Raw genomic sequence first — 56,850 nt, forward strand, 5'->3', positions numbered from 1 at the left:
GCGTGCCGCTGTCAACAATCAAGCGGCACTTACACAACCCTGCATTGGGTCTCGACAAAATACTGATGTACACCACGCACCTCAACACCAACTTAGTGGAGTTGTCGACGCTCGCCATTCAAATCCAAAGAGACAACGAGCAATTTTTGTCCGATGAACAAAACGCGCTATTTGTCGAATATCCTTACCTGTTGGATTTCATCTACTTAGTGACCTCCTGCAATCGGTCTCCAAAAGAGATCGCGCAAGAGTACCAACTGTCGGATACCAGCTTACGCTTTTACCTCAGCATTGCTGAGATCCTCGGTTACATGGAGAACCACGGAGACAAAATTTTCTACCGTTCGGGTCGCCGCTTTATTATGGAAGAAGGCACAGAGCTCGATACATTGTTTAAACGACGATTCGAACAGATCTCAATGGCAGACGATACCGTCTCTCAAGTGTGTCAGGCTCGGGTTCGCCTCACTGCCGAACAAAGGCTGAAACTTGAGCAAGAGATCGATCAGAAGATCAGTGAAATGCACGCAGCCAACTGCGCAAATGAGACGGGCGAGTTGACTAACGTGATGCTGCGCAGTATTCCCGGTCAACAGATATTTTTTGCCGACACGCTACCGGAAATTACCGGAGAATTACTCAAAGAAGTCTCCGCTCGATTTCGCCGCCAATAATCTGATCACACCTAAATGAGCAAAAAGATTTTTTGCTCGTTTTTTATTCAGATTCACTTTCTAAGACCAGCAGTCTCTGTTTTTGCCACCTTGTTACAAAGATGTTAACTAATGTTTGTTGCATGGTTTTATACAATATACATTCCTCTTATCCCCTTAGTTATTTGTGCCAGTCGTTCATGCCGTTTGAACGCGCTGCCACCCACTCAACTACCACCTAAGGGGCCACTCCGATAAGGACATAACGAGGAAGCTATGAAAGCTAAAAAACTACTCGCACTGAGTGCGATCGCAACCGCTCTAATAACAGGAAGTGCCCTAGCCAAACCTTATCCTGCTGGAACGCAGCTCGCGGACAAGCAGGAGATCACTCTAAATAATGGCGCAGAAGTGACCTCCATCGATCCGGCGAAACAGGCGGCTGAGCCTGCATTTAATCTTGGTCGTGACCTGTTCGAAGGGCTGACCGTTCAAGATAAGCAAGGCAAAACCATTCCAGGCATCGCTGAGAGTTGGTACGCCAATGAAAACAATACCGTATACACCTTTAAGCTGCGTGAATCTCGATGGTCAAACGGAGATCCACTCACTGCTCATGACTTCGTCTACAGTTGGCAGCGCCTAATTGATCCAGAAACCGCCTCTCCCTACGCTTGGTTTGCCGCTATTCCGGGGATAAAAAATTCCAACAAAATCATGAAAGGTGAAGCCGCCGCCGATACATTGGGCGTAAAAGCCGTAGATGATTACACCTTCGAAGTAACGCTAGAAAAGCCCGTGCCTTTCTTCATCAAGCTTCTTAGCCATCCAGTACTTGCTCCAGTGCCTCGACAAGCGATTGAGAAGCATGGCAGCGCATGGACACAACCAGAGAATATCGTCACCAATGGCGCGTTTACCGTTTCACAGTGGAAGGTGAATGAGAAAATGGTCATGGTGAAGAACGACCAATATTGGGATGCCGACAACGTTGTCCTCGATAAAATCACGTGGTTACCGATTGGTGATGCCAATGTGGCTTTAAATCGCTATCTGGCCGGAGAAATCGACCAAGCGTTGGCGATTCCTGCTGCTCAAAAATCCAAACTACTGAAAAAGTTTCCTGAGCAAGTGGCCGATACCAGCGCATCACTCGGTTCGACCTTCTACTATCTGAATACAGAGAAAGGACCAACTCAGGATCTTCGTGTTCGTCAAGCGCTTTCGTACGCCATCGATCGCAACATCATCACCAAAGCGATTGTCAAAAACGGTGGCATTCCTATGTTCACGCTGGTTCCACCACAAACCGATGGCTTTAAGTCGCATACCCCCGAGTTTGCCAATTGGACTCAAGCCGAACGTAATGCCAAAGCGAAAGCACTGATTAAAGAAGCGGGCTTTAGTGACAGTAATCCACTTAAGCTAACCTTCACCATCCCGACCTTCTCTAAAGATGTGAAGATGGCGACCGCGATGGCAGGCATGTGGAAAAGCGTACTGGGCGTGCAAGTCGAGATCATTCAGCTTGAGCCTAAAGTCTTCTACGCTCTGAAAGATCCAGGCCACATTAGCCGTGGTGGATGGACAGCCGACTACAACGAGGCATCCACTTGGCTCGACATCTTCGTCTCGACAGGTGAGTACAACGACTCCAACTACAACAACCCAGAGTATGACCGCTTAATGGCCGAATCTAAAAGCCTGAGCGATCCATCCGCAGAATACATTGCCGCTGAAAAGCTCTTGATTGAAGACATGGCGATCATCCCGATGTACCGGAGTGGGAACGATCAGTACTTAATCAAAGAGTATGTCGGTGGCTACGAGCGTACTAACCCAGAATCCTCTTACTACCGCAAGAATGTTTACGTGAAGGCCCACTAATCGGGACTGTTTGCCCGAGCCTACATCTTCATCTTTGTCCCTGTAGGTTTCGGGCTTTTTTCAAGGAAAGGATACGTCATGTTGCTGTATATTCTTCGCCGCTTGTTGATTGCCATCCCCACTCTGCTCTTTATCGCTTTGGTCTCTTTTTGGTTGATGCACATCGCGCCCGGTGGCCCATTCGATATGGAAAGACCGATGCCCGACGTGGTACGCGCAAATATTGAAGCCAAGTTCCACCTCAATGAGCCATTTATTGTTCAGTTTTTCATTTACATCGGTAACTTTGTTCGCGGCGACTTAGGGCCAAGCTTCGTTTACCAAGATTTCACCGTAACCCAATTGGTGGCTCAATCATGGCCAGTATCGGCGGTACTCGGTGTTATTTCATTTTGTATTTCTGTCCCGCTGGGCATGGTGCTCGGTACGATTGCCGCGCTCAATCGCAACGGAAAGTTGGACTACCTACTTATGTCACTCTCAATGACTGGCGTGGTGATTCCAGCCTTTGTACTGGCGCCAGTGCTAGTGACAATATTCTCGATTCACTTAGGGCTGTTACCAGCAGGTGGTTGGGAGGGCGGCGAAGTGTCGTTTCTCATTCTTCCTGTCTTGAGCTTGGCGATTGGCTCTGTGGCCAGCATTGCTAGGGTTATGCGTGGCGCCATGATTGAGACACTCAACCAGCCCTATATTCGCACGGCAAAAGCAAAAGGGTTATCGACCCCTTATATTTTGTTTCACCACGCGCTACGTCCGTCACTGATCCCGATTATTGCAATGCTTGGCCCGAGTTTTGTCGCCGTGATCACCGGCTCAGTCATCATCGATATTTTCTTCAGTACAGGTGGTATGGGCCAGCACTTTGTCTCTGGTTCACTCAACCGAGACTATGGGTTAGTGATGGGCATTACCCTGATTGTCGCCGCCTTGACCATCTTTTTTAATCTCGTGGTGGATATTCTCTACACCGTTATTGACCCGCGCATTCGTATATAGGAGGTGACGAATGTTAACCAAACGCATAGATGCCAAGGAGCTGGCGGATCAAATGAGCTCTAACATCGAAGCCGTCGAAGGACGCAGTTTATGGCAAGACGCTTGGACTCGATTTCGTCAAAACCGAGCGGCCATGACCTCCGTCTACGTGCTGTTTTTTATCGTACTGTGCATTACCTTTGGCCCGCATTTGGCCGCATTTGGCCATGATGAAATTGATTGGAATGTGGTGGTCGACCCGTACGAGCTGGGCAAACCCTCCATCAGTTCTGGTCACTACTTTGGGACCGACGATCTTGGCCAAGATCTCTTTGCCCGCACCATGCAAGGCGGGCGACTCTCGATCATGGTTGGCTTTATGGGTGCTCTTGTCGCCGTGTTGATTGGTACTGCATGGGGCGCACTTTCAGGCTATATGGGCGGCTTGGTCGACAGTGCCATGATGCGCATTATTGAAGTTCTCGACTCCGTCCCTTTTATGTTCTTAGTCATCTTGTTTGTGACCTTGTTTGGCAACAACATCTATTTGATCTTTGTTGTGATTGGCATGGTCTCGTGGCTTGGTATCGCCAGAGTCGTTCGCGGTGTGACCTTCAGTATTAAAAAACGCGAGTTTATTGAAGCGGCGCACTCGATTGGCGTGTCTCGATTTACCATTGTTCGTCGTCATGTGCTGCCAAATGTATTGGGCATCGTGATGGTCTACTCCTCGTTGATGGTGCCCGGATTTATCATGTTCGAATCCTTCTTAAGTTTTCTTGGCTTAGGGGTTCAGCCACCAGATACCAGTTGGGGAGTCCTTATCTCCGAAGGGTCAAAAACCATTGATGTCGCTCTGTGGCAATTGCTGTTCCCTTCGCTGTTTCTGGTTGCCACCTTGTTCTGCTTTAACTTTATTGGTGACGGTCTGCGTGATGCACTTGATCCAAAAGATCGCTAAGGAGCCATGATGAGTATTTTATCTATTGAGAACATGAACGTTCGATTCAAAACCCCCGATGGCATGGTTCAAGCCGTCAGCGATCTGTCTTATTCGGTCAATAAAGGGGAAACCCTAGGTATTGTTGGCGAGTCGGGTTCTGGCAAAAGCCAATCGGTGTTTGCACTTATGGGGTTAACCGCGGACAACGGCATCGTCACTGGCCAAGCCAATTTCCACGGTGACAATTTACTCAGCATGAGTAAAAAACAACTCAATCATATTCGAGCAGAGCGAATCGGCATGATTTTCCAAGATCCGATGACCTCGCTCAATCCGTTTATGAAAATTGGCAAACAGCTTGCGGAAGTGTTGATGATCCACAAAGGCATGAGTCGTCACGATGCACAAACAGAAGCCATTGCCATGTTAGATGCCGTTCGCATTCCCTCTGCCGCGACGCGCATGACCCAATACCCGCACGAGATGTCCGGTGGAATGAGGCAACGGGTGATGATCGCCATGGCTTTACTGTGTAAACCGGAGCTGCTGATCGCCGATGAGCCCACCACGGCGCTCGACGTGACGGTACAAGCGCAAATCTTGGCTTTACTACGCGAGCTGCAAGAAGAGTTCAACACCGCGATTTTGCTCATCACTCACGACATGGGCGTGGTTGCAGAAATGTGCGATCGCGTGCTCGTGATGTATGGCGGCAGGAAGATGGAAGAATCCGATACCGAGTCTATCTTTGACGCGCCCGCTCATCCATATACCCAAGGCTTACTCAAAGCGATTCCATCCATCACTGAAGATATGGATCGCTTACCGACCATTCCAGGCAACCCGCCTAGCGCACTGCTTAACAACAAAGGCTGTCCATTCAAAGAGCGCTGCAACCAGTATCAAACGCAATGCAGCTCGGTGATGCCAGCCTTTAAATCCATCACCGCGTCTCAAGGCTTGGCTTGTCATGTCAATCCTAGCAATGTCGTCACGCCTATTGTTCGTAGTGCGTAGGAGATAATCATGGAAAACAAAGAAATATTACTCTCGGCACGTGACTTACAAGTCCACTTTCAATTGAATAAACATATCTTGCCCAGCAAACGTAAGGTAGTGAAAGCTGTTGATGGCATTGATCTCGATGTCTATAGAGGCGAAACCTTAGGCATTGTGGGTGAGTCAGGTTGCGGCAAATCGACACTCGCCCGGGCGCTACTCAGATTGATTGAACCCACGGGAGGCGAACTGTACTGGAAGGGCGAAAACATGCGCGGCTTGAGCAAACAGGAACTGGCACTGCGGCGTCGAGAGTTCCAAATGGTCTTCCAAGATCCCTCTGCTTGCCTCAACCCGAGGCTGACCATTTCTGAGTGTATTGCTGAGCCGTTACTCACTCACGAGCCGCATCTGAGTCGCAAAGAGATCGAATCTCGCGTCATCGCCATGATGGATAAAGTCGGTTTACTCGCGAGCCAACGAAACCGCTATCCCCATGAGTTCTCGGGCGGACAGTGCCAACGCGTAGGCATTGCTCGTGCCTTGATTCTCAAACCTGACTTAGTGGTGTGTGATGAACCCGTGAGTGCATTGGATGTCTCCATTCAAGCGCAAGTGATCAATTTGCTGGAGGACCTGAAGCAAGAGATGGGACTAACCTTGGTGATGATCGCCCATGACCTAAGTGTTGTGCGTCATATCAGTGACCGCGTCATGGTGATGTACTTAGGCAAACCCATGGAAGTCGGTCGTTATGACAACGTATTCGATAACGCCCAGCACCCTTATACGCAAGCGCTCCTCTCAGCGGTGCCCATCGCCCATCCAACATTGGCTCGCAATCGAAATATTCAACTTCTACCGGGGGATCTGCCCTCGCCGATCAACCCGCCCAGTGGCTGCGTATTTCGAACTCGCTGTCCAAGTGCCACTGAGCAATGCGGCGAGCAAAACCCCACCCGAAGTGGTCATGCAGACCACCATATTTTCTGTACACATACCCTGCTAGGAAATCAGCCACTATGACCATAACCTCAGTTTCCGAGCGCTTGACGGCGCTTCGCGATGGCATGAAAGCCCATCAATTGGACGCTTATATCGTCACCAATAACGACCCTCACTCCAGTGAATATTCCGCGGACTATTGGCTCGCTCGCCAGTGGATTTCTGGGTTCACTGGCTCTGCGGGTGATGTGGTTGTCACGGCAAACGGCGGTGGTTTATGGACCGATGGCCGCTACTACATACAAGCCGACGAGCAGCTAGAAGGTTCAGGACTCGACCTATTCAAAGCGCGTCTACCAGAGACTCCCACCATTGCCCAGTGGTTAGCCCAAACGCTACCGGAACATGCCGTAGTCGGTGTCGATGGACGCAGCATCAGCCAGCGGTTTTACACTCAACTCACCCAAGCCTTTGCCAAGAAGTCGATCCAGTTGGTCGTTGAGCACGATCTTATTAGCCCGATCTGGGATGATAGACCAAGTCGCCCCAAGGCACGTTTGTTTACTCATCCGCTTGACGTTGCTGGCCAAACGACCAGCGAGAAGATAGCTCACTTACGTCGCTATTTGACAGAGCAAGACGCCAACGCACTGCTGGTATCCACCCTTGATGATGTCATGTGGACACTTAACATTCGCGGCGCAGACACCTCATACTGCCCAATTTCAGAGAGCTATCTACTCATTGAACAGACTAGCAGTCGTCTATTTATTGATAGCGACAAACTAAGCCCTGAGGTCGTTGCCGCGCTCACTCAACATAGAATCCATTTGCATGATTACGACCATCTGAGTACCGCGCTGAATTTGCTCTCCGCAGGGAGCACTCTGCTATACAGTGCCAAGTATTGCGATAGCTTGACCGTGCGCCAACTCAAACCCGAGCTCACTCTAATCGACACGCCTTGCCCCGTAACCGACATGAAAGCGCAGAAGAATCCTACAGAGCTAGAAAGCATGGAAGAGGCGCTACGCAAAGATGGCGTCGCCATGGTGAAGTTCATGAAATGGCTCGATGAGCAAGTGCCAAGCGGCCAAGTCACCGAACTCAACGCCGAGCAAGCGTTAATGGGTTACAGGAAACAGATAGACGGCTATGTTGGCGAGAGTTTTCGCACCATTGCTGGCTTTGCCGAGCACGGCGCCAAAATGCACTATGCTGCCGACAGTGAGAGCAGCTATTCCATAGACGAGTCGAGTTTCTTGTTGGTCGATTCTGGCGGCCAGTACCTCGGCGGAACCACAGACATCACCCGAACATTCCATTTTGGCTCACCGAGCCACCGTGAAAAGCACGACTATACCTTGGTTCTTAAAGCAATGATCCGCTTAACGCAGACTCGATTTTTACAAGGCTCAACAGGCGCGAACCTCGATATCATGGCTCGCGGCGTACTCTGGCAACACGGCATTGATTACAAATGTGGAACTGGCCACGGTGTCGGCATGTGCTTAAACGTGCACGAAGGTCCGCAAAACTTCTCGCAAAACCCCGCAGAAGTCCCTTTAAAACCCGGCATGGTCATCACCAACGAACCCGGCGTTTATCGTGAAGGTGAGCACGGCGTTCGCATAGAAAACATCATGAAGGTGGTTGAGATCGAACAGAATGAATTTGGCAGCTTCTATGGATTCGAGACCATAACCCTTGCCCCAATCGCGACAAACATGATTGATAAATCCATGCTCGATAGCAGCGAAATCGCTTGGCTCAATCAATACCATCAACGCTGCTGGCAACAGCTTAGCGTTGATCTGAACGAGGATGAAAAATGCTGGCTTAAACAGGCCACACTCGCTATCTAACAGCACCGGACCAAATGCCCATTGTGCATTTGGTCCGTTTAAACGTATGCAGACTCGTATCTCAATGATAACCGATCTTATAATTGAGACAGAATCTAATAATCAGAATCAATCTCAAACTTCTTGCTATCCGGTGAGATTTTAATCGCGCTCTATTTTATAAATACCCATCAAAACATTCCTAAAAATAATAGTAAAAGTAAGTCAACCGACCGAGCTAAATGGTGATTTCACTGTTTGTGCTTGTTGGTAAACGCCTATCAAATAAGGATCATTTCATGAAACACTTCGCGTTGGCATTTGCAACCACACTGACACTCGCAGGCTGTTCAAGTAACGATATCAATGATGCCGTCAGCGACGGCGTCAATGGCGCAATCAACGGAGTCTTGGGCTCCGTCAGCAGCAGCAACGGTACCGTCGTCAAAAACGGTAAGAGCTACAGTGTCGAAAAAGAGCGCATGTACACCACACAGGCGACACGCTTGAAGAAAAACTACGGCAACATTGAGCTCACGAGAACCGAAAAGAACCCCAAATCAAAAACAGAGCTTGTCTTAGAGAGCTGTGTTCATCCGCGTATCGGCTCTATCGGCTGTGAGGGCTATATCTTTGAAGTGACAAAAGAGGGCTGGCTGGTCGAAAAACCGATCACATTTAATACCAATTACAACAAAGATATCTCTATTGCTTCAGGCACTTACTATTTTAAGATGACGTCAAAAGGAACGGGTGACAGCTACTACGTGGCGAACGAAATAACCATTCAGCCGTTTGTGACCAACTATGTTGCGTTAACAGTAGAGTAAAGAAAGAAGAGAAAAATCATGGCCGATTGACTGACAGAATAGTCAATCGGCCATTGAGCTAAACACTCAAACGGATTCCAAGTTCCATAAAACCTTGGGGCATCCTTGCCCACAAAGAGAAGTTACCAACGGTAAATTACATTTTGAACAATAATCGCGCTACCTGAATCAAATCCACATTTCTGCAGCTATCTCGCTCCTATTGGAACATCAACTGTTTTCATGTCTCAGCAATTCTCGGTGAGGCAAAGTATCAACGCGAATAATAGTATCAATAAATCTCCCCTTACACTGTAAGGCCATGTAAGCGAGAGACATTTATAAAGTTGAATTTTGTAAGGGACGTAAGCGATTGCTTTATAAAGCCCGCCAACCACCGCTTTACATTGTAAATTCAAATATGTGATTTGCTTGAACGCCTCGTTCTGGCTAATAAAAAAGCCCAGCAGACGCTGGGCTATCCGTAAGGAGGTAAAGCAATCAGTAACGACAGCCTTCGCTATCAAAATCAACGACCAGGGCCGCATTGTCGAACTCACCGGAAACTTTTAAATAGCCCCAGTAGTTTGCTTGGCCAACAATCGTAATGCATTCACTGTTGCCCGGGTTCGCCGACCAGCCGTGCAAATTCGAGCCGTAGCTATTTGGCCAGCTAAAGTTGCTGTATTCCAACTTCAGATCACCCGTTCCATTGGCAGAGGTAATAGACATTGAGCGATACTCGTTCACCGCAGGAATAGCTAACCAAATAGTTGATTGACTTGCCAAGCAGACAGGCTCCCCAGCCGTTAGCTGCCCACCACCCACTTTAGGACGAACGGCACAATCTTGTGGCAGTTGGTTGTTACCACCAGCCTGCTCCTCGGTAATAGTGATGCTCGCGTAGGTACTCGCCGTCAAACCGTCATTATCTGTGATGGTCAAACGTACCGTGTAGGTACCCGCACGGCTGAATTGGTGCGTCGGATTGGCCTCGGTACTTGTCGCGCCGTCACCAAATTCCCACAAGTAGTGGACAATTTGACCGTCTGAGTCCGTGCTACGTGAGCTGCCGAATGTAATGGTTTCATTCACTTTCCCCTCGTTAACCATAGAGATTGCCGCGGTAGGAGGCGTCAGTGCACCGCCCCCGCCGTTGACCAACTGCTGTTGCCACTGCTCAAACTCACTTTGATACAGGTTCGCCCATTGAGTGATGGTCGCTTTGTATGCCGACCAGTTTCCTTGACGAGTGTCCGCCAACATGGCATTGACTTCGTTCATATGGCGCTCGAACATAAATCGCACCGCGAGATACCCCCAACGATAGATGCGATCAACATCGAACCCGTCATACGTGGTTTCAAATATTTCCGCTAGGGTGTAGGTCGAACCATCCATGATGGTTTCTAGGGCTCTCGGGTTGTTATCTTCGTTCGCAACATACTCTGCGACGCCCTCAGCCCACCAAACGACCTTCTCTGTCGGATGATTAAATCCACCATATAAATCAAATCGTCCGTCGAGGTAGTGGACATATTCATGCTCTAAGTTCCAGACAAAATGATCCGCGTTAGCGTAAGACGCCTCATAGGCAATAAAGTTAGGAATGTTGCCGGGTGTGCCGGGCTCGCCTTCTAAGTACATCCCGCCATTGTTGGTATCAATGTCGAAGATTGGCCCAGCGTATTTGCCGTAGTCGTCATCACTATCGAAAATGTTCACTTGCAATTGAATGTTGTGATCGTCAGGTACAGGAACACGACCCGTTTCAAGTCGTTGATGGAAATAGCCTTCTTCGTACCCCATCTTGCTACACGCGGCTCGATGCTGCTCTGGCGTCATGTTTTGCGAAAGAATACGTATCGTATCGCTACACACGTAGGTTTGTGATAACACTAATGACTTCAGCTCTTGATCAAAGTTACAAATCCCAAACTCTGAACAGTCGACATAGTAAGAAGAGGAATCCGCGGTCGCGAGCCAAACACTATCGCCGTAACCATACATTTGGTATTGATCAAATATTTGACGCAGTTTACCCACGACAGACGGGGCGATGCTGGTATTTTTGTATTGAGTTAAACGCCCTAACTCTCGCCCCGCATTCGCCGTCATAAACTCATCGGCTTGGCCGATTGAGTTTCGATTCAATGCAAATTGCGACAGTGCCTCAACCAAACCTGTTTGAGACCCAATCTGACTGACAAACTGATCATTCCACTGGCCGCCAAACAAGACCGTAAAGACTCCGTTGACGGCATTGCGCATATACCAGTTTTGCGCATAGCTTCTGTCCCAGCGGTTTAACCACTCAGTGACAACGCCCAAGTACTCATGCTGAAGACCTGCGCTGTCCATCGTGGTAATCACTTCGCCAAGCACTTTGCCGTGTGGATCGCTGTTTTCGTAAAAGCTGCCGCTGTTCACGAATGAATCAACCGCTTCTTTTACCGCGGGCTGAACCCAAGAGGCGAAGTTGATGCTGTTGTCATAAAACTCGGCATAGTAGCCTGCTCGCAGGTATAAAAATAACGCTTCAAGATCATCGCTGCCGCCACCTCGATATGATCGAGATAATGAAGAGGTATGCTTCGCTACTTGGTACATATTGCTCGAACTGAATGCGACGCGTTGGATGTCGCTAGACGCTGAAAACAACTCATTAACACATTGAGCGCCTTGTCCGGTAATTTGCGTAATGAGTGTTGAGCTATTACTGGTATTAAAAGCGTTCACATCGCAAGGCAACGCCGATGTTCCTGCGCTCAACGCATTAAAGGGAGACACGTCCTCGATGGTCGGTTCAGGTTTTGGTTTCTGAGGCAGGCTCTTTTGCGGAGAATATTGAGGTTTATGATCCTCAATACCGTGCTGAACTTCGTGGTCATGATCAAAATGAACGGCTCTATCGACAATTTGAGGCGTCGGTTCACTGACAGCAAATACGGGCGCAGTGCAAAGCGCACCAATCACTGCAACTGTTATTTTTCTAAGTTCCATCTTAATAACTCTTGATTGATTTGTTGAAATACTGGATTCCAGTATCGGCCGCATCACTGAGCAAAAACTCAGCAAGCATTTTCAATCTAAGCGTTAAAAATCAGGAGTGAAACTGGCGAATTTTCCAGTCTCAAGAAGTAGTACTTTGAGTTCCAAAAGGCCAAACGTTACATTTTTGTTAACTGAATTTAATAAAACTGAGGGTTAGATCCAAGTTCAGCATGGCTGTACACGCTACCGATACTCGATAAATTGAGCGATAAAGAAAAAGGACGCTGTGCGTCCTTTCGTTATTATCTTCGTTACTTTTGGGCTCTTTGCCACTGCACTAACCACTTATCCAAGTGATTGGCAAATTGCTGGCGATCCGCTTGGCTTAACGGCGCTGGGCCACCAGTTTGAATGCCACTGCTGCGCATGGTTTCCATAAAGTCTCGGATGTTGAGCCGCGATTTGATGTTCTCTTTGGTGAACATCTCGCCACGAGAACTTAACGCGTGGCCACCTTTGGTGATGACTTCATCCGCCAGTGGGATATCGCTGGTGATCACCAAATCACCCAACTCACACCGCTTGACAATTTCGTTGTCTGCCACGTCAAAGCCAGCCTGAACTTGAAGCATGGTTACTTTTGGTGAGGCTGGTGTGCGGATGAACTGATTCGCCACCAAGGTCACCTCAACACCGGTTCGCTCAGAAGCTCGAAATAGAATATCTCTTACCACAACAGGACACGCATCCGCATCAACCCAAATTTTCATAGTTCTATTCCTAGCTTCACATTGATTGCGGTATTAGACCTTAAATTTCACCGCAGTACCACTGACACTGACCATCATCATACTGCCGCCACTGCCAATCACTTCATAATCGATATCAATACCGACAATGCCGTCCGCGCCCATTGAGCGAGCTTGCTCTTCCATTTCTTGGAACGCAATTTCACGTGCGCGGCCCATTTCCCGCTCATACGCACCTGAACGTCCGCCAACCACATCACGAATGGCACCAAACATGTCTTTAAAAATGTTCGCGCCCAAGATGGCTTCGCCAACAACCACACCCAAATAATCTTGTACAGGCTTTCCTTCCACGACTGAAGTTGTAGTTTTAATCATCACTTTTTCCTTATCTTGGCGGAGTTAATGACAGCGATAACCATCGAGAAACAGCTGTACAATATCCGCAATGATCTGTTTTCTACGTTCACGAGACGGAATCTCTTGGTTCGCGACCAACTGAGGCCACATAAAATTCCCGTTCAATAGGCACATTAGCATACTGCTCATCTGGGCAGGATCTTGCATTTTGAGTTTGCGATCTTCGATGGCATCGGCAAACCACTGCTCGAGCTTATCGTCGTGGTTTTGCAGTTGATGAAGATACTTTTCCGACAATTCTGGCGCTCGAATAAATTCGCCAATCACCATCTTTGCCAATGGCATACCAAAATCATGGTAGAGGAAGTCCAGCTTTTGTAAGAGATAGTCGGCAAGTTGTTGCTCCACAGAAATAGACGGGTTGTAGATTATCGCCAACGCGTCATCACGGGCCGTGAGCGCCGATTTGACCGCGGCAAAGAACAGCACTTCCTTGCTCGAAAAATGCCGATAAAGGGTTCGTTTCGACGTTTGAGCGCGTTCGCAAACACGATCCATGTTCGCGGCAGCATAGCCAAATTCGATAAATTCCGCCTGCGCACTTTCAATCAACGCGAGTCGCTTTCTATCGGACAATTTCATGGGCAGATTCTTCCATCTTCAGCTCAAAGAGCGCGGATTATAAGCGAGAACAACTAAAAGTATACTTTAAAGTTTACTTTTTTGATTTGAGGAGTATGATGCGCTCACTTTTTATCGAGTCAGCGCCTTGCTGGCTCACCTAGGATCGCCCAGACACGGTTTTGGCGGCTTGATTACTTCGTAACGGCTCACGCATACGCACGGGTCTGACCCGCAGAGTCCTCGTTACACGCATTGACGTACACTATGAAACGCAGCTTCTTTCTTCTTACTGCTTGCAGCCTATTCTCTTCTTACGCTTTCGCTGACTCGATTTCGCTTCCTATTTGGAAAGAGCAAGCACAGGCTCTAGGCTATGAGCTACCAAAGCCTATTGGTTTCAATCTCAGTTACATGGGGATGCAACAAGGCATCAACGTTGACTCCATCGGCTTAAACAATTTAAAGGTGGGTCGCCCCCTGCTCGACAAGCTGATCGACAAGTACGCGGATATCCAAATGGAAGCCGAGCCGGGAAAACAGGTCACCAACGTCGTCACTCTCCGTGCGGATGTCTGGCTATTCCCATTCCTTAACCTGTATGCATTGGCGGGAAAGTTAGACGGCTATTCTGAAACGGATGTAAACGTCTCGGTAGGAATTAAAAACACCGAGAAGCCCTTGCTCAATACCAAGATTAATGACTTCCGATTGGATCTCGACGGCTATACCTTTGGCGCAGGGATGGTCCTTGCGGGCGGAATGGACAACTGGTTTTCACTGGTTGATGCAAGTTATACCCAAACCACTTTGACGGTTGTCGACGGCACCATCGACGCCATAGTGGTCTCACCTCGTATCGGTTACGACTTCCATAACACGGGTGTTCCACTGCGCGTTTGGGTGGGCGGTATGTACCAAAATGTCGAACAATACTTAACTGGCTCGATCGCGGATCTCGGTGGCAACTTCAGTGGTCTACAAGGCCAATTCGAAGTCAAACAGCATTTAACCTCTCCTTGGAATACATTGGCAGGCTTTCAATACCAACTGTCACCCAACTGGTACGTTTTGGGTGAAGCGGGCTTTGGTGAACGGCAAAGCGTGTTCCTCTCACTGGATCGCCGATTCTAGGAGGCGATATGAAAGCAAATCTTACCCTTGCAATTGCGGCGTTACTGTTTGTACCTGCCAGCCTAGCGAGCGAGGAAGACAACGATTGGATAGACACGCTGCTTACTCAGTTAGGCTCTAGTGAAACGGTCGATCACACTAAGCTCATCGACTGGGGCGTACTGCCCGGTCCATTCGTCAACCCTGAGCAAGGGCTGGGTATTGGTGTGGCCGCCGTCGGACTTTATCGCCCTATAGATTGGCAAACTGGTGTTCCCTATTCAACGTTAACTGTGACGTCATACGGCTCTACGTCTGGTTCATACGGGCTGGGCATTAACAACCGAACGTATTTGCAACAAGACTCGCTGCGACTGCTTGGTGAAGCCTGGATCAGCCACGAGCCCGGTTATTATTGGGGAATCGGCAAGCAATCAGCGCAGGACAATGCCAACAAAACCCCATATCAAGGTCAAAAGTTACTGATTAACCCAAAGTTGGCTTTAGAAGTCGCAGACCATGTTTACGTCAAGGCAGGTTTCAAATGGCACTCTTATCGTCATATGAAAGAGGTGGACAATAAACCACTGGTACACGGCCTTACAGACGCCACCAGCAGCGGGGTTGTGCTGGGGATGGAGTTTGACAGCCGAGACTTTGAACCAAACCCAAGTCGCGGACAGTTTATCGATATTGAATGGATAGCTAACCGAGGTGTCGTTGGCAGCGAGCAGAGCTACGATCACCTCACCATCAATGCAAGACACTACGCTCAATTCGACGCCAACACCGTGTTGGCGATGGAAGTCTATTCACAATCCATTTTTGGCGACGCCCCTTGGTTTGACTATGCCCAGCTTGGCGACGACAAACGTATGCGTGGCTATTACCAAGGGCAATATCGCGACAAGCATCAGTTTTCGACGCAAATCGAGCTGCGCCGAACACTGACTGGTCGACACGGTATGGTTGCTTGGTTGGGGGCTGGGAATGTGGCGCCGAGCTATCAAGCCCTGTTTGAAGATCGCTGGTTGCCGTCTATTGGCGTCGGCTATCGATTTGCGTTCAAAGCCAGAATTAACGTCCGTGTCGATGTAGGTGTTGGTAAAGAGAGCAGCGGATTTTATTTTCAAGTCAATGAGGCATTTTAGACGTGGGAAGATTAAAAATTATCCTCCTTGCCGTGATTGCGGTCACGGGGCTTAACGTTCACGCAAGCGAGCTTAACGCGCCTGTCGGTGTTCGACCGTGCTGCGCATTCGGTGTGGATCTCAAAGCTCAACTTGGTAGCGTGCCAGTGCCATTCTTCTCCTTGGAGAATGTCGTCGATAAAGGCAGTGTCGGCGACCATCACTACAATGATGGTAGCGCTTCTATCTCGGGCAGTTTGCTCGGGCTAGCAGATGAAACCAACGGGCTTGTGTTCACCAAGCTGGGCGGTTTTATCGACACGGCGCATGTTCGCGACACAGCGGACTATACCTACTACATTTTCCAGCTCAACAAACGCTATTTGAGTACGTCTCATCACATCGACTTACCCGCAGAATTGAGACTTCGCCGCGTAACTTGGCACCCGCAAACGCAGCCACTGAGTAAAGAGCAGAAAATCACCTACAGCGCCGAGGCCGCCGCGTTGACCGCCTTTCGATTGGCGCAATGGCACGAAATTGCGCAATGGTTTGGCATGGTTTCTGTCGGTGGTTTTGATGAGCTCGCTTCGGCTTTCTCATCGGAAGATTTGTACTCCAACATGCTTGGCGCCCATCTCGCGAAACAGATATTAATCGCGGCCCCAACGCTAAACACCAAGCAGTTTTCAGCGGCCATGGACCACGCACTAGAAACGGCGTTATCCGAGCTCAACGCGGTAACGAAATCGGTCACCAAGGAGAGAATCCAACAACTCGACGGCATTTGGTGGGACAGCAGCAAACGCCTGCCAAACAAGTGGGCACTTATCTATCGTGACTACCATTTGTCCTTGTCCTTGATGCCCCATTATCCAACGGCCACTCACCGTCTGCAGTTGAGTGAGACCTTTGACAATAACCAGCCCATAGAGCAGTGGCTCTCAGTCAGCTTCATTGCGGCAGACGAAGAAGACGCATTTGATAAACTGCCAAGTGCTATCCGAACCAAGTCCTCATGGTCGAGTCAGGATTTTCAATCACTCGCAAACTATGCAGAGCAAGTCGATAAAAACGCCATGATCAAGTTGGGGATTCAAGCGCACAAGATAAAACCGTAAACCTTGAGCACAGTAGTACGGGGAAACCTATTAATAAAAAATGCCAAAACCAATTGCATAACGCCTGACTATATATGCACTTTGGGTCGAATGACATCGTTATATGCACTCACTTTCTCAAGTAATGAGAAGTAACAAAGTATTAATGAGCAGCATTTTACATGTTAAATATGATAGAAAGAAGAATAATAAATTAAACAATACCGTTATCAAACTGTTAAATAGCACAAAGTAGCAGTGATCTAGATCACATCTATAAATCGATAACGCTTTTTTGATTTCTGAATTATCGACTCGCCTGATAACCTCCTGCTCGCCTTGAAGTGATCTCAAGGTGCATAACTATAAGGAGTGTTCACTATGAATACCAAGAAACCGATGTCGCTGACAGCTCGAGTAATTCTGGGTATGGTCGCGGGTATCTTGACAGGATTTGCAATTCGCACCCTCTTTGCCGACAACGGATTTGTCGACACATACATCGTCAATGGACTGTTTGAAGTTGGTGGGCAAATATTTGTTGCCAGCTTAAAAATGCTTGTTGTACCACTGGTGTTTGTTTCACTGGTCTGCGGTACAAGCTCTCTAAAAGATCTTTCTACACTTGGTCGAATGGGCGGTAAAACTCTCGCGTTTTACGTCACAACAACGGCTGTTGCTATCACGCTAGCACTGACCATGGGCAATCTGTTCCAACCAGGCGCAGGGGCTGATCTAACGGCAGCAAGCTCATTCAAATCGGCGGAAGCACCGTCGCTGGGCCAAGTCATCATCGATATGTTCCCAACCAACCCAATCAGCGCGATGGCTGAAGGCAAAACCCTTCAAGTTATCGTGTTTGCGGTCTTGTTTGGTATTGCGATCAGTGCCGCGGGTAAACCAGGTGAGCGTATCGCCGCGTTCTTCTCTGACTTAAACGAAGTCATCATGAAGTTGGTTGCGATTTTGATGAACCTCGCCCCATTTGGCGTGTTCTTCCTAATGGCGAAGCTGTTTACCGGCCTTGGTCTTAGCGCCATCGTCAACCTAGCAGAGTACTTCTTGGTACTGGCAGGAACCTTGGTTCTTCATGGTCTCGTGACCTACAGCGTGATGCTAAAAAGCTTCACTGGTCTTAGCCCAATCACCTTCTTGAAGAAGATGGAAGATGCGATTATGTTCGCGTTTTCGACCGCATCATCTAACGCTACGATTCCAGTGACGATGGAAACAGCGAAGAACCGTATGGGCGTAGACAACCGCGTATCTTCATTCACCGTGCCACTAGGGGCGACAGTGAATATGGATGGTACGGCTATCATGCAAGGTGTGGCGACAGCCTTCATTGCTCAAGCGTTCAACATTGACCTCACTATGGGTGACTACCTGATGGTTATCCTAACAGCAACATTGGCGTCTATCGGTACAGCGGGTGTTCCTGGTGTTGGTCTAGTGATGTTGGCAATGGTGTTGAACCAAGTGGGTCTGCCGCTAGAAGGCATCGCGCTTATCATGGGTGTTGACCGCCTATTGGATATGATTCGTACCGCGGTAAACATTACCGGTGACAGCGCAGTAACTGTGATTGTTGCTAAGTCAGAAGGTGCGTTGAACGAAGAGCGTTTCAACGACCCAATGGCCGGTGTCGAGGAAGAAGAAGTGCATCTAAAACGCCAAGAAGCGTAACCCGCTCACTTCCCACGAAAACAAAAAAACCAGCGACACACGTCGCTGGTTTTTTTCTATCTGAACTAAATGATGGCTCGTTCGTAAAACCCGTTAATTTCATTAGGTCAGGTCACTATGCATCGTATCAATCCCGCTAAGCTCCATCACAGCAAGTGGACAGCAGTAAAGCCACAACGAAAAGAGAAACACTTTTTAATTTCCGAGGTTGAGTTCGACGAAGACGGCAGCGTTAGTCGCTGCGTCTTAGAAGCGGTCATGTCGAAAAACGAGTACGAAATAAACTGGAGAGAGCTCAAAGACAGCAGCAAATGGCAACAAGGATGGAAGTAACGCTCAAAATGAACCACGTTGCAACCTAGCCATTTCGTTCATCATACGCCTGACGTGCAGCTCTGATATCACTTTGGTGGTCATCAGCCCAACTGACTAGCTGATAGAGGGGCTTAACCAAATCACTGCCCATTTCCGTCAGGCAGTACTCAACTTTAACGGGTACTTCAGGATATACGGTTCTTAACACGTACCCTTCACGCTCCAAATCTCGCAGCGTTTGAGTCAACATTCGCTGTGAAATCCCTTCAATACGCGATTTGAGCGCATTAAATCTATCTGGACCATCCACCAATGCAAACAGTATGAGCATTGACCATTTATCGCCGATCTGAGCGACAACATTGCGCACAGGGCAATCTTCATTATTGTAAAATCTGCGTCTTTCGACTTTGTCACGCGCGGCCATATCCCACCCTTTGTTGTCGTTAAAACTGTATTTCATGGTTACCAAAAAGTGCCTACCGCACATTTTGGTGCCTTCTTGCGCAGCAGGTTACTATTAATTACCATGGTTATCAATATATACCTAACCGATGAATTAATACTAAGGGAACACCATGTTAAAATCCATTATTACCGTACTTCTTCTTACCGTGAGTGCCGCAAGCTTCGCTCAACAAAAACAGACACAGCACATTGATCTGACCTCTCTAAGTAAATCGAGTTGGACAGAACAAGAGCGCGAGAATGCTCGCATCATCACCGATTTTGTTCAGCACCTAATGAACAACCATGACTTTGAATATGTATTAGAGCACTACAACGATAGTGCCTATGTACAGCACAATCGAAACCTTCCAGACAAAGTCACAGGGCTAGTGGGATTTTTGCAAGAGTTTGTTGAGGACTACCCAGAATACAGCTATGACGTGAAGCACGTATATGTGGATGGTGACTACGTTATATTCCACTCTCACGCCACTCTTGAAAAAGAAGACCGAGGCAACGATCAAAAAGGAATGAACATTATCGATACGTGGCGACTGGAAGATGGACGTATCGTAGAGCATTGGGACGCAATCCAAGCATTGGACTTTTCAATGCGTATGTACGCACTGTTTAGCGGCGGGGATATCGCCAACGAAAATGGCGTTTTCTAACTCGCTTTCCATCATAAAAGAGGTCCTTGGCCTCTTTTATGATGACGATTACCAAGCAAAGGCAACGTCGACGCCAGCACCATCACTGGTAACCCAAGGCAGGATTTGAACCGAACTGTCGTAGGTCTCGGTAAAGATCCACGCTGACACCATTCCCAGCGCAGCACCCGCGGCGACATCTCGCCAATAATGTCTATCCGCTTGCACTCGACCAACACCCACCAAAGTGGCAACTCCGTAAGCAGGTAAGCCCACTTCCCAGCCATAGCGCAAGTGCAAGGTGGTCGCCGAAGCAAAGGCGTTCGCCGTGTGATTAGACGGGAAACTCTTATTATCGCTACCGTCAGGTCGCTCGGCATCAATGGTGTTCTTGCCGATCAAACCGACCCCGGAAGCCGTACCGATACTAAAACCTGCTTGCTTAAAGCCTTCCCAATCGCCTTTATAGAGTGGCACAGCGGCGGCAATCCCCACTAATCCATAGGCACCCACATCACTGAACGTTTCCCAACTCTCTTTGTTGCTGGCATGAGAGGCGCAAGATAGAGCCAGACCACCAACAATAATACTTACCTGTTTTAACTTCATGATGATTCCTACGTATTTGGGCGAGTCGAACCATACAGCAGGGATAAGTTTGTTGTCAAAGTAGCGAGCGTAATGGTTTGTAAAAAAAAGAAAATGCCCCTCAGCGTGTCACACTGAGGGGCATCGAATGAGCGCCTTAATTATTTCGTTGGCATTGGCAAGATTTCAAACATACCATCAAAGTCATCTAGCGTTGCCGCAAGTTGGGTAACTAATTTAGCCTCCCCCGTTAGCTTCGCTTTGCCTGATTTAACCAAGCTCTCTAAGGTCGTTTGACCTAGCACCATCGCCGTCATATCGGTTTTGGTGATCTCCAACGTGACGTCTGTTTTTGGTAGGCTTTCCACTTCGATGTTCGCCATATTTGAGTTCGATACTTCACCAAAGTAAGACTCGTTCAAGTCAGGGTGATGAATACCGAAGCTAAAGTCGAGACCCGCTTGCTCTGCTTTTTCTGCATTCAATCTCACCGCCAAGAAATCGAGGAACATGCCAGTCGGGGTGTTTGCGATAACATCTGCCGACGCCAATTTAATCGAAGGTTGAATTTCACCCGTACGCAGCTCTACCGCACCTTGTAAGTAAGAATTACGCCAAGCCATGGTTTCCGATTGGTAGCCTTGCTGTTCAAAGCTATCCGCTAACGCAAAACGGTAGTTGATGTTGCTAGGGTCACACTGCACAAGGTCATTGAACAGTTGTGATGCCTCTTGGTATTCGCCATTGTCAAAGTGCGTTTTACCCGCTTTGAATAGTGTTTCTGAGCCTGCGGCTTTCACATAAACACACGACTTTTCTTTGGTTTGCAGTGGATTCGTGTTCACTGGGTTCATGTCGTGGTAGCCCAAGTAAAGGTTCACAACCGCGCGAGCGTTATGACTGTATGAACCATGGTAACCATTGGTGTGCCATGTCTCTTTTTGTGATTGCGGAATGATCTTCTCTATCTCACGACCCACATCATGAATGGTCACTCCATGATTGGCTAAGCGCATCGCTTGGTTATGAATAAAGCCATAGTTGTCGCGTTGCAGCGTCATGTAGTCAGCAATTTCATTGGTCTTGGTATTGACGTCATTCCAAACCGGCGCAGAGTGCGCAGCATGGATGTTATCAACCAAACCACTATCAACGTAACGCAGCTTGAGTTCAGTTAGGTATTTCGTCCACACCAGGGCATCGCGCACTTTCGCTCCGCGGAAGGTGTAGATGTTGTGCATGCCATCGTAGGTGAGCTCTGCGGTATTCAATGAGCGATACTCTGGAATGTAAAGCACAATCTCAGCCGGTGCTTCCGCGCCAGGCATGTTAATCGCATGGAACTCCAAGCCATCAATGGTAATGACTTTCTCTCGCTCTTCAATTTCTTGCGTTGGAGCCACTAAGGTAACTTCACCGCGAGAGGTCCCCAGACCTAGCGCGTTATCAACAATGCCTTGCGTGTTGTTGTCGAGTGTCGTGCCGTACTGGTAGTTGGCACGGCGTCCCATCGCAGCTCCAGCAATAACGTTTTCATCGGCCAGCTCTTTAATAAAGTCGTTTGGTGCGTAGATTGGAGCCCCTTCGACAAAGTCGCCAGACTCAAAAATCCCACGTGAGCCACCAAAGTGATCGGCGTGCATGTGCGAATAAATCATGCCCGTAATCTTATGTTCACCGTTGATCTTAGGTAGGTGCATTTTCGCAAACTCCCAAGACGCTGCCGCCGCTTGCTTTGAAAGCAGTGGGTCGTGAATCACGTAGCCATTGTCAGTACGGTAGATGGTCATATTCGACAGGTCTGCGCCACGAATCTGGTACACACCATCAGTCACTTGGTATAAACCGCCTGCTGCGTAATTCAGCATCCCTTGACGCCAAATTGAAGGGTTAACCGACGCTGGCAGCTCGTTGACGCTCATGTCAGCCATGTATTCAAAGCGATTTTTAAGCTCGCCTGCTTCATGGGTTCCAAACTCCGCAATCAATCCTTTTTGCGTGCGCTCAAATGCACTGACATCTTGCCAAGGCAGCGATTTAGCGAGTGTCGCATTCGCTTGTTGAGTGTGCGTGGTCGCAGGCTTTCCTTGGTAAGTCTCTAGGCTGGCATAATCTGCCGATGCTGAGAATGAAACCATAAGTGCAAGTGAAATGGCTGAAGGTGCAAAACGGTGTGTCATAGGGAACCTCGTAGTGTCTCTTTATTGGGTACAGGACTAATGTACTCATTTGACACATCAGGATATATACATGAGAATTTATACAAAACATCGCGAACTGTTATGTATCAGGAAGAAGTATGAATGACGCCCCCATCGATCTAAATCTGTTTAAAGTCTTTCTTAACGTCTATCAGCATCGTTCAATCACCGTTGCCGCCGACGTAATGGGGCTAACGCAACCCGGCGTGAGCGGCGTTTTAAAGCGGCTTCAGCAACAGTTGGGGGTTCAACTCTTTATTCGCTCCGGCCGAGGGATCGCGCCAACCCACCAAGCCCATGAGTTGGCGCGTCAAATCGAGCCAGCGCTCAATCAAATTCACAATGCCATCGAAGGGATCGAGCGTTTCAGCACCGACAATTCTCGCCGCTTTGTGGTGTACACCAGCGAGCCGATGATGCTGATGTTACTGCCAAAAATTGAAGCGGATCAGACTCTAGGCAATGTTGAAATTGAACTGCATCCGACACTGTCTAGCGAAGAAAAGCTCATTCATAGCCTCAATCAACAGAAGGCCGATCTTGCCATCGACTTTGCTAACTACTCCGCGCCCTCCTTCTTCTCAGAATTTTTCTGTACCGACGAAATCTGCATTATTGCTCGCAAAGATCACCCAAGAGTTAAGGGAGCTCTGACACTTAAGCAGTTCTACGACGAAAAGCACGTCACGCTCAAACTCAGACGCGAAGATGCTTATCTGGCCGACTATTTTACCGAAGAGTCCATAGGCGAACGCAAAGTCGCGGCAGAGTGTGATTCTCTGGTATCGCAAATGACGATGATCGCCAACACCAATTGCCTTGCTGCTATGGTCAGAAGCATCGCGAACCAGTTCGCAGACCGACTCGATCTACAGGTACTCGACGCTCCATTTACCAGCATCCCAGTTAAGTACCGACTGTTAACGCATAATCGCATGAGGCACAGCCCAGCGAATTTGTGGCTAAGAGAGAAACTTAAGTCTTACTTTGTCAGTGAATAAGAAAAAGCCCCAAAAGTTTGGGGCTTAGTTTTAAAATGAAGGCATTGGTTATTGAGCAATTTTCTCGATAACTCGCATCAACAATCGAATGCGCGGTTCAATCGACTCAAGCAACAAGTACTCTTGGTCACTGTGGAAACCCGCACCGATTGGCCCTAAGCCATCCAATGTTGGAACGCCTAGGATCGCGGTGTTGTTCGCGTCTGAGCCACCACCGACTTCTTTCCAGTTGATGTCGATGTCAAGCTCATCGGCTGCCTGTTCGACTAGCGCCATTAACGCTTCGGTTTGCTCGCTTGGCACCATAGAAGGTTTGTACGCTTCGCGCTCTAACGTAATGCGTACACCAGCATCAAACGCTTGTTGAGATAGAGCCGTTAACTCGGTGTCGACATCATCGTATTCGCCGTTGTTCCAGAAACGGACATCAACAATAGCCTCTGCGTGTTCAGGGACAATATTGGCTCCCGCGCCACCTGACACAATCCCCACGTTCAGCGTTGTGCCAGAGTCAAAGTTGGTCATCGCGTTGATGGCTAGGATCCAATTGGCCATTTCGGTAATTGCACTGTGGCCCTTCTCCGGTTCATTACCTGCATGTGCGGCAACACCATCAAAGGTGATTTTGTAACGAGCCATCCCTTTGCGAGCCTTGACCAAGCCACCATCAGCACGCGCAGCCTCTGCCACCAGAACGTGTTTTGCCTGTTTGGCGGTGGCCTGAATCCAATCGACAGAGTCAAGAGAGCCTGTCTCTTCGTCTGGGTTCATACAGATACAGATTGAGAGCGAATCTAAAACACTGCGATCCAAATTGCGCATTGCATAAACGATATTGAGCAAACCAGACTTCATGTCAGATACGCCGGGACCGTAGGCTTTATCGGAATCGGTTGTCATTGGGCGCAATTCTGCAGTCCCGACAGGAAAGACCGTATCCATATGGCCAATCAGCATAACATCAATATCGGATGCCTCTGGCTTGTTGCGAATTTCTAAACCAACACCAGCTTTACCACAATCGACACGCTTGACGTACCAACCTTGCAGTTGTTGAAACTTACGCTCAAATTGAGTGGCGATACATTCAATCCCCTCAACCGTGTAGGTGCCACAGTCGACATCAATCAGCGGGCGGAGCTCTTCGAGGTAGTCATTCAGTGAAAACGTCATCATTCAGCCCTATACAAACAAGTTCATGACTAGCATGGCGCCAAAAGCGTTCAATACTGAAATCGCGATCATCACAGGAATGTAACGGCCTTCAGTACCGATTGGTCCCATGATGCGTCCCATGTACTGAACTTGAGAGCCCATGAGGTAGATAGCAGGTGCTAAGATAGCGATATGCGCGCCATTTAAGATACCTTGGTCAAACAGCGTGATCACAACGCCTACCGCTCCGCCCATCGACATCCATGCACCAATCAAAACAGCAGCAGCCTCACCCGGCAGGCCAAAAACAGCCATAATCGGCGCAAATACTGTGCCCATCATGTCGAGCGCGCCCGTAATCTGTAACGCTTTGATGATCACAAACGCCATCAAGACATTCGGTACGGTAGAGGTCGTTGCAATTACCCAACCCTTCTTTGCGCCTTCAACGAAAATGTCCGTCACCATTGGCTTTCTTGCTTTTACTTCGCTCATTATGCTGTCTCCTCTTTTAGGTTTTGCGCATCACGCTTATCTTGCTTGTCTTCTTTGCCTTCCGTGATGTTGAGGTAAATACGGAATAAGTTCGCCCCGACAAATTTGAAGACAAACATGATGGCAACCGCCAAACCAATCGAAGAAGTCACAGCCAAAGAGCCATCAGCCAGCGTTAGAGTAAACAGCACCGCACCCGACGAGAAAAAGTTGACAATGGTCGCCCCAGCGGTGAACTGGAACATGGTGAATACGTCGGTTTCGCGTTTAGTCAGCCTACCTTCGTCTTTAAGTTGACGGGTCATGGCAGCGCCTGCATCGGTACTTTGCAAAGAAGCAATCAACGCAAGGCCGGAGCTACCTGGAATACCCATCAGCGGGCGAAGAAGAGGCGTCAGAAGTTTGCGCGCGGCATCCAGCGCACCGTAGTGCTCAAGCACATTGATCACACCCAATGCGAACATAACGGTTGGGATCAGAGTCAATGCGAAAATAAAACCATCGCGCGCGCCACTGCCACCTTTACCGCGCAAGGATGTGGTTGCTGCTTCTAAGCCTTCAGCGGTTTCTGTAACGTCGTAAGCGACCTTACCGAAAGAGCCATTCAGCGTGGTAAAGTCAAGCACACCATACCAGTCATTGGACTTCATCAGCCCGGAAAAAAAGACAACGGCGAACGCCAAAGCAACGTAGCAACCCCACGTGACTTTGCGCTCCTTTTGATTTGAATCAGACATAAATCACCTATGCATTAGTTTATGTGGAACAGAACGCATAGGATCTTGAATTAAATCGTATGGCGTTAGGATGATCCTTATCAAATAGTGAAACGAACTATTAATATCTTTTAAATTGCTATTATATTTTGTGATAATTAGCGTAAATAGCAGATTTTTCCAACCACATAAATCAACATTGCATATCACTCGAGTTCATAAATTCTTCACCAATCGTTAAAAAATGATGCAAATTCAAACAGATCAAACCTATCTCACAAACCAATAGGTAAAAGCCCATTAGACTATGAGGCCATTGCTTATACCCAAGTGACTTCTAAATGCGCGCAGACGTGAGGTTACTTGGGTATAACAACAATCATCTTTCAAAGGAGTGGAAGTATGAAACTGCAGTGGTCAGTCTTTATTGCTTTAACGCTATCCCCCCTCACCGCCTTTGCTGCCAACGCTTCAGGTGAGATTTTGCCCCTAACCCAATCTACCATCGGCTATGCCGCGTTGCTCATTTTTGCTATTGCGTACACCTTGGTCATGCTCGAAGAGTATTTGCAATTGCGAAAATCAAAGCCCGTACTTCTTGCAGCAGGCATCATCTGGGCAATGATTGGCTACGTCTATTCTCAGTACGATCAAATAGAGGTTGCTAAAGCCGCCTTAGAACACAACTTGCTCGAATACGCGGAATTACTGCTGTTTTTGCTGGTTGCCATGACATACATAAGCGCGATGGAAGAGCGGCGACTGTTTGATGCACTTCAGGCTTGGATGGTCGGCAAAGGGTTTAACTTTCGGGCGCTGTTTTGGTTGACGGGTATTCTCTCATTCTTTATCTCGCCGATTGCCGATAACCTGACGACTGCATTGCTGATGTGCGCTGTAGTGATGAAAGTTGCTGGAGACAACACTCGATTTATCAATCTTGCCTGTATCAACATTGTTATCGCCGCCAATGCCGGAGGCGCGTTTAGCCCGTTTGGGGATATTACAACACTGATGGTGTGGCAAGCGGGTCATGTCTCCTTTGCGGAGTTTATGCCGCTGTTTTTGCCCTCAGTGGTCAATTACCTGATCCCTGCTTTGATCATGTCGTTCTTTGTTCCGGACACTAAGCCGAATGTGGTCCACCAGCATGTTGAACTTAAACGCGGAGCGCGCAGAATTGTCGCCTTGTTTATCCTCACGATTTCGACGGCCGTCGCCTTCCATGCGGTGCTGCACTTCCCGCCTGTCATTGGCATGATGATGGGGCTTGCTTATTTGCAGTTCTTTGGTTTTTTCCTGCGCAGAACACTCAAAGCATCGCTGCATAAAAAAGCGGCCATGGCCATTGCTAACCGAGATGATCATGCGTTAAAACGCCTTGGGTCTGTTGTCCCGTTTGATGTATTTAGACGAGTCTCCCATGCCGAGTGGGATACATTACTGTTTTTCTACGGCGTGGTTATGTGTGTAGGAGGCTTGAGCCTGTTGGGTTATTTAGGCTTGATTTCAGAAGTCATGTACACCCAATGGGATCCTGTGTGGGCGAATGTGATGGTGGGCATCTTGTCCGCGATTGTAGATAACATTCCAGTCATGTTTGCTGTGCTTACCATGGAGCCGACAATGTCGATGGGGAACTGGCTGTTAGTCACACTCACTGCCGGAGTAGGAGGCAGTTTGCTGTCGATTGGTTCTGCTGCAGGCGTAGCGTTGATGGGCGCGGCTCATGGCAAATACACCTTCTTTGGTCACCTAAAATGGATGCCCGTCATCGCTCTTGGATACACAGCAAGTATCCTCGTCCATATGATGCTCAACACCCACCTGTTTACTTAATTAGATTCCACTGGCAAAGGCGTGAAATCGCGCTTTTGCCAGACACTAGCCAGTTGATACTTGGCACATGTGCTACATGTAAGCAACTCGTTCTGGCCGTGAATCCTCATCACGATGTCTTCTCGTTTCTCTTTCGAGCTATTTCGCATCGTGATGGTCAGATCGTTTCCTTTCACTTCAAAGGGCTTGGTCATGTTGAGTTCACCTTCACGAACAAACGTGACTTGAGCGTCCGAAAACTTCAGCAAATCTTGGTTGTATTGGTTTTCAAAAGTGCCCGTAAACTCATAGGTCTGCTTATTGAGCATGCGTACCGCTTTTTCTTCCGAGCAGCCAACAAGCAGCATCAACGCACTGATGCCAACAACGGACAAGATGATTCCAAAACGCTCGGTTGCCATTGACTACTCCTTTTGTTCTAGTTTCAACAGTTGCGCCTTTCGCTCGACGCCACCGGCATACCCGGTCAACTTACCATTTTTACCAATCACTCGGTGGCACGGAACAATCACAGAGATCGGGTTCTTACCATTGGCTAAGCCGACAGCTCTCACCGCTTTCGGATTGCCTATCGCATTTGCCAACTCTTGATAGCTCCACGTCTCTCCGTAAGGGATGGTGGTTAAGGCATGCCAAACCTGTTGCTGGAATTGCGTACCTTGGGCAGACAAAGGCAAATTGAACTCGGTTCTTTCACCGCAAAAGTATTCGTGTAACTGTTTGATTGCATTATTAAGTATAGAATCAGATTCTGTGTATTGTCCGAGTTCTTTTGGTTGTGTTGTCTGAGTTTCAAACCACGCGCCAAGTAAACCGTCAGCGTCCGCTTGCAGCGTCATCTCTCCTAGTGGCGTGGTAAAAATAGTGTAGTAAGTGCTCATGCGTGACTCCAGCAGTGAAAAGTGGCGTAGCTACCCCAAGGAGAGACCGCCTCTTTAGTGATCGAGGGGAAATGGACCAGCGCCTTTTTGACCACCAAATCTCCCTCTAAAAAACAGTTTGGCTCGGATGCGCCGCGTAGACGAGCATAGTTGACCGTCCAAGGGCCAATACCTTTGATTTTTAGCCACTCTTCCAGAGCGATATCCGGTGTTTGACTCATGATTTGGGCAAAGCGCGCTAAGGTCTCTTTTCGACTTTGTGGCATACGTAAAAAGCTCAAATCAGAACCAGCAATGTCTTGCGCAGTAGGGAAGTGAGTCACCCCTTCAGGCTGCAATGTCTGAGCCAATAAATTAAGCTGCCCGATCGCCGCTTTTATCGACACTTGTTGACCAAGAATGGCTCGAACCCCCGCTTCCCAGCAGTTCCATACCCCCGGAATACGAATGCCAGAGTGTTGAACGAAATTGGCATCGAGTTGATGAAGCTGGTTTTCAATACTCAATACATCACTGTCCAAATCAAACATGCGCCTTAGCTGATTAACCAGTTTTTTCACCAGCTTAGTGTCCTCAAGGGTGAACTCGACTCGCATCACCCCCACTTTGTGTTGGGAAATGCGCAACCAACCTGCGCAGCCGTCCAGCAAGAATGCGCGTTCGTAGCTTTTGTCGTCAACCTTCTCTAACCCTTCGATTGCTCGCAAGCGGTAGAAATCAAGCATCCTTGGCCAATCTAATGGCCCTTGGTAGGCAAGATCAATATAGTTTGTGTCCATGTTTTCCTGTTTTCGTTTCCGCACTTGGCTCGGGGTTAACTTCAATATTTGTTTAAACGCATCGTTAAAGCGTCTCACACTATTAAAGCCACTCGCAAAGGCAATATCCGTGACGCTCATTGAGCTTGAGTGAAGCAAATGTTTAGCAAACATGAGTTGTTGGTACTGCGCATACTGCTTTGGCGCCATCCCCAAATGGGTTTGAAATAGCTGACGCAAATAGCGATCACTGATACCCAAGCGTGTCGCAAGTTGCGCCAAGCTGTGACTCTGCAACTCCCCTTGCTCGATAAGCTGCAACGCTCGATAGAGAGTGGTTTCGACCCCTTTCCATGCCCAGGAGCTCGGAGCGCTATCTGGCTTACATCGCAAACAAGGTCGATAACCTGCTTGCAGTGCTTGCGCTTTGTCGATGAAATACTCGACGTTTTCTTCCTTGGGGAGATTGGCAGGGCATATCGGTCGGCAAAATATCCCAGTACTTTTTACCGCAACATAAAATCGACCATCAAATCGCGCATCTCGAGCCATTCGAGCTCGCTGACATTCTAACGTCGATAAGGTAGCTAAACCGCTCATACTCTCGTCCTGAATCGTTATGATGCCTCCAGTCTAAATCACCCTCAGCACAATACTAGCCATTTTCGGAACTCAATGAATTTGCGATCTGTTGAAACTCTTCTAAATTAAAAAATGCAGACGATAAATAATAAGGAAGTTGGCTATGAACCTGCACTCTTGCACCCTTGTCCTTGGTGACAATGTGGTAATGACGTGTGATAACGTCGAACAAACACTAGGCATTATTGATGAGCATGGCGCATCCAATATCAACCGAATACTGATTGATGCGACCGATGGTCAGAATGTTCATTCGTTCCACCATTTAAGCATTGAAGAGTCGATAGAAAGTTTAATGAACCTATAAAAAAAAGAGCCTCTCGTTTGAGAGGCTCTTTTTATTCTTCCACCGGAAAATCCGCCATTTGCTGCAATGTGTAGGCAGTGACAGGATCGATATGTTTGACTAACTCTTCAACTTGTTCGATCGCTTCAATCGAAGTACTGGCCTTACGATAGCTAAGATAAATCGGGCGACACCAATCTTCGACGCCTTTCACTTTATAAAGCTGTTCGTTGGTCAAAAATGGCTCAACCATCGACGCAGGAAGGTAAGCGCTGCCGCCTTTCTCCAAAATGAAGTCCAAGGCAATACGCGCAGTAGACGTGCGCAAATAAGGGGCTGGAATTTTTGGGTGACGCTCAGCATGCTCTGAGGCAAATTTCGTCCCCCAGTCAACGTAAACGTACTTATCTTCGAACACGTGCTCTAGGTCTTGCTCTTCTGTAGACACAAGAACCAACACCACATCCGCCACTTTTTTGCAGTTGAGTTCATCGGCTTTGATTTGGTCAAACGCAAACGCCATGTCGAGGGTGCGCTCTTGCAAGCTGCGATTTAACGCTTCACGGCCCATAATCTCGGCCATAAAGCCATAACCTTCAAACTCATCAGTGACAAGGCTTAGACAGTTTTGTAAGTAAGCATCCCATACGTTTGGCGTCCCGCCCAGAGTCAACTGCAGGGCTTTTCCACTTTCAAGCGAGAGTTCTAGCTTGGCTTGCTGCAGCGTGCTTACCATGACCTCGGCGTAGCCAATTAAACGCTCTCCGGCAGAGGTCAGTTTGATGTTGTTTCGATCGCGAATAAACAATTGCGTATCAAAATAGCTTTCTAGCTGCTTGATTCGGGCACTTACCGCAGCTTGAGTGATGTAAAGGTTCTCAGCGGCACGGCCGAAGTGGCGAACGTTGGCTAATTCCAAAAACGTTCTAAAGACTTTTACGTCCATCTAATTTCCTCTAGGTGTAATCTTTCACAATAGCAAAAACTGAAAAATTACGTAGTTCACATTAAACAAATTGTTACCTAAGTTTCATAAAACTGTTCAATAGTCACGATAAAAAGGTTTTGTTTTTCTTTTGTTAAATTTACGCCTAACTTTCGCTTTGTACCGCTCTGGGTATTTCATCAATGTAGGTTATAGAGGCTACTATAATGTCTGACACACAATTTCGTCACGGCAAAAAACGTTTTTACGACAACACTAAGTTTCCAAGAGGCTTCGCGAAGTCTGGTGATTTTACGCTTGCAGAAGAAGAAATTCTAACGCTTTATGGCGACACCATGCTAGGTCTAGAATCTGGTGAAATTGTTCCGGACAACTCGGAAGAGAAACACTTCGTTAAAGTACTGGAAAACCCAGGTAAAGCGAAGACAAAACTTGAAAGAGTTTGGCTAAAATACGTCCAGCTTGCCCGTGGCCGTAAACGCTTCCATACGTTAAATGGTCGCAACAAGCCAGAGGCTACCGATGACTTCTCTGAAGATTCGGTAATGGCTGAAGAAGATTAATCAAAAAATAGAGCCCCTCGCGTTTGCCAGGGGCTCTGTTTTATTATTTTGCTAAGGATGCCACTTTCTTTAAAAAGCTGTCACGCAGATGTTCTTGGTCATAGTCTAGGTGATAGGTGTTGTGGAAGCCGACTTTGAGCTCTACCCCATTCCCACGCATATAGACGTTGTATCCATCGTAGTCAGCAAACGCTTCAACCCCTTCATACATTTTCCCGTACTCAGTAGGCGTTCCTTTTGCCATGACCGTTTCGTAAGCCTGCAACACTTTGGTCGGATCAAGTTCGTTTTTCATCGCTCACACTCCTCGTCAACTTTCTTAAAGTATGAACAGAGAGCGACAATTTAGCCAACTTTTCCCTTTGAGAAACATCAAACTAGGCGTGAGTTTTTTCTGCTCGAATCACCTCAGCCAGAGTGTTCAATCGTTGCTGACTGTTTTTAACATATGGGTTTGTTGTATCCCATGCGTAACCGGCCAAAATAGAGCTGATCATCGCTTTAATACGAGGATTCGGATCTTGATGGAAGATGACGTCTTGTAGAGTACCTTTGTACCAGCCTTCTACATAGGTACGGAAAGTGTTCACTCCGACCATTAATGGCTCGGCGTACTCTTTCTGCCAATCCACAGGCTCTCCTTCAAGCTGCTTAACCACGCATTGAGCCGCAAATTGAGCAGATTTCATGGCAATCGTGACTCCAGATGAAAACACAGGGTCCAAAAACTCGCCTGCATTGCCAAGCAGTGCGTAATGAGCTGTGGCTAGGTGTTTTACGTTAGCAGAGTAACCGCCAAGCTCTCCAGCGGGGTTCGGGTACTCTGCGTTTGCGAGCAGTTGCTCAAGGCCCGGCTCTTGATTCACAATCTGCTTTAGCACATCCAGTTTGTCGCCTGAGTAATCAGCAAAGAAGTCAGGCTCTCCCACCACGCCCAGTGAGCACACGCCATTGGAAAAAGGGATCAACCAGTACCACACATCATGGTTAGTCGGATGGACCGAAATCAGAATCTTGTCGCGATCGTAGTGGATCGATTGATCATCAATATTGTCGACAATATGCGTGAAAATCGCTTTTCGCGGAGGCAAGCAAGACGGCTCTTCCAGATCCAGCATTCTAGGCAACACACGACCAAAACCACTGGCATCTAACACATAAGCCGCATCAATTTGGTAGATTTCACCGTGTGCGTCTTTCACTGTTAGCAAAGATCGCTCACCGACAAAAGCTAAATCGATCAACTCATGCTGGTAACGAATTTCTACCCCTTGCTGCGCTGCGCTGTCGGCCAAGACTTTATCAAAATGGCCACGTTGTACTTGATAAGTTGTCCCAGGGCCTGGTGTGAACTTATCGGTAAAGTTGAACTGGGTGTATACGCCATTACGACGAAACGCTGCCCCATCTTTAAACTGAAAACCGTGTTCCGCCACGGCCTGCGTCATCCCAGCTTGCTCTACAACTTCCATACACGCCGGCAACAGGCTCTCTCCGATAGAAAACCTCGGAAACTCAGCCTTTTCTATCACGATCACATCCACACCCTGTGCTTGCAATAGCGCAGAGACCGTCGAGCCAGAAGGGCCCGCACCAACGACAACAACTTGAGTAGATTCTGTTTTCATAATGATGATTGTTCTTTCTGCGTACTATTGCGCTTTAAGTTTAAGTAAGGTGTGACCTAGGCCGATGTTATCGGTTCGCTCCTCAATCACTAATCCCGCGGCTTCGATAATTTCTAAGAAATCGTCGCTGCGATAGAAACGGCTGTTTCCGTTCGCCAAACAAGTAAAATAAAGCGATGTCGCATTCAAACTGTATGATGCGGCGTCATACTTTTGTGCGTCCCAGAACAGCTCCAAAATGTAGACAGCATCACCCGCGCGTAATTGCTGCTTCACGCGTTTCAGAATGCTCAGAATCTCCATCGGTGAAAAACAATCAAGGAACTGACTCATCCACCAGACATCGGCATGTTCCGGAAGCGATTGAGACTTATCCAGCATGTTGGCAGGGTATGGGTGGACACGATCCGCGTAGCCTTTCTCCTTCGCGTTTTGCATGGCCATTTCAAGTTGCTGTGGCAAATCAACAATCGTGATCTCAACATCCGGATTATGACCACAACACTGCATCGCCCATTTGCCGGTGTTGCCACCAATATCGACGATCATTTTTGGCTCTGATTTGAACACTTCTTCTAGCAGAATCGGAAAAGAGCGATCCGAGTAAAAATGGTCAAATTTGAACCAGCTCTCTTTTGCTTTCTCAGGCAAAGTGGATAACCCTTGGTAGATGGTTTCCCAATCACCTAACTCTTTCAAACCGGCAGGTTTTCCCTCCGTGATCGATTCTGTGAGGTGCATCATCGCGGCGTAACAAACATCCGCAGTGAAATCCATGTTCGCTTGGGTCATGCCATCGTGGAGCAAAAAGAAGCCTAGATTCGCAAGTGAATAATTAGGTTTTTCCCACATCACAATATGCGCGCTAATCGCCATGTCTAACAAGACTTTGACGCCATATTCAGACACCCCAGTTTGCTCTGCAATTTCAGGTGCACTCAAGCCCTCTTTTCCAGCTTTATCTAACACAGCTAATACACCCAAATCACGCAATGTACGTGCCGTATGAAATACGATAGGTGCAAAAGAGAGTTTTTGAGCTTCTGTTTTCGCTTCTAGAGCGTTAAACGGGTCATTATTTTTATGTAACACGGAAAAAACCTAATTCCTAATTAATAGTAAGAGTAAAAATTACTGCGCCGCAGCGATAACAGACAGTTGACGTTTAATATCAACGTTTAAGTTATTCACCCAACGGTTGTAGTTGCGGTGAATTTTGCCATCGCTCGCTTTTAAATTTACTGAGTTGAGATAAGTAATGGAGTAAAACTTGTCGTTATATGTAATTTTTGCTTCAGCGAAATGGCTACGTACCGTTAATTTGGCATTAAGCTCACTTGGGCTGATTTCTTCGATGACCCAACCTCGATTGGATGCCGCTTGCATAATTGCCAACTTAACTTGTTTACTTTGAAGATTATACCCAACTGGAGTATCCTCGACGTTCAATACAGGTTGTACACGGCCGCAGCCAACAAGTAATAGTGCCAACAACGAAGCGCTTAGCCATTTTAATGGTGACATAGTAATGTTTCCTTTAATTTATGTGTAGTTCAGTACTAGTATTTCGCTGCAACAACAACAATTCAATATCTTATGCCCGATTCAAACATAATTCTTTCATTTAACATCGATGCATGGCTTGCCCATTCCGATGGCATTTCGCAGCCCAGCGATTGGCAGCAGTGGTCAAAAACACTCGCATGGCCCGTAGATGGTAAAGCGCCAGTTAACGCAATTCCGCCAATGATGCGACGACGCATGAGCAGCTTGAGTAAACTCGCAGTGCAAACCAGTATCGAACTGCTAGAGCAACACGAAGTGGACTACCTTGTGTTTGCTAGCCGTCATGGAGAACTCACTCGAAGCGCTCAACTCATTCAAGACGTGGTGGCAGGAGAAGAAGCCTCACCCATGGCGTTTTCGCAGTCAGTCCACAACACAGCGGCCGGTCTTGCGACGATTGCAACCAAAAAGCCGATTCCTCTTACCTCCATTGCCGCTGGCGACAATACCTTTCAAAGTGCCCTGTTAGAAGCTTGGGTGTATTTAAAGAGCAACCCAGAGCACAAAGTGATGTTGGTTGATTTCGATGAACCCCTGCCTGAGGTTTACAATCAATATGAAGAGTTTGAATACCGAGGCTACGCGTTAGGTCTAATCCTCTCTGCTGGCGATGAGATTCGTGTGGCAGGTCAATCAGGTTCAGACTTTAAGCCACAATTTCCGCAGGCTCTGGACTTTATCCGGCACTATGTTTCTGATGAATCATCATGGCAGACCCACTCGCGGACTCAATCTTGGGTGTGGCAGCGATAATGAACAAACTGAATCAATATTGGCGAGTCGTTGCTACTGGTTTTTGTTTTTCGGTCTTTGGTTTAGGTGGATTAGGGCTCAGTTTTTTAGCCAACCCCTACATCCGCCTAACAAGTAAAAACCAAATTGAGCGAGAGTACCGAGTTCAAGGAGCTATTCAGCGCAGTTTTGACCTTTTTTGTCGTCTGATGAAATTTACGGGCGCTATCGACTACAAAATCGTGGGCGCTGAAAAACTCAAGGCTGACCGTAACTGCCTCATCGTCGCCAATCACCCCAGTTTAATAGACTACGTTCTAATCGCTTCTCAACTCGAACGTTGCGACTGCCTAGTAAAATCGGCCATCTGGTCCAATCCTTTTATGAAGCACATTGTCAAAGCGGCGGGCTACATCCCTAACGAAACACCTGATGATTTGCTCACTATGTGTTCTGAGCGTTTTGATCGAGGCAACGTTTTGCTGGTATTTCCCGAAGGCACACGAACCACGCCAGGTAAAGCATCCAAATTACAACGCGGTTCTGCCCAAATTGCGGTTAGAACAGAAACGGACCTACGTCTAGTACATATTACGGTAACTCCTAGTTTTCTCACAAAAGAGAAAAAGTGGTATCAAGTTCCCCCAACTAAACCTTTTTTCCTTGTCGAAGTTAAGGATAAAGTTGAGGTTAAGCCATTTATAGAGCAAACTACGTCCCCTAATATTGCTGCACGACGTTTGCAGCAACATTTAAGTGAAGCTCTCTTCCCAGAAAACCAATAGTTACAAGCAGGTCCCAGTGGAAACATTACACAACGAAATTAAACAACTTATTATTGATGCATTGAATCTTGAAGATCTCACCGTAGAAGATATAGAGACTGAAGCGCCGCTGTTTGGTGATGGCTTAGGTCTGGATTCGATTGATGCGCTAGAACTGGGTTTAGCTATCAAAAAGCAATACAATATTGTGATCGACGCGGATGACTCGAATACGCGTGAACATTTTGCTTCCGTAAGCAATTTAGCAAAATACATCTCTTCGCAAGTTAGCGAGTAATTCTTAGGTACTTTCTCATGACAGATTTAAACAAAGAACAAGTATTTAACCAAGTTAAAGAAGCACTTGAAGAATTATTTGAGATTGATTCTGCTGATATTGTTCCAGAAGCGCACCTTTACCAAGATCTGGATTTAGATAGCATCGATGCTGTTGATCTTGTCGTACACCTGCAAAATGTAACTGGCAAAAAAATTAAGCCTGCAGAATTTAGCACCGTACGCACCGTTGATGACGTTGTAAACGCAGTCGCAGAGCTTCTTAAGGAAGCATAATGCGCCAATTGCTGACAGCTCTGTCTGCAGTTGTCTTACTCGCTTATCCATTCGCCGTTTACTTCGGCATCGATAAATTCGGGCTCTCTCTGGTGGGGATAATACTTATCTCCGCCTTACTTTTGCGGGTACTGACCGCTCAACGAAGCAAAGTCAAAGAACTCAAGCAAATCGCACAGATCAGCGCCGTAACTGGGATCATTTTGGTCGGCTTGGGTATTGTGTTCAGGCAGCACGGCTGGCTAACGTTTTACCCTGTTGTGGTCAACGTGTGTATGCTTGTTTTGTTTGCTGGCAGTTTAAGACAGCCTCAAACGCTGATTGAGCGCTTGGCTCGACTCCAAGAGCCAGATTTACCAGAAAGTGGGGTGCGCTATACACGCAGCGTGACAAAGATATGGTGCGTCTTTTTCGCACTCAATGCACTCATCGCACTTTACACCTGTTTTCAGCCACTGGAGATTTGGACGCTGTACAACGGATTGATCAGCTACCTACTTGCAGGCAGCCTGTTTGTCGTCGAGTGGATCGTTCGCCAGTTTGTTCGTAGGAATCCATAGTTAATGAGCTTAAACGCCAGATCATTTACCTCCATTAGCGATCTTTTTACCGCCGATAGAAGCGGCCGTAGTAAAGTGGCTTTCACGGCTAACAGCGCGATCTCTTGGCAGACGTTCACCAGTGATGTTGCGCACAACAGCGCAAGAATGAAAGCCAACCGTGCTCAACGCATCGCTCTGTGCTTCGAAGACAGCTATCTATTCGCCGTTGGCTTTTTTGCCGCGTGTCTGGCGAACAAATCTCTCGTGTTACCTGGGAACTACCAGCCAGAAGCAGTACGCGAACTCAGCGAGCATTTTGATCTCTTATTCCACGATGATGTCATTGCCCTTGAGTCTGGGATTGAGACAAGCCAAATCGAGCCTGCGCCCACTGATTTCGAGCTAGAAAAAACAACCCTAGCTAGCGAAGAAATCGCCTTGGTGCTGTTTACCTCTGGCTCTAGCGGACAACCAAAAGCGATCTCAAAGACCCTGCATCAACTGGAAACCGAAGTAGCGATACTCGACTCTTTGTGGGGTGAAAAGCTGGCGGCGTCAAACATCGAAAGCACGGTTTCTCATCAGCACATCTATGGATTACTGTTTCGCGTACTATGGCCACTGTGCGCAGGGCGCCCTTTTGCGACGCGCAACTTAGAGTTTCCGGAACAAGTTGTTCATCACGCCAATCCAAATACCGCATTAATCAGCAGCCCCGCCCTGTTAAAGCGCCTGACTCAAGAGCATCAAAGTGCCGAGATACGAGCAGTGTTTTCATCAGGTGGCCCCTTGCCAACGACCGCTGCTGAGCATTGCTTAGCTTTGTTCAACCAACGTCCAATTGAGGTGTTTGGCAGCACAGAAACAGGGGGCATCGCTCACCGTCAGCAGTTGTCCGCTTCGACGCCATGGCAGCTTTTTCCCGGCGTTACAGCTGAGCTAAACAGTGAACGCTGCCTACGACTTAAGTCACCGCACATCGATGGGGACAACTGGTATCAAACCGCCGATGAATGTCGCTTTCATGATAGTATGACGTTCGAATTACTTGGTCGCACCGATCGAGTCGTTAAAGTCGAAGAAAAACGAATTTCATTAGTCGAAGTTGAAAAACGTTTAGATCAGCTGAACTGGATTAGTGAAAGCGCTGTCATTACTATGACGGAAGGAAATCGCCTCTCTTTGTATGCCGTCATCGTCTTGACCGCATCTGGCGAAATGGAAATCGAGCGACTGGGCAAGGGTAAGTTTTGGCTGGCATTGCGTAAAGCACTGCGTGATTGGCTCGAACCCATTGCAATTCCAAGAAAGTTTCGCTTGGTAAAAGAGATACCATTAAACAGCCAAGGCAAACGACAGGTTGCCGAGATTGAAAAACAATTCCAATAAGCAAGTTTGACCGTTATATGGAAAAAAGAAAACCAACCATCATCCGCACGGATATCAAAGAGCACCAAGCGACTCTAGAGCTTAAGGTGGATGCTGATCTGTTAGATTTTCAGGGGCATTTCACTCATTTCCCCCTGCTCCCAGGCGTGACTCAGATTGATTGGGCGCTGCATTACGCCATTGAAACACTCAATGCGCCAAGGGTATTTAAAGGCATGGAAGTGATCAAATTCCAAGAGCCCATTCGTCCCAACATGTTAGTAACGCTCGAGTTAACATGGGATAGCGCGAAACAAAAACTTGCTTTTAAGTACGCTTCGACACGAGATGAACAAACCATTGTTCACTCTTCTGGCAAAATGAAATTGGGTGAAAAGAGTGAGTAGTTACCAACCCTGCTTCCTGATTCCTTGCTACAACCACGGCAGTACAATCGCAGCCGTGGTGTCGTCTCTGACCCCTTTTGACCTCCCTTTTATCATTGTAGATGACGGCAGCAATCACCAAACCAAACAAGCGCTAAACGAGCTCTCTGATTGCCAAGGTGTCACACTACTTAGCTTGGCAGAAAACCAAGGCAAAGGTGGCGCCGTCATGGCTGGTATCCGCCGAGCCCACGAGCTTGGCTACAGCCATGTCATCCAAATCGATGCAGACGGCCAACACGATGTGGACGCTCTGCCTAAACTGATTGAAGCCTCACAGGCCAACCCGACTCACCTTATTTCAGGTCAACCGGTTTACGATGACAGTGTGCCTAAATCTCGTTTATATGGTCGATACGCGACTCATATTTGGGTTTGGATTGAAACTCTCTCTTTTGCCATCAAGGACAGCATGTGTGGTTTCAGGGCTTACCCTGTCGACGCCACCATCAAGGTGCTCAACCAGTACCGCATTGGTACACGAATGGACTTTGACATCGAAATTCTGGTGCGGATGTACTGGGAAGGTGTCGAAATCGATTTTGTGGAAACCCGCGTTATCTACCCTGAGGGCGGCATTTCTCACTTCGATGCCTTATGGGACAACGTTAAAATCAGTTGGATGCATACACGCTTATTCTTTGGCATGTTGCCGCGCATTCCGAAGCTCATCGCAAGAAAGAAACGCAATAATTCAAACGCTCACTGGTCTAAACGTCAGGAGCAAGGCACCATCATTGGCATTAAGCTGATGTTGGCGGTCTATAGCCTGTTGGGTCGGGGCGCATTTAACCTCATTTTGAAGCTGGTCATGCGTTACTACCACTACACAGGCAAAGACGCAAAGCAAGCATCCGAGATCTATCTGCAGCAACTTAAAAGCTACGCCAAACAACAAGAGATTGAACTGCCATCAAACCTAGATAGCTACCAACACTTGCTCTCTTTTGGCCATACCATGTTAGATAAACTGGCGGCATGGAAAGGCGACTTTAACGTCGATAACCTAACCATTCACGGTCAAGACCAATTTCAAGACATGGTCGATAATAAGCAAGGTGTACTCATCTTGGGCTCTCACCTTGGCAACATCGAACTATGCCGTGCACTCGGCCGACGCCATAAGCATGTCAAAATCAATGCGCTGGTGTTTACAGAGCATGCCGAACGCTTCAATACGGTCATGAAAGCGGTCAACCCAAATTCAGAACTCAACTTAATTCAAGTCAGTTCGATGGGGCCAGATACGGCCATTTTGCTGCAGCAAAAAATCGAACAAGGTGAGTGGGTGGTCATCGTCGGTGACAGAACCTCCACCAGCAAAGAGAGCCGTTCGGTATGGGCCGATTTTCTTGGTAAGCCTGCCCCCTTCCCGCAAGGTCCTTTTATGCTGGCTTCTGTGCTTAAAGCGCCGGTGTACTTACTCTTTGGGCTAAGGGATGACACCAGCAAGACACCGCATTTTAACGTCTATTTCGAGCATTTCAGCGACAAGATCGTTCTGCCGCGCAAGGAGCGCCAACACGCTTTAGAACAGGTTGTTCAGAACTACGCAAACCGACTCGAACACTACACCCTGCAAGCACCTTTGCAGTGGTATAATTTTTTCAATTTCTGGACTCTAAGTAATCAGCAAGATGACAACGCAAACCAATAACGCCATTACTTTCGGCGCGCAATCATTAACGATCGAAGACGTTGTAGCCATCGCGCAAGGCTCGAACGCAAAACTCAACAACTCCGCTGAATTTACCGCGAAAATTGATCGTGGTGTCGCTTTTCTTGAGCGCTTGCTTAAAGAAGAAGGCGTTATCTATGGCGTGACTACGGGCTATGGCGACTCCTGCACCGTTGCGATTCCACCAGAGTTGGTTGATGAGTTGCCGTTACATTTAACCCGCTTCCATGGCTGTGGCTTGGGTGACATTCTGACCCATGAACAAGCAAGAGCCGTACTCGCGACTCGCCTTTGCTCTTTATCTCAGGGTGTCTCGGGAGTCACTCACGATTTGCTCAATCAAATCGTTACCTTGATCAATCAAGACATTGCGCCGCGTATCCCTCAAGAAGGTTCGGTAGGGGCAAGTGGCGACTTAACACCACTTTCCTACTTAGCAGCCGCACTTATCGGCGAACGCGACGTGCTGTACAAAGGTGAAGTACGCCCAACGGCTGAAGTGTATGCCGAGCTTGGCATCAACCCGATTCAGTTAAAGCCGAAAGAAGGCTTGGCACTGATGAATGGTACATCTGTGATGACAGCTCTTGCTTGTTTGGCATACAAACGCGCGGAATACCTTGCTCAATTGTGTACCAAGATCACTGCGATGGTTTCTGTGGGCATGCATGGCAACGACTTCCACTTTGATGAAGCGCTTTTTGCGGTGAAACCTCACCCAGGTCAGCAGCAAGTTGCAGCTTGGTTGCGCGATGACCTCAACGCAGAGCGCCCACCACGCAACAGCGATCGCCTGCAAGATCGCTACTCACTGCGCTGTGCACCACACGTTATTGGTGTCGTACAAGACTCACTGCCTTGGTTACGTTCAATGATTGAAAACGAGCTAAACAGTGCGAACGACAACCCAATCATCGATGGCGATAACGAACGTGTACTGCACGGGGGGCATTTCTACGGCGGCCATATCGCGATGGCGATGGACACACTGAAAACAGGTATCGCGAACTTGGCGGATCTTCTCGATCGTCAAATGGCGCAGCTGATGGACTACAAATTTAACAATGGCTTACCTTTTAACTTGACTGGCGCTGAAGGCGAGCGTAAACCTATCAATCACGGCTTTAAAGCAGTTCAGATTGGTATTTCCGCTTGGACAGCAGAAGCGCTAAAACACACCATGCCTGCAAGCGTGTTTTCTCGTTCAACTGAGTGTCATAACCAAGATAAAGTCAGCATGGGCACCATCGCAGCCCGTGATTGTTTGCGTGTTTTGGAGCTGACGGAGCAAGTCGCAGCGGCATCCCTACTGGCAAGCGTTCAGGCAATTGAAATCCGTCGTCGTCATAACGAGCTGGATGAACACCATATGAGCGACAACCTCAAGATGATTCGTGATGCTGTATTGAGTGAGTTTGAATTTGTCGCGGAGGATCGCCCTCTAGAGCACGATTTACGTCACTTTATCGGTCGTATTCAACAGCGTCATTGGCCACTTTACGCGGAGGCTTAATGAATCCAGAGATTCAATTTGCGTTGGAATCGGAGGTGACACTGATCACCTCCTTCCAAGATGCCGATCCTATGGGCGTCATTTATCACGGTAACTTCTTCCGCTTTTTTGAAGAAGCTCGCCGAGTGTTAATGGACAAGATTGATTACGGCTACCTCAAGATGAACGAATCAGGCTACATGTGGCCTATCATCGACACGCGCGTGAAGTATGTGAAAGCAATCCCTTTCAATCATCAAATACGTGTCCACGCAAAATTGACCGAGTGGGAAAACCGCCTTCGTGTCGATTACGTCATCTATGATGCCCAAACTAACCAAAGGATGTGCAAGGCTCACACCACCCAAGTTGCGGTTTCTATCAAAGAGCAAGAGATGTGCTTTGCTTCTCCTAAAGTGTTTATCGATAAGGTCAACCAGTGGCATCAACATGGGAAGCTCGCATGACATTGATTAAGAAGTGCTTATCCGCTGCGCTACTCATCTGCTCGCCGTTCGTTACCGCACAGGTGACAGACCTAGACTCACTGCAACAGCAGCTAGCGAAAAATGAAACGGTACGTGGCGATTTTGTTCAGTCACGTCACCTAGAGATGTTTGACCAACCGCTAAGCTCGCAAGGTCAGTTTACATTGAGCAAATCTCGTGGATTGCTTTGGCAACAAGCGAGCCCCTTTCCTGTCAGCTTAGTGTTGACCGAAGATAAGTTACGCCAAACCTTTGCTGGCCAAGCGCCCCAAACCATTACCGCAAAAGATAACCCGATGGCGTTCTACTTTAGCCACGTGTTCTTAGCCGTCTTTCATGGTGATACCGCCGCGCTTGAGGAGCAGTTCACCATCGATTTCAAAGTCGATACTGGCAGCTGGACGATTACGCTCATCCCTAATCAGGCGCCATTGAACGCCGTATTTAAGCAAATCACACTGACAGGGCGCGATGATATCGAGCATTTAGAGTTGCAAGAACTGCGTGGCGATAAAACGGACATTTTCTTCTCGAACCAAACCTCAGAGCCACAAGGTCTGACCGATGCTGAACAAGCGCAATTTAATTTCTAATCTAACACTGAACCAGCGTGCTATCGCGCTGGTTTGGCTGGTATTGGTCGCCCTTTTCGTCGCTATGCTTGGCAAGCAATGGCTCTACTCAGAGCACGCGCCCGTAGAAACCAATATTCTTAAGCTGTTGCCCAAGAACCAACAAAACCCTGTGGCTGAACAAGCGTTCGAAACCGTTTCCAACAGCATGAGCGACAAAGTCGTCTTCCTACTGACGGCGCCGGAAGAGGACTCTTTATTCTCCGCAGCCACCGAACTCACAACGGCTTTACAAGGTACGCAGCTATTTGATCAAGTGACAGGCAAGATCAGCGCAGAACAACAAAAACAGTGGGCAGCGTACTACTTTGGACACCGTTACCAGCAGTTAACCCCTGAACAAAGACAACGACTGACCAATACGCCTCAAGAGCAAGTACAGCTTGTGGTTCAGTCCATCTACAACCCTTTCTCTGGCGTGACAGGACAAGAGCTGAAAAATGACCCTTTTCTTCTGTTTCGTGATTATTTAGCCCAAGTGTCTGCGCAAAATAGTGCTTTTACATTAAAAAATGGCTTCCTAACGACCAATTTTCAGGGTCAAGAGTATGTGCTGGTCACCGCTTCGCTGACGGATTCCCCATACAGTTTGGCGGCGCAGCAGGGCGTTGCTGACATCAAACAGATTGAACAGCAAATCGAAGAGACTTTCCAAGCAACCATCCACCACACGGGGGTGTTGTTTTACGCCGAGTTTGGCACAGAAAGTGCCAAATCAGAGATCAGCACCATCGGCCTATTCTCACTGCTAGGCGTCATTGGCTTGTTTGTCGTTGTCTTTCGTAGTGTCACACCCTTAGCCTTGGCACTACTGTCGATTTCGATTGGTCTGCTTGCCGCGCTGGCCGTCACAACCTGGCTGTTTGGACGCGTTCACTTGTTTAGTCTTGTGTTTGGTGCAAGTTTGATTGGGGTGTCGATTGACTACGCGTTTCACTACCTCACTGAGCGCTTAGCGGATGGCGAGCAGTGGGACAGTCGCAAAGGGCTCACCCACATTTTTGCCGCCATCACCATGGGCCTGGCAACCAGCTTGATTGGCTATTTGGGGATGCTGATTGCACCGTTCCCAGGCTTACAACAACTTGCGCTGTTCTCATCGATTGGATTGATCGCCGCCTACATTACCGTCGTCGCTTGGTACCCCATTCTGGCGAAAAAACCAAGCCCTTCACGTCCATTGCCCGGAGAGTCCCTTTGGCGGTGGTGGCTCAACGTGTGGTCTAAACCGACCTATCGCATTGCGCTACCGATTTTTTGTCTCGTGGCCACGGCCTATCCGTTAAGCCAGCTTCGCTACGACGATGATATTCGCCAACTTCAAGCCATGCCTGACTCATTAAAGCAACAAGAGCAGCAAATAAGCGAAGTGAGTGGATTAAAGTCTTCTCAGCAGATGCTTGTGGTAACGGCGCATGATGATGAATCTTTGATGCAAAAACTCGAAGCGATTGCGCCTCAACTCGACAAGTGGCAACAACAAGGCGTTATAAAACAGTACCAAAGCTTGAACCAATTTCTCAGCTCCGAGATGATGCAGCAGCAAGATTTCACCTTGATCGCGCGGTTGTATAAGACTCAAGCGAAGACCTTAGCCGCAAATTTGGGGCTAGTCGAGACGCCTGATTTTGCAGCGGAATTTTCGCCTATCTCACTCGAGGCGTATTTGGCAAATCCTGTCTCGGAGCCAATCCGCTTCCTCTACATTGGCCAATTCGATGACAGCGTCGCCAGTGTGATTGTCTTAACCGAACTCAGTAATCCCGAGCTTGTGGTGAGTTGGGCGCAAGAGAATAGCAACATCAGTTATCTCAATAAGGCGCAAGAGATCTCCTTGCTGTTTGCCAAGTATCGAACCCATGTGATGGAGTTACTTGCCCTCGCAATCACCATTATTAGCGCACTGCTTATTAAACGCTACGGTCTTCAACATGCCATCAGAATTGTGTTGCCTTCGTTGATCGCCTGTATTGCAGGGCTCGCGGCAGCATCGGCTCTGGGCTCGACACTGAACTTATTCAACCTACTGGCGCTTATTTTAATCATCGGTATCGGCATTGATTACACCTTGTTTTTTGCCGAGAAATCACGCAGCCACAGCACCTTGCTCGCCATTACCTTATCAGCCATTACCACCCTGCTCTCGTTTGGATTATTGGCATTGAGTGACACCCATGCGATTCATAGCTTTGGGATTACCGTGCTGAGTGGTATTTTTGTCGCTTGGCTACTCTCACCGCTAGCCATCAACCTAAAGGATGAGACACAATGAGCGTTCGATCGTTTCAACAGTTGGTCAGCAGTTTCGCCATCGCCTTGGTGCTTACCGCCTGCGCATCAGCACCAAAAGAAGTGACGCCAAAAGTCCAAATCAGTGATAAGATTGCGGTGACCTTGCCGACCCCAGAACAACTGGGCTACACCTTAAGCGCGAGTCAGTTAATCAGCGCCACTTGGGCCACATCCACTTCTGAGCGCAGCGAACAATTGCCCGTTCAACTACAAGTTGATCAAGATAAGCTAGTGTTAGCCGGATTTTCATCTTGGGGCACCCGAATTTTGTCGTTAAATTATCAATCCGAGATGATCTCCACCGATGTGCTTGCAGGTTTGCAAGGCGTACTGCCTCAGCCTGAACAGGTGCTTTTTAACCTGATGATCACGGTCTGGCCGGGTTCTGCTTGGGAAGGCCCTCTAAATGAGGTAAGGTGGCAGCTTATTGATAAAGGCAATTCAAGAAGCATCTTCAATAGCCAAGGTGAACAAGTCATTGATATTCAATATAGCAGTGACGAACGGCTTGATGGGGACATCCGATTCCATCAGTTATCTGACGACTACACCATCATCATTAAAACGCTGCAATACCGCAAAACGCCATTTACACCATAGATAGTTAGCATGACAACACGCGCTTCCTCACCTGTTTATATTCAAGACTGTGGCTTCCACTCCGCGATGGGAAGTGAGCACCAGCACATTCACCAGTGTCTATTGGGCGAAAGAGGGTCCAATATGGTGCGAGATAACGACATCCTGAATACTCAACGCTCAACCTACGTAGGACGAGTGGCGGAGTCCCTTCCGCCCCTTCCAGAGTCGCTGTGCACATACAACACTCGAAATAACCGTCTCGCCCTCTCTGCGCTTATGCAGATTGAGCCAAGTGTCAAACGCGCAATTGAGCAATACGGCAAGCAAAGAGTTGCCGTGGTGGTGGGTACAAGTACATCAGGCATCTCAGACGGTGAAATGGCAATCGCGCATAAAGGGCAACATGACAAGTTCCCCGACCATTTCCACTACAGCCAACAAGAGCTGGGCAACAGCAGTGATTTTGTTGCGCGCTACTTTGGTTTAGAAGGCCCATACTACTCGATCTCTACGGCGTGTTCGTCGAGTGGTCGCGTCTTCATCAGTGCTAAACAACTGCTTGAGAGCGGCATTGTCGATGCTGTTATCGTCGGTGGTGTCGATACCGTCTGCAAACTCACCTTAAACGGTTTTAATGGCCTAGAAGCGCTGTCAGACCAACTTTGTCGTCCATTTGATGCGCAGCGTAACGGCATTAATATCGGAGAGTCGGCGGCCTTTATGCTGCTAAGTCGCCAACCGACAGACATCGCCTTACTTGGCGTCGGTGACAGCTCTGATGCTCACCATATTTCTGCGCCGCACCCAGAAGGCAATGGCGCAGAACAAGCCATGAGCAAAGCCCTAAAAGACGCAGGACTTACGCCCAATGACATTGGTTACATCAACGCTCACGGCACAGCGACTCCGCTCAATGACAGCATGGAAAGCAAAGCCATCTATCGCCTATTTGGCCAATCGGTACCGGTGAGTTCCACCAAGCCGCTGACAGGCCATACTCTAGGCGCCGCAAGTGCAACGGAAGCCGCCATCGCATGGCACCTTTTAAAATACGATCTACCACTGCCAAAGCAGCACTGCCAAGACAAAGCCACCGATATCGACGTTTCATTGGTCGAAAGTTTGGCTAAACTCGAAGGCAAAGCCATTTTAAGTAACTCTTTTGCTTTTGGCGGTAACAATATTAGCCTCATATTCGGTTACACCCATGACTAGCTATCCTTGTATCTCGCAACTACTCCCACATGATGAGCCCATGATCTTGATTGATCAGGCTATCGATATTCAGCAAGACTCCATTCATTGCCAGGTTGACATTGGACCGAAAAATCCCTTCTTTGATACTCAGTCAAAGACGGTTCCAGCTTATGTTGGTATCGAGTTTATGGCGCAATCTATCGCCGCATGGTCTGGATATCACGCCATGAAGAAAGGCGAGCAACCGCCGATCGGTTTTTTACTCGGCAGCCGTCGCTACACCTCTCACTGTGACACGTTTCAAGCAGGTTCACGTTTGGATATGTACGCTGAGCAAATGATGGAAGACAACGGCATGGCGGTATTTTCCGCTCGTATAGAAATCGACAGCCAAGTTGTCGCCAGTTGTCAGCTAAACGTTTACGTTCCATCCCAAGAAAAATTAGAAGAAATGAAAACTAGGAGTCAATTATGACCCGAAATGTCTTAGTCACCGGTGCCAGTAAAGGTATCGGCAAGGCAATTGCCATCCAACTTGCAAAGGATGGGTTTACTATTGCAGTTCATTATATGGGCGACCAGAACGGTGCTCAGCAGACCTTAGATACCATTATTGAAAATGGCGGTAGCGGCCGTCTTATTCAATTTGATATCAGCAACCGTGAAGAGTGCCGCGAAAAGCTAGAAGCAGACATCGCGGCTAATGGCGCATACTACGGTGTGGTTAACAACGCAGGCATTACCCGTGATACCGCCTTCCCAGCGATGACGGAAGAAGAGTGGGATGGCGTGATCCACACCAACTTGGATAGCTTCTACAACGTTTTACACCCATGCGTGATGCCAATGGTACAAAAACGCAAAGGCGGACGAATCGTGACGCTTGCGTCCGTGTCTGGCCTTATGGGCAATCGTGGTCAAACCAACTACAGTGCCGCGAAAGCCGGTGTTATCGGTGCGACCAAATCCCTCGCATTAGAGTTGGCTAAACGCAAAATCACCGTCAACTGCGTCGCACCCGGCCTCATTGACACGGGAATGGTCGATGAGCATGTCAAAGAGCACGCAATGCCGCAAATCCCTCTTCGTCGAATGGGCGAACCGGAAGAAGTCGCAGGCCTTGTTAGTTACTTAATGTCTGACATTGCTGGTTATGTGACGCGCCAAGTCATCTCTGTAAATGGAGGCTTAGTATGAGTCGTCGCGTAGTAGTGACAGGCATGTCGGGCGTCACGGCCTTCGGTAATGATTGGAACAGCATCGAGCCAAAGCTGCGCGCATGCGAAAATGCCACTCAATACATGCCCTCTTATGAGCAGTACGAAGGTTTAAATACCAAATTGGCAGCCCCCGTTGACCACTTTGAGCTTCCTAAACACTACAAAAGAAAGCAAGTCCGTGGAATGGGGCGCGTTTCTAAACTCGCAACCGTTGCGACAGAAAACGCACTGAACCAAGCAGGATTAATCGGTCACGACGTATTAACCAACGGCCAAACGGGTATTGCTTACGGCTCATCAACGGGCAGTACCGATGCAATCGGCGCTTTTGGTGTCATGCTCAATGAGAAAACAACCAAAGCAATCACCGCAACGACCTACGTACAAATGATGCCGCACACGACCGCGGTTAATGTTGGCTTGTTCTTTGGTCTAAAAGGCCGAGTGATTCCGACCAGCAGCGCGTGTACCTCTGGTAGCCAAGCCATTGGATATGCGTATGAAGCGATCAAACACGGTTATCAAACGGTGATGGTTGCCGGTGGTGGCGAAGAACTCTGCCCAACAGAATCCGCCGTTTTCGATACGCTGTTTGCGACCAGCCTGAAAAACGAATCTCCAAAGTCGACCCCACGTCCGTACGACGCAGGTCGAGATGGTCTCGTGATTGGTGAAGGCGCAGGAACCTTAGTGCTCGAGGAATATGAGCATGCCGTGGCGCGCGGGGCAAAGATTTACGCTGAAATCGTCGGATTTGCCAGCAATTGCGATGCCGCCCACGTGACACAGCCTCAAATGGAAACCATGCAAATCTGTATGGAAATGGCGCTACAAGATGCGGGCATTGAGCCTGAAAAGATTGATTATGTCTCTGCCCACGGCACGGCAACCGATCGTGGCGACATTGCAGAAAGCAATGCCACCGCTAATGCACTAGGTAAAGTGCCAATCAGCTCTTTGAAGAGTTATTTTGGCCATACGTTGGGAGCTTGCGGCGCAATCGAAGCATGGCTGAGCCTAGAGATGATGCACACAGGTTGGTTTAGCCCAACATTAAATCTCGAAACATTGGATGAACAATGCGGTCATTTGGACTATATTACAGGTGCAGGCCGCGAATTAGAGGTCGAATACCTCATGAGCAATAATTTTGCTTTTGGTGGTATTAATACGTCTATCATCTTTAAAAAGTTAGCGTGATAACTCACTTTTTCTTATTGATGACGTACTTATAGAGGAAGGGGCTTATTGCCGAATTCGATCACGAATATGGTCAATCTGGAAAATAAGCCTTTACTCCTCTGAGGCGCTGACATACTATTGCGTCGCTCTGTTATTCAGGGTTATTAGTGAAACTCAAGTAAAAGTAAATCATTCAGAATGTTCGCATTCTGCTGCAGTACAGTTAGATTTTCCCTTAGCTTCATAGTTACATTTAATAGTTCAATTTTTCAGCGCACCAAACATTTAATTAAACTTATACAAGGGACACATCATGTCTAACAAAACTACTGGCACAGTAAAATGGTTTAACGAAGAGAAAGGCTTCGGTTTCATCACTCAAGAAAACGGCGGTGCTGACGTATTCGTACACTTCCGCGCTATCACTGGCGAAGGCTTCAAAACTCTAGCTGAAGGCCAAAAGGTTGCTTTCGAAGTTGAGCAAGGCCAAAAAGGTCCTCAAGCTGCTAACGTTGAAGTACTATAATTTTAGATTGACTCAAGCGTCAATTTTCTAAGATTTCAAAAACCAGCCCAAGTGGCTGGTTTTTTTATGCTTTGCATTCTACGAACCTCTCGTTCATACCCCTCGCACCACTTTATCCATCTGTAAGCAAAAAAAACGCCCTGCCAATGCAGAGCGCTGTATAAACCTATCTTGCTGCTATTACCACATCAGGTCATCTGGCACGACGAAATCTGCGTACGGGTCATCTTCCGCAGGCATATCCTCCGCTGGGGCGTTTTGCTCGATGATCACGCTCTCATCGCGCAGAGCAATCTTCTTCGCTACGCTGCTAGGGATAACGACATAGGTATCGTCTGTACGCGCAATCGATAGAACTCCCTTCGCTAGCTGATCACGCGTCAATGGCTCAACGTAAAGCGCTTTAACAAGTGTTCCATCGGTAAAGTTGTATTTAATCTCACCCTCTTTCTGTTCGATGGTGTTCATCGCGATAAGCTGTTTAATTTGCGCTTTGATCTCTTTGGATAGACGCTGCTCTTTCTGCTCTTCACTCAGCGCCTTGTCACGCTCTTGCTGTAAGCGTTTGTTTTCTTCAACAGCTGCTTTAACTTCGCGCGCTTGGACACGAGATTTCTTCGAGCCTTTCTTCGCTTTTTTGAGTTTTTTCTCGTTCACTAAGCCTGCTTTTAGCATCTGCTCTTGAAGTGTCAGTTTTGCCATGGTTCTTCCAAAGGTAATCAATTTGCGTCCATTTTAGCGGTTCAACTAACGCAAATAAAGGTTGATAGCCGCATTCCCACTTCTGATTTATGCCGATTCAATCATAATTTTTATCTATATAAGCTTGGCTATCTTTTCGACAAAATTAATTTGTTAGACTCTGACGCCTTTTTGTCCGTTAATGCGCTCAACCCGGCCAAAAGCGTCCCTTGACTCCCGCCGTGTTAGGTATGACTTCAGGTTCTTCTGATTCATGTTTCACTCTCCTTATTCTTTGAGAGACTAGACGTGGAAAATATTTCCAAACTCGATCGTGTTCGCGCGGACTACAACGTACATTACTGGAGCCAAGGCTTCTATGGCATTGATAATCAGGGCGAAGTGTATGTATCGCCTCGTTGCGACCAATCGCACCAGATTCCGCTCAGTAATATCGTTTCAAAGCTGGAAGAGCAGCAACTTAACTTGCCTGTACTGGTTCGATTTCCTCAGATCTTGCACCAACGCGTGCATGGCATTTGTGATGCGTTTAACCAAGCGATCGACGAGTATCAATACACGAACAACTACTTACTGGTTTACCCAATTAAGGTGAACCAACAAAAAGAAGTCGTCGATGAGATTTTGGAAAGCCAAGCACAGTTAGAAACCAAACAGCTAGGACTGGAAGCAGGCAGCAAACCTGAGCTTCTCGCGGTATTGGCTCTCGCACAAAAAGCGAGCTCCGTCATCGTGTGTAACGGTTACAAAGACCGCGAATATGTTCGCTTGGCGCTGATTGGTGAAAAGCTTGGACATAAGGTCTTTATCGTACTTGAGAAGTTATCCGAGCTTGATCTTGTGCTTAAAGAAGCGAAAAGCCTAGGAGTGAAACCGCGCATGGGGATTCGTATTCGCCTTGCGTCACAAGGTGCAGGAAAATGGCAATCCAGCGGTGGTGAAAAGTCCAAATTTGGTTTGGCCGCGTCTCAAGTTCTGACTGTGATTGACCGTTTAAGAGAAGAAGACCAACTCGATGCATTGCAGTTAGTACATTTCCACCTAGGCTCTCAAATGGCCAACATTCGCGATATTCGCAATGGTGTGAATGAGTCTGCACGATTCTACTGCGAACTACGTGGCATGGGCGCCGACATCCAGTTCTTTGATATCGGCGGCGGTCTTGCGGTTGATTATGACGGTACTCGTAGCCAGTCATCAAACTCAATGAACTACGGCTTGATTGAGTACGCTCGCAATATCGTGAGTACCGTGGGCGATGTGTGTCAGCAGTATGAGCAACCAGAACCAGTCATTATTTCTGAGTCTGGCCGTTCTTTGACTGCTCATCATGCTGTACTGATCACAAACGTTATCGGTACAGAGGCGTACCATCCTGAAAGTGTGAGTGCACCTGACGCCCATGACCCAATTTTGCTACAAAACATGTGGTCGAACTGGGAAACATTACAAAATGACAGTAATGCACGCGCACTGATTGAAATTTACAACGACACGCAAAGCGACTTAGCTGAGGTGCATTCTCAGTTCGCAATGGGATTGTTGAACTTGTACCAACGAGCATGGGCAGAACAACTTTCGCTGCGTATTTATTACGAGCTGAGTGGACAACTCAGCGCAAAAAACCGTTTCCACCGTCCAATATTGGATGAGCTGAGCGAGCGTTTAGCCGACAAGTTTTTCGTTAACTTCTCGTTGTTCCAATCGCTTCCAGACGCATGGGGCATTGATCAGGTCTTCCCTGTTCTGCCACTGTCAGGATTGGAAAATGTGGAAGATCGCCGCGCTGTGATGCTCGACATTACCTGTGACTCCGACGGTGCGATTGAGCAATACGTTGAAGGCCAAGGTATCGAGACCACATTGCCAGTACCTGCTTGGACGAAAGACAAGCCGTACTTAATGGGCTTTTTCTTGGTCGGTGCTTATCAAGAGATTCTTGGTGACATGCACAACCTATTTGGTGATACCCATAGTGCTGTGGTGACCGTCAATGAGAGCGGAGAAGCGATCATTGAACGCATCGATGAAGGCGACACGGTAGAAGACATGATGCGCTACGTGCACATTGATGTGGATAATATTCGCAGCAACTACCGTGAGCTGGTTGCAGAACGTGTTGACGCAAGCGAGCAACAAACCATACTTGAAGAATTAGAGGGTGGCCTGTCTGGTTACACCTACTTAGAGGATTTCTAAATGAATGATTTGTTTACCAAGACTGATTATTCACTCTACTCAAACTCCATGAGTTTTATGCGCAGACCATATCTGCGCAACCCTGTCTCATCAGACGCTGATCTCGTGGTACTTGGCGTGCCACTCGACATGGCGACATCGGGTCGCCCTGGTGCGCGTATGGGGCCAGATGCAATCCGCCGCGCTTCGGTTAACTTGGCGTGGGAAGGAAAGAAATTTCCATGGGACTTCAACGTATTCGACCGAGCAAAAGTCATTGATGCAGGCGATTTGGTGTTTGATTGTGGTGATGCCGAAGATTTCACTTACCGCTTAGAAGCGGCCACCAGCGAAATCCTGAAAAGCGGTAAAACCATGCTGGCGTTAGGCGGTGACCATTTCATCACTCTGCCTATTTTGCGCGCCTACGCGAAGCATCATGGAGAAATGGCGTTGATTCACTTTGACGCTCATACCGATACTTATGCCAATGGCAGCAGTTACGACCATGGCACTATGTTTTACCACGCCCCAAATGAAGGGCTAATTTCGCCAAAACATTCGGTGCAGATTGGTATTCGTACAGAGTACAAACGCGACGAACACGGATTCAACGTGATCAATGCGATGGAAGCGAACGAGCTAAGCGCTGAAGATATCGTAGCACGCATCCGAGACATCATTGGTGACAAACCTGTTTATGTCACATTCGATATTGATTGTCTTGACCCAGCGTTTGCGCCGGGCACTGGCACTCCGGTTTGCGGCGGCCTTAACTCGGACAAGGTACTTAAGATATTGCGTGCTCTTGCCGGAATTAACATTGTGGGTATGGACGTTGTCGAAGTCTCACCACCGTACGATCACAGCGACGTTACAGCGCTTGCAGGCGCCACCATTGCGTTGGAATTGATGTACGCTTGGGCATTTAATCGAGAAAGCGAGTAATCCCTTGCAACCTAAAAGCTGACGTTAATGCGTCAGCTTTTAGGTTTTTGGCGCGCTCGAACCATCATCAAGACTTGTCAGCAGAATCAACATGACGCTCTAACCGCTTTGCAATCTCTCCTTGTTGGTTGGAGATGGAGTCTAGCGCATCCGCAGTGGTTTTGATTGCGCCCGCCATCGAAGCGATGTTTTGAGTCACCGCAACCAATGACGACTGCATCGGCCGCAGAATAAACCAGCCTATCGCAGCAATCACTAACACAACCACCAATCCGATCGCCGCGACAACAAGCAATACCTTAAAACGCAGGTCATCCATAAATACCTTACTTTCATCAGAGATCGTCTGTTTAGAGCGCTCAAATGCTTGAGGCAATGACTCTACCGACACTTTCGACAAGTGCACCAACTGATTTAGATTTTCAATCGTATCGCCCAGCATTCGCTGCTGATCCGCGTTAAGGTTGTCACTTTGAGCTATTTGGCCGAGCGCGACTCCAATTTGATCCAGCGATTCGCGCGTTTGATCAATCGACCGTTCAACGCCATCAAGCTCCAGCGTCATGTTGACCTTAATGAACGACTCAGCCGATTCCTCTTTTACCACTTCAGCAAAAAGCAAACTGCTCCAAACCGCGATCAGTATCCCTATACTCCATTTCATTGGCTTTCCTCAACCCGTTATCTTTGTCGTTGCGAAAACTGCATTGAGCAATCGTACGAATCTAATCGTAAAAAAGCGAGGCCATTTGCCTCGCTTTGTTTTTATTGCGTGTTGTTAAGTCCACAAACTCAACGCGATAAAGGTTAGTGCACCAATACACGCGAGGTTCAAAATGATCCCGACTCGCATCATCTCACTTTGCTTAATGTGACCAGAGCCAAACACAATCGCGTTAGGAGGCGTGGCAACGGGCAACATAAAGGCACACGACGCCGCAACAGCGATCAATACCGATAGGACCACAGGCGACATGCCGAAGGCTTCAGCAACACTTGCAAATACCGGAATCAGTAGTGCTGCGCTGGCAGTATTACTAGCAAACTCGGTCAAGAAGACGACAAATACAGCGATGACCGCGATAATAAAGAAGATGCCTAAGTGAGCAATCATTTCACTTAAGCCATTCGCCAAGAAGACACTGGTTCCTGTCGCTTTTAATACGTTGCTCAAACAGATACCGCCACCGAACAACAGTAACACACCCCAGTCAGCGGTTTTTTCAATGTCTTTCCAGTGCACAACGCGTGCAAAATTCACCGCTACGATCGCGCCTAACGCCACAACGGTATCAAACTTGGCGTAACCGCCTAACATAGCGTTAATTGGCTTACTAAAAATCCATAAACATACGGTCGCGGCGAAGATCGCTAAGGTCACCACTTTGCCCTTATCCCAGTTGACCGCTTCTCGGTTTAGTTCAAACTGGCCATTTAAATCTGGCTTGAGTACGAAGAACAGCACCGCAATCGAAACAGGCAAGAGCACCAATGTTGTCGGCACACCAAAGCTCATCCATTCGGTAAATGTTAGGCCAACTTCAGCAGCAGCAATGGCGTTTGGTGGGCTACCTACGATAGTTGCAATACCACCAATACTGGCACTGTAAGCAATACCAAGCAGCACGAACACATAGGTCTTGTGGCCGCTTTCTGAATTCACTTTGCTTAATACGCCTAATACCAATGGCAGCATCATCGCGGTGGTTGCCGTGTTGCTGATCCACATCGAAAGCGCAGCGGTGACACCAAACAGCATAAATACCGCGACGCTCATCTTACCCTTGGCAAGAATGAGTACTTTGTCAGCAATCACC

At 48.0% G+C, this 56,850-nt stretch carries 59 protein-coding genes (2 of these 59 only partly in view); 38 read left to right on the forward strand and 21 right to left on the reverse strand.

Going from position 1 to position 56,850, the window contains the following annotated elements:
* The 8 genes from U9J37_RS16845 to U9J37_RS16880 all read left to right on the forward strand — a co-directional run.
* Positions 1-674: the 3' portion of a hypothetical protein gene (locus U9J37_RS16845; protein ID WP_005469695.1), read on the forward strand. It extends 91 nt beyond the left edge of the window; the window shows 674 of its 765 coding nt (coding positions 92-765); the start codon falls outside the window, past its left edge; its stop codon occupies positions 672-674.
* Between the two features lie 255 nt (positions 675-929).
* Positions 930-2,540 carry a peptide ABC transporter substrate-binding protein gene (locus U9J37_RS16850; protein WP_005469685.1) on the forward strand — a complete coding sequence of 537 codons (1,611 nt, stop codon included), beginning with the start codon at positions 930-932 and terminating at the stop codon, positions 2,538-2,540.
* Between the two features lie 78 nt (positions 2,541-2,618).
* Entirely contained in the window at positions 2,619-3,539 is a 921-nt protein-coding gene (gene oppB / locus U9J37_RS16855; RefSeq protein ID WP_005469861.1) for an oligopeptide ABC transporter permease OppB, read from the forward strand.
* Positions 3,540-3,549: 10 nt separating this feature from the next.
* Entirely contained in the window at positions 3,550-4,479 is a 930-nt protein-coding gene (locus U9J37_RS16860; RefSeq protein ID WP_005469728.1) for an ABC transporter permease subunit, read from the forward strand.
* Between the two features lie 9 nt (positions 4,480-4,488).
* On the forward strand, positions 4,489-5,478 hold the full coding sequence (locus U9J37_RS16865; RefSeq protein ID WP_038187568.1) for an ABC transporter ATP-binding protein: 990 nt from the start codon (positions 4,489-4,491) through the stop codon (positions 5,476-5,478).
* A 9-nt stretch (positions 5,479-5,487) separates the two neighbouring features.
* A complete protein-coding gene (locus U9J37_RS16870; protein WP_005469836.1) occupies positions 5,488-6,486 on the forward strand; it encodes an ABC transporter ATP-binding protein in 999 nt (332 codons plus the stop codon).
* Positions 6,483-8,270: an aminopeptidase P family protein gene (locus U9J37_RS16875; RefSeq protein WP_005469592.1), complete on the forward strand. Its 1,788-nt coding sequence runs from the start codon at positions 6,483-6,485 to the stop codon at positions 8,268-8,270. Before U9J37_RS16870 ends, U9J37_RS16875 begins: the two co-directional genes overlap by 4 nt.
* Positions 8,271-8,548: 278 nt before the next feature.
* Positions 8,549-9,079 (forward strand): hypothetical protein, encoded by a 531-nt coding sequence (locus U9J37_RS16880; protein WP_039475028.1) that lies wholly within the window; start codon positions 8,549-8,551, stop codon positions 9,077-9,079.
* A 480-nt stretch (positions 9,080-9,559) separates the two neighbouring features.
* Here U9J37_RS16880 and U9J37_RS16885 read toward each other — a convergent pair whose 3' ends face one another.
* The 4 genes from U9J37_RS16885 to U9J37_RS16900 form a co-directional block, all read right to left on the reverse strand.
* On the reverse strand, positions 9,560-12,061 hold the full coding sequence (locus U9J37_RS16885) for a collagenase (protein ID WP_005469812.1): 2,502 nt from the start codon (positions 12,059-12,061) through the stop codon (positions 9,560-9,562).
* Between the two features lie 302 nt (positions 12,062-12,363).
* Positions 12,364-12,822, reverse strand: a complete 459-nt coding sequence (locus U9J37_RS16890) for a YaiI/YqxD family protein (protein WP_005469477.1) — start codon at positions 12,820-12,822, stop codon at positions 12,364-12,366.
* Positions 12,823-12,855: 33 nt separating this feature from the next.
* Entirely contained in the window at positions 12,856-13,179 is a 324-nt protein-coding gene (locus U9J37_RS16895) for a heavy metal-binding domain-containing protein (RefSeq protein WP_038135923.1), read from the reverse strand.
* A 24-nt stretch (positions 13,180-13,203) separates the two neighbouring features.
* Positions 13,204-13,803 carry a TetR/AcrR family transcriptional regulator gene (locus U9J37_RS16900; RefSeq protein WP_005469479.1) on the reverse strand — a complete coding sequence of 200 codons (600 nt, stop codon included), beginning with the start codon at positions 13,801-13,803 and terminating at the stop codon, positions 13,204-13,206.
* Between the two features lie 246 nt (positions 13,804-14,049).
* Here U9J37_RS16900 and U9J37_RS16905 point away from each other — a divergent pair, with 246 nt between their 5' ends.
* The 5 genes from U9J37_RS16905 (at position 14,050) to U9J37_RS16925 (ending at position 19,144) form a co-directional block, all read left to right on the forward strand.
* On the forward strand, positions 14,050-14,916 hold the full coding sequence (locus U9J37_RS16905) for a hypothetical protein (RefSeq protein ID WP_005469648.1): 867 nt from the start codon (positions 14,050-14,052) through the stop codon (positions 14,914-14,916).
* A gap of 8 nt (positions 14,917-14,924) precedes the next feature.
* Positions 14,925-16,046 carry a BamA/TamA family outer membrane protein gene (locus tag U9J37_RS16910; RefSeq protein WP_005469593.1) on the forward strand — a complete coding sequence of 374 codons (1,122 nt, stop codon included), beginning with the start codon at positions 14,925-14,927 and terminating at the stop codon, positions 16,044-16,046.
* A 2-nt stretch (positions 16,047-16,048) separates the two neighbouring features.
* Positions 16,049-17,146, forward strand: a complete 1,098-nt coding sequence (locus U9J37_RS16915; protein ID WP_416200461.1) for a DUF4056 domain-containing protein — start codon at positions 16,049-16,051, stop codon at positions 17,144-17,146.
* 360 nt (positions 17,147-17,506) lie between these two features.
* Positions 17,507-18,811 carry a dicarboxylate/amino acid:cation symporter gene (locus U9J37_RS16920; RefSeq protein WP_005469875.1) on the forward strand — a complete coding sequence of 435 codons (1,305 nt, stop codon included), beginning with the start codon at positions 17,507-17,509 and terminating at the stop codon, positions 18,809-18,811.
* A 117-nt stretch (positions 18,812-18,928) separates the two neighbouring features.
* The gene (locus tag U9J37_RS16925; protein WP_005469558.1) at positions 18,929-19,144 is read left to right on the forward strand and encodes a TIGR02450 family Trp-rich protein; all 216 of its coding nucleotides are present in this window, start codon (positions 18,929-18,931) and stop codon (positions 19,142-19,144) included.
* A gap of 25 nt (positions 19,145-19,169) precedes the next feature.
* On the opposite strand, the gene U9J37_RS16930 is transcribed toward U9J37_RS16925, so the two are convergent.
* Complete coding sequence (locus tag U9J37_RS16930) at positions 19,170-19,589, reverse strand: winged helix-turn-helix transcriptional regulator (protein ID WP_005469835.1); 420 nt, start codon at positions 19,587-19,589, stop codon at positions 19,170-19,172.
* Between the two features lie 115 nt (positions 19,590-19,704).
* Between U9J37_RS16930 and U9J37_RS16935 the strand changes: the two genes are divergently transcribed.
* A complete protein-coding gene (locus U9J37_RS16935; protein ID WP_005469630.1) occupies positions 19,705-20,247 on the forward strand; it encodes a nuclear transport factor 2 family protein in 543 nt (180 codons plus the stop codon).
* Between the two features lie 48 nt (positions 20,248-20,295).
* Here the strand turns inward: U9J37_RS16935 and U9J37_RS16940 are convergent, their stop codons facing one another.
* Both U9J37_RS16940 and U9J37_RS16945 read right to left on the reverse strand, forming a co-directional pair.
* The gene (locus U9J37_RS16940) at positions 20,296-20,835 is read right to left on the reverse strand and encodes a phosphatase PAP2 family protein (protein ID WP_005469792.1); all 540 of its coding nucleotides are present in this window, start codon (positions 20,833-20,835) and stop codon (positions 20,296-20,298) included.
* A 140-nt stretch (positions 20,836-20,975) separates the two neighbouring features.
* Positions 20,976-22,994: an alkyl/aryl-sulfatase gene (locus U9J37_RS16945; RefSeq protein WP_043886521.1), complete on the reverse strand. Its 2,019-nt coding sequence runs from the start codon at positions 22,992-22,994 to the stop codon at positions 20,976-20,978.
* A gap of 119 nt (positions 22,995-23,113) precedes the next feature.
* Here U9J37_RS16945 and U9J37_RS16950 point away from each other — a divergent pair, with 119 nt between their 5' ends.
* Positions 23,114-24,016: a LysR family transcriptional regulator gene (locus tag U9J37_RS16950; RefSeq protein WP_005469790.1), complete on the forward strand. Its 903-nt coding sequence runs from the start codon at positions 23,114-23,116 to the stop codon at positions 24,014-24,016.
* A 48-nt stretch (positions 24,017-24,064) separates the two neighbouring features.
* Here the strand turns inward: U9J37_RS16950 and U9J37_RS16955 are convergent, their stop codons facing one another.
* Genes U9J37_RS16955 through U9J37_RS16965 form a run of 3 tightly spaced genes read right to left on the reverse strand, consistent with a single transcriptional unit; the run spans position 24,065 to position 26,403 of the window.
* Positions 24,065-25,189, reverse strand: a complete 1,125-nt coding sequence (locus tag U9J37_RS16955; protein WP_043886522.1) for a M20 family metallopeptidase — start codon at positions 25,187-25,189, stop codon at positions 24,065-24,067.
* A gap of 9 nt (positions 25,190-25,198) precedes the next feature.
* Entirely contained in the window at positions 25,199-25,666 is a 468-nt protein-coding gene (locus U9J37_RS16960) for a YjiG family protein (RefSeq protein WP_005469822.1), read from the reverse strand.
* Positions 25,666-26,403 (reverse strand): nucleoside recognition domain-containing protein, encoded by a 738-nt coding sequence (locus tag U9J37_RS16965; RefSeq protein WP_043886523.1) that lies wholly within the window; start codon positions 26,401-26,403, stop codon positions 25,666-25,668. The genes U9J37_RS16960 and U9J37_RS16965 overlap by 1 nt, the downstream gene beginning before the upstream one ends.
* A gap of 381 nt (positions 26,404-26,784) precedes the next feature.
* Here U9J37_RS16965 and nhaD point away from each other — a divergent pair, with 381 nt between their 5' ends.
* Positions 26,785-28,221: a sodium:proton antiporter NhaD gene (gene nhaD / locus U9J37_RS16970; protein ID WP_005469864.1), complete on the forward strand. Its 1,437-nt coding sequence runs from the start codon at positions 26,785-26,787 to the stop codon at positions 28,219-28,221.
* Here the strand turns inward: nhaD and U9J37_RS16975 are convergent.
* From U9J37_RS16975 to U9J37_RS16985, 3 genes are read right to left on the reverse strand one after another with little or no spacing between them, the layout of a single operon-like run.
* Positions 28,218-28,622 (reverse strand): hypothetical protein, encoded by a 405-nt coding sequence (locus U9J37_RS16975; protein ID WP_038212389.1) that lies wholly within the window; start codon positions 28,620-28,622, stop codon positions 28,218-28,220. The genes nhaD and U9J37_RS16975 overlap by 4 nt on opposite strands.
* Positions 28,623-28,625: 3 nt before the next feature.
* Positions 28,626-29,102, reverse strand: a complete 477-nt coding sequence (locus tag U9J37_RS16980) for a methylated-DNA--[protein]-cysteine S-methyltransferase (RefSeq protein WP_005469530.1) — start codon at positions 29,100-29,102, stop codon at positions 28,626-28,628.
* Positions 29,099-30,460, reverse strand: coding sequence for a DNA-3-methyladenine glycosylase 2 family protein (locus U9J37_RS16985; RefSeq protein WP_005469679.1), 1,362 nt, complete (start codon positions 30,458-30,460; stop codon positions 29,099-29,101). Before U9J37_RS16985 ends, U9J37_RS16980 begins: the two co-directional genes overlap by 4 nt.
* 145 nt (positions 30,461-30,605) lie before the next feature.
* Here U9J37_RS16985 and U9J37_RS16990 point away from each other — a divergent pair, with 145 nt between their 5' ends.
* Positions 30,606-30,809, forward strand: coding sequence for a hypothetical protein (locus U9J37_RS16990; RefSeq protein ID WP_005469862.1), 204 nt, complete (start codon positions 30,606-30,608; stop codon positions 30,807-30,809).
* A 31-nt stretch (positions 30,810-30,840) separates the two neighbouring features.
* Here the strand turns inward: U9J37_RS16990 and U9J37_RS16995 are convergent, their stop codons facing one another.
* On the reverse strand, positions 30,841-31,734 hold the full coding sequence (locus U9J37_RS16995) for a LysR family transcriptional regulator (protein ID WP_038212383.1): 894 nt from the start codon (positions 31,732-31,734) through the stop codon (positions 30,841-30,843).
* Between the two features lie 206 nt (positions 31,735-31,940).
* Here U9J37_RS16995 and U9J37_RS17000 point away from each other — a divergent pair, with 206 nt between their 5' ends.
* Positions 31,941-32,297 carry a MaoP family protein gene (locus U9J37_RS17000; protein ID WP_038135878.1) on the forward strand — a complete coding sequence of 119 codons (357 nt, stop codon included), beginning with the start codon at positions 31,941-31,943 and terminating at the stop codon, positions 32,295-32,297.
* A gap of 43 nt (positions 32,298-32,340) precedes the next feature.
* Here the strand turns inward: U9J37_RS17000 and U9J37_RS17005 are convergent, their stop codons facing one another.
* The 4 genes from U9J37_RS17005 to U9J37_RS17020 all read right to left on the reverse strand — a co-directional run bounded on the left by U9J37_RS17005 (position 32,341) and on the right by U9J37_RS17020 (position 35,449).
* Entirely contained in the window at positions 32,341-32,592 is a 252-nt protein-coding gene (locus U9J37_RS17005; protein WP_005473996.1) for a DUF3081 domain-containing protein, read from the reverse strand.
* 82 nt (positions 32,593-32,674) lie between these two features.
* Positions 32,675-33,925: an NAD(P)/FAD-dependent oxidoreductase gene (locus U9J37_RS17010; RefSeq protein WP_005473936.1), complete on the reverse strand. Its 1,251-nt coding sequence runs from the start codon at positions 33,923-33,925 to the stop codon at positions 32,675-32,677.
* Between the two features lie 24 nt (positions 33,926-33,949).
* The gene (locus U9J37_RS17015) at positions 33,950-35,017 is read right to left on the reverse strand and encodes a methyltransferase (protein WP_005473993.1); all 1,068 of its coding nucleotides are present in this window, start codon (positions 35,015-35,017) and stop codon (positions 33,950-33,952) included.
* A 39-nt stretch (positions 35,018-35,056) separates the two neighbouring features.
* The gene (locus U9J37_RS17020) at positions 35,057-35,449 is read right to left on the reverse strand and encodes a hypothetical protein (protein WP_005473881.1); all 393 of its coding nucleotides are present in this window, start codon (positions 35,447-35,449) and stop codon (positions 35,057-35,059) included.
* 72 nt (positions 35,450-35,521) lie between these two features.
* Between U9J37_RS17020 and U9J37_RS17025 the strand changes: the two genes are divergently transcribed.
* From U9J37_RS17025 to U9J37_RS17110, 18 genes are all read left to right on the forward strand, one after another.
* Entirely contained in the window at positions 35,522-36,244 is a 723-nt protein-coding gene (locus U9J37_RS17025; RefSeq protein WP_005473947.1) for a beta-ketoacyl synthase chain length factor, read from the forward strand.
* Positions 36,244-37,008: a lysophospholipid acyltransferase family protein gene (locus tag U9J37_RS17030; RefSeq protein WP_005473943.1), complete on the forward strand. Its 765-nt coding sequence runs from the start codon at positions 36,244-36,246 to the stop codon at positions 37,006-37,008. Before U9J37_RS17025 ends, U9J37_RS17030 begins: the two co-directional genes overlap by 1 nt.
* Before the next feature lie 16 nt (positions 37,009-37,024).
* The gene (locus U9J37_RS17035) at positions 37,025-37,285 is read left to right on the forward strand and encodes a phosphopantetheine-binding protein (RefSeq protein ID WP_005473995.1); all 261 of its coding nucleotides are present in this window, start codon (positions 37,025-37,027) and stop codon (positions 37,283-37,285) included.
* 17 nt (positions 37,286-37,302) lie between these two features.
* Positions 37,303-37,560 carry an acyl carrier protein gene (locus U9J37_RS17040; protein WP_005473975.1) on the forward strand — a complete coding sequence of 86 codons (258 nt, stop codon included), beginning with the start codon at positions 37,303-37,305 and terminating at the stop codon, positions 37,558-37,560.
* Positions 37,560-38,120, forward strand: coding sequence for a COG4648 family protein (locus tag U9J37_RS17045; protein WP_005473877.1), 561 nt, complete (start codon positions 37,560-37,562; stop codon positions 38,118-38,120). Before U9J37_RS17040 ends, U9J37_RS17045 begins: the two co-directional genes overlap by 1 nt.
* A gap of 3 nt (positions 38,121-38,123) precedes the next feature.
* Positions 38,124-39,491: an AMP-binding protein gene (locus tag U9J37_RS17050; RefSeq protein WP_043887166.1), complete on the forward strand. Its 1,368-nt coding sequence runs from the start codon at positions 38,124-38,126 to the stop codon at positions 39,489-39,491.
* 17 nt (positions 39,492-39,508) lie between these two features.
* Positions 39,509-39,877, forward strand: coding sequence for an ApeI family dehydratase (locus U9J37_RS17055; protein ID WP_005474013.1), 369 nt, complete (start codon positions 39,509-39,511; stop codon positions 39,875-39,877).
* Complete coding sequence (locus U9J37_RS17060) at positions 39,870-41,573, forward strand: glycosyltransferase family 2 protein (protein ID WP_083794678.1); 1,704 nt, start codon at positions 39,870-39,872, stop codon at positions 41,571-41,573. The genes U9J37_RS17055 and U9J37_RS17060 overlap by 8 nt, the downstream gene beginning before the upstream one ends.
* Positions 41,554-43,107 carry an HAL/PAL/TAL family ammonia-lyase gene (locus tag U9J37_RS17065; RefSeq protein WP_005473872.1) on the forward strand — a complete coding sequence of 518 codons (1,554 nt, stop codon included), beginning with the start codon at positions 41,554-41,556 and terminating at the stop codon, positions 43,105-43,107. The genes U9J37_RS17060 and U9J37_RS17065 overlap by 20 nt, the downstream gene beginning before the upstream one ends.
* On the forward strand, positions 43,107-43,553 hold the full coding sequence (locus tag U9J37_RS17070; protein WP_005473963.1) for an acyl-CoA thioesterase: 447 nt from the start codon (positions 43,107-43,109) through the stop codon (positions 43,551-43,553). Before U9J37_RS17065 ends, U9J37_RS17070 begins: the two co-directional genes overlap by 1 nt.
* Positions 43,550-44,167, forward strand: coding sequence for an outer membrane lipoprotein carrier protein LolA (locus tag U9J37_RS17075; RefSeq protein ID WP_005473980.1), 618 nt, complete (start codon positions 43,550-43,552; stop codon positions 44,165-44,167). The genes U9J37_RS17070 and U9J37_RS17075 overlap by 4 nt, the downstream gene beginning before the upstream one ends.
* Positions 44,139-46,478, forward strand: a complete 2,340-nt coding sequence (locus U9J37_RS17080; protein ID WP_005473998.1) for an MMPL family transporter — start codon at positions 44,139-44,141, stop codon at positions 46,476-46,478. Before U9J37_RS17075 ends, U9J37_RS17080 begins: the two co-directional genes overlap by 29 nt.
* Positions 46,475-47,098, forward strand: coding sequence for a DUF3261 domain-containing protein (locus U9J37_RS17085; protein ID WP_005473889.1), 624 nt, complete (start codon positions 46,475-46,477; stop codon positions 47,096-47,098). Before U9J37_RS17080 ends, U9J37_RS17085 begins: the two co-directional genes overlap by 4 nt.
* A 9-nt stretch (positions 47,099-47,107) precedes the next feature.
* Positions 47,108-48,295: a beta-ketoacyl-[acyl-carrier-protein] synthase family protein gene (locus U9J37_RS17090; protein ID WP_043887168.1), complete on the forward strand. Its 1,188-nt coding sequence runs from the start codon at positions 47,108-47,110 to the stop codon at positions 48,293-48,295.
* The gene (locus U9J37_RS17095; protein WP_038187646.1) at positions 48,288-48,752 is read left to right on the forward strand and encodes a hotdog family protein; all 465 of its coding nucleotides are present in this window, start codon (positions 48,288-48,290) and stop codon (positions 48,750-48,752) included. Before U9J37_RS17090 ends, U9J37_RS17095 begins: the two co-directional genes overlap by 8 nt.
* Positions 48,749-49,474 (forward strand): 3-ketoacyl-ACP reductase FabG2, encoded by a 726-nt coding sequence (locus U9J37_RS17100; protein WP_005473941.1) that lies wholly within the window; start codon positions 48,749-48,751, stop codon positions 49,472-49,474. The genes U9J37_RS17095 and U9J37_RS17100 overlap by 4 nt, the downstream gene beginning before the upstream one ends.
* Entirely contained in the window at positions 49,471-50,697 is a 1,227-nt protein-coding gene (locus U9J37_RS17105) for a beta-ketoacyl-ACP synthase (protein WP_005474009.1), read from the forward strand. The genes U9J37_RS17100 and U9J37_RS17105 overlap by 4 nt, the downstream gene beginning before the upstream one ends.
* Positions 50,698-50,992: 295 nt before the next feature.
* Positions 50,993-51,205 carry a transcription antiterminator/RNA stability regulator CspE gene (locus U9J37_RS17110; RefSeq protein WP_005473978.1) on the forward strand — a complete coding sequence of 71 codons (213 nt, stop codon included), beginning with the start codon at positions 50,993-50,995 and terminating at the stop codon, positions 51,203-51,205.
* 180 nt (positions 51,206-51,385) lie between these two features.
* Here U9J37_RS17110 and U9J37_RS17115 read toward each other — a convergent pair whose 3' ends face one another.
* Complete coding sequence (locus U9J37_RS17115) at positions 51,386-51,907, reverse strand: DUF2058 domain-containing protein (RefSeq protein WP_005473973.1); 522 nt, start codon at positions 51,905-51,907, stop codon at positions 51,386-51,388.
* A gap of 288 nt (positions 51,908-52,195) precedes the next feature.
* Between U9J37_RS17115 and speA the strand changes: the two genes are divergently transcribed.
* Positions 52,196-54,106, forward strand: coding sequence for an arginine decarboxylase (gene speA, locus U9J37_RS17120; RefSeq protein ID WP_005474003.1), 1,911 nt, complete (start codon positions 52,196-52,198; stop codon positions 54,104-54,106).
* Positions 54,107-55,033 (forward strand): agmatinase, encoded by a 927-nt coding sequence (gene speB, locus U9J37_RS17125; protein WP_038135828.1) that lies wholly within the window; start codon positions 54,107-54,109, stop codon positions 55,031-55,033. It begins immediately after the preceding gene.
* Between the two features lie 67 nt (positions 55,034-55,100).
* On the opposite strand, the gene U9J37_RS17130 is transcribed toward speB, so the two are convergent.
* Entirely contained in the window at positions 55,101-55,697 is a 597-nt protein-coding gene (locus U9J37_RS17130) for a hypothetical protein (protein WP_005473949.1), read from the reverse strand.
* 114 nt (positions 55,698-55,811) lie between these two features.
* Positions 55,812-56,850 carry the 3' portion of an SLC13 family permease gene (locus tag U9J37_RS17135; RefSeq protein WP_043887169.1) on the reverse strand. The gene runs 350 nt beyond the window's last position, so only the last 1,039 of its 1,389 coding nucleotides appear in the window; the start codon falls outside the window, past its right edge; the stop codon is at positions 55,812-55,814.

This window comes from Vibrio sp. 16 (assembly GCF_963681195.1).
GTDB classification, from domain to species: domain Bacteria; phylum Pseudomonadota; class Gammaproteobacteria; order Enterobacterales; family Vibrionaceae; genus Vibrio; species Vibrio sinaloensis_D.

What these genes read in the sequence shown, in the direction of transcription:
- U9J37_RS16850 (WP_005469685.1), top strand. Translation starts at nt 930, where the DNA reads ATGAAAGCTAAAAAACTACTCGCACTGAGTGCGATCGCAACCGCTCTA.
- oppB (WP_005469861.1), top strand. Translation starts at nt 2,619, where the DNA reads ATGTTGCTGTATATTCTTCGCCGCTTGTTGATTGCCATCCCCACTCTG.
- U9J37_RS16860 (WP_005469728.1), top strand. Translation starts at nt 3,550, where the DNA reads ATGTTAACCAAACGCATAGATGCCAAGGAGCTGGCGGATCAAATGAGC.
- U9J37_RS16865 (WP_038187568.1), top strand. Translation starts at nt 4,489, where the DNA reads ATGAGTATTTTATCTATTGAGAACATGAACGTTCGATTCAAAACCCCC.
- U9J37_RS16870 (WP_005469836.1), top strand. Translation starts at nt 5,488, where the DNA reads ATGGAAAACAAAGAAATATTACTCTCGGCACGTGACTTACAAGTCCAC.
- U9J37_RS16875 (WP_005469592.1), top strand. Translation starts at nt 6,483, where the DNA reads ATGACCATAACCTCAGTTTCCGAGCGCTTGACGGCGCTTCGCGATGGC.
- U9J37_RS16880 (WP_039475028.1), top strand. Translation starts at nt 8,549, where the DNA reads ATGAAACACTTCGCGTTGGCATTTGCAACCACACTGACACTCGCAGGC.
- U9J37_RS16885 (WP_005469812.1), bottom strand. Translation starts at nt 12,061, where the DNA reads ATGGAACTTAGAAAAATAACAGTTGCAGTGATTGGTGCGCTTTGCACT.
- U9J37_RS16890 (WP_005469477.1), bottom strand. Translation starts at nt 12,822, where the DNA reads ATGAAAATTTGGGTTGATGCGGATGCGTGTCCTGTTGTGGTAAGAGAT.
- U9J37_RS16895 (WP_038135923.1), bottom strand. Translation starts at nt 13,179, where the DNA reads ATGATTAAAACTACAACTTCAGTCGTGGAAGGAAAGCCTGTACAAGAT.
- U9J37_RS16900 (WP_005469479.1), bottom strand. Translation starts at nt 13,803, where the DNA reads ATGAAATTGTCCGATAGAAAGCGACTCGCGTTGATTGAAAGTGCGCAG.
- U9J37_RS16905 (WP_005469648.1), top strand. Translation starts at nt 14,050, where the DNA reads ATGAAACGCAGCTTCTTTCTTCTTACTGCTTGCAGCCTATTCTCTTCT.
- U9J37_RS16910 (WP_005469593.1), top strand. Translation starts at nt 14,925, where the DNA reads ATGAAAGCAAATCTTACCCTTGCAATTGCGGCGTTACTGTTTGTACCT.
- U9J37_RS16920 (WP_005469875.1), top strand. Translation starts at nt 17,507, where the DNA reads ATGAATACCAAGAAACCGATGTCGCTGACAGCTCGAGTAATTCTGGGT.
- U9J37_RS16925 (WP_005469558.1), top strand. Translation starts at nt 18,929, where the DNA reads ATGCATCGTATCAATCCCGCTAAGCTCCATCACAGCAAGTGGACAGCA.
- U9J37_RS16930 (WP_005469835.1), bottom strand. Translation starts at nt 19,589, where the DNA reads ATGAAATACAGTTTTAACGACAACAAAGGGTGGGATATGGCCGCGCGT.
- U9J37_RS16935 (WP_005469630.1), top strand. Translation starts at nt 19,705, where the DNA reads ATGTTAAAATCCATTATTACCGTACTTCTTCTTACCGTGAGTGCCGCA.
- U9J37_RS16940 (WP_005469792.1), bottom strand. Translation starts at nt 20,835, where the DNA reads ATGAAGTTAAAACAGGTAAGTATTATTGTTGGTGGTCTGGCTCTATCT.
- U9J37_RS16945 (WP_043886521.1), bottom strand. Translation starts at nt 22,994, where the DNA reads ATGACACACCGTTTTGCACCTTCAGCCATTTCACTTGCACTTATGGTT.
- U9J37_RS16950 (WP_005469790.1), top strand. Translation starts at nt 23,114, where the DNA reads ATGAATGACGCCCCCATCGATCTAAATCTGTTTAAAGTCTTTCTTAAC.
- U9J37_RS16955 (WP_043886522.1), bottom strand. Translation starts at nt 25,189, where the DNA reads ATGACGTTTTCACTGAATGACTACCTCGAAGAGCTCCGCCCGCTGATT.
- U9J37_RS16960 (WP_005469822.1), bottom strand. Translation starts at nt 25,666, where the DNA reads ATGAGCGAAGTAAAAGCAAGAAAGCCAATGGTGACGGACATTTTCGTT.
- U9J37_RS16965 (WP_043886523.1), bottom strand. Translation starts at nt 26,403, where the DNA reads ATGTCTGATTCAAATCAAAAGGAGCGCAAAGTCACGTGGGGTTGCTAC.
- nhaD (WP_005469864.1), top strand. Translation starts at nt 26,785, where the DNA reads ATGAAACTGCAGTGGTCAGTCTTTATTGCTTTAACGCTATCCCCCCTC.
- U9J37_RS16975 (WP_038212389.1), bottom strand. Translation starts at nt 28,622, where the DNA reads ATGGCAACCGAGCGTTTTGGAATCATCTTGTCCGTTGTTGGCATCAGT.
- U9J37_RS16980 (WP_005469530.1), bottom strand. Translation starts at nt 29,102, where the DNA reads ATGAGCACTTACTACACTATTTTTACCACGCCACTAGGAGAGATGACG.
- U9J37_RS16985 (WP_005469679.1), bottom strand. Translation starts at nt 30,460, where the DNA reads ATGAGCGGTTTAGCTACCTTATCGACGTTAGAATGTCAGCGAGCTCGA.
- U9J37_RS16990 (WP_005469862.1), top strand. Translation starts at nt 30,606, where the DNA reads ATGAACCTGCACTCTTGCACCCTTGTCCTTGGTGACAATGTGGTAATG.
- U9J37_RS16995 (WP_038212383.1), bottom strand. Translation starts at nt 31,734, where the DNA reads ATGGACGTAAAAGTCTTTAGAACGTTTTTGGAATTAGCCAACGTTCGC.
- U9J37_RS17000 (WP_038135878.1), top strand. Translation starts at nt 31,941, where the DNA reads ATGTCTGACACACAATTTCGTCACGGCAAAAAACGTTTTTACGACAAC.
- U9J37_RS17005 (WP_005473996.1), bottom strand. Translation starts at nt 32,592, where the DNA reads ATGAAAAACGAACTTGATCCGACCAAAGTGTTGCAGGCTTACGAAACG.
- U9J37_RS17010 (WP_005473936.1), bottom strand. Translation starts at nt 33,925, where the DNA reads ATGAAAACAGAATCTACTCAAGTTGTTGTCGTTGGTGCGGGCCCTTCT.
- U9J37_RS17020 (WP_005473881.1), bottom strand. Translation starts at nt 35,449, where the DNA reads ATGTCACCATTAAAATGGCTAAGCGCTTCGTTGTTGGCACTATTACTT.
- U9J37_RS17025 (WP_005473947.1), top strand. Translation starts at nt 35,522, where the DNA reads ATGCCCGATTCAAACATAATTCTTTCATTTAACATCGATGCATGGCTT.
- U9J37_RS17030 (WP_005473943.1), top strand. Translation starts at nt 36,244, where the DNA reads ATGAACAAACTGAATCAATATTGGCGAGTCGTTGCTACTGGTTTTTGT.
- U9J37_RS17040 (WP_005473975.1), top strand. Translation starts at nt 37,303, where the DNA reads ATGACAGATTTAAACAAAGAACAAGTATTTAACCAAGTTAAAGAAGCA.
- U9J37_RS17045 (WP_005473877.1), top strand. Translation starts at nt 37,560, where the DNA reads ATGCGCCAATTGCTGACAGCTCTGTCTGCAGTTGTCTTACTCGCTTAT.
- U9J37_RS17050 (WP_043887166.1), top strand. Translation starts at nt 38,124, where the DNA reads ATGAGCTTAAACGCCAGATCATTTACCTCCATTAGCGATCTTTTTACC.
- U9J37_RS17055 (WP_005474013.1), top strand. Translation starts at nt 39,509, where the DNA reads ATGGAAAAAAGAAAACCAACCATCATCCGCACGGATATCAAAGAGCAC.
- U9J37_RS17065 (WP_005473872.1), top strand. Translation starts at nt 41,554, where the DNA reads ATGACAACGCAAACCAATAACGCCATTACTTTCGGCGCGCAATCATTA.
- U9J37_RS17070 (WP_005473963.1), top strand. Translation starts at nt 43,107, where the DNA reads ATGAATCCAGAGATTCAATTTGCGTTGGAATCGGAGGTGACACTGATC.
- U9J37_RS17075 (WP_005473980.1), top strand. Translation starts at nt 43,550, where the DNA reads ATGACATTGATTAAGAAGTGCTTATCCGCTGCGCTACTCATCTGCTCG.
- U9J37_RS17080 (WP_005473998.1), top strand. Translation starts at nt 44,139, where the DNA reads ATGCTGAACAAGCGCAATTTAATTTCTAATCTAACACTGAACCAGCGT.
- U9J37_RS17085 (WP_005473889.1), top strand. Translation starts at nt 46,475, where the DNA reads ATGAGCGTTCGATCGTTTCAACAGTTGGTCAGCAGTTTCGCCATCGCC.
- U9J37_RS17090 (WP_043887168.1), top strand. Translation starts at nt 47,108, where the DNA reads ATGACAACACGCGCTTCCTCACCTGTTTATATTCAAGACTGTGGCTTC.
- U9J37_RS17095 (WP_038187646.1), top strand. Translation starts at nt 48,288, where the DNA reads ATGACTAGCTATCCTTGTATCTCGCAACTACTCCCACATGATGAGCCC.
- U9J37_RS17100 (WP_005473941.1), top strand. Translation starts at nt 48,749, where the DNA reads ATGACCCGAAATGTCTTAGTCACCGGTGCCAGTAAAGGTATCGGCAAG.
- U9J37_RS17105 (WP_005474009.1), top strand. Translation starts at nt 49,471, where the DNA reads ATGAGTCGTCGCGTAGTAGTGACAGGCATGTCGGGCGTCACGGCCTTC.
- U9J37_RS17110 (WP_005473978.1), top strand. Translation starts at nt 50,993, where the DNA reads ATGTCTAACAAAACTACTGGCACAGTAAAATGGTTTAACGAAGAGAAA.
- U9J37_RS17115 (WP_005473973.1), bottom strand. Translation starts at nt 51,907, where the DNA reads ATGGCAAAACTGACACTTCAAGAGCAGATGCTAAAAGCAGGCTTAGTG.
- speB (WP_038135828.1), top strand. Translation starts at nt 54,107, where the DNA reads ATGAATGATTTGTTTACCAAGACTGATTATTCACTCTACTCAAACTCC.
- U9J37_RS17130 (WP_005473949.1), bottom strand. Translation starts at nt 55,697, where the DNA reads ATGAAATGGAGTATAGGGATACTGATCGCGGTTTGGAGCAGTTTGCTT.